General features: G+C 59.9%; 45 protein-coding genes and 1 riboswitch. Of the genes, 37 read left to right on the plus strand and 8 right to left on the minus strand.

Going from position 1 to position 50,599, the window contains the following annotated elements; genetic code table 11:
- Positions 1-145 precede the first annotated feature (145 nt).
- The 29 genes from argF to DXB98_RS07980 all read left to right on the plus strand — a co-directional run bounded on the left by argF (position 146) and on the right by DXB98_RS07980 (position 32,143).
- Positions 146-1,141 (plus strand): ornithine carbamoyltransferase, encoded by a 996-nt coding sequence (gene argF, locus DXB98_RS07840; protein WP_006234279.1) that lies wholly within the window; start codon positions 146-148, stop codon positions 1,139-1,141.
- Positions 1,142-1,279: 138 nt separating this feature from the next.
- Positions 1,280-2,767 (plus strand): YfcC family protein, encoded by a 1,488-nt coding sequence (locus DXB98_RS07845; protein ID WP_369831392.1) that lies wholly within the window; start codon positions 1,280-1,282, stop codon positions 2,765-2,767.
- 477 nt (positions 2,768-3,244) lie between these two features.
- Entirely contained in the window at positions 3,245-4,726 is a 1,482-nt protein-coding gene (locus tag DXB98_RS07850) for a DUF1846 domain-containing protein (RefSeq protein ID WP_117743749.1), read from the plus strand.
- Between the two features lie 212 nt (positions 4,727-4,938).
- Entirely contained in the window at positions 4,939-5,277 is a 339-nt protein-coding gene (locus tag DXB98_RS07855; protein ID WP_117743750.1) for a hypothetical protein, read from the plus strand.
- Between the two features lie 178 nt (positions 5,278-5,455).
- Positions 5,456-7,117 (plus strand): CTP synthase, encoded by a 1,662-nt coding sequence (locus DXB98_RS07860; protein ID WP_055286060.1) that lies wholly within the window; start codon positions 5,456-5,458, stop codon positions 7,115-7,117.
- Positions 7,118-7,119: 2 nt separating this feature from the next.
- Positions 7,120-8,061 (plus strand): site-specific tyrosine recombinase XerD, encoded by a 942-nt coding sequence (gene xerD, locus DXB98_RS07865; protein ID WP_199407159.1) that lies wholly within the window; start codon positions 7,120-7,122, stop codon positions 8,059-8,061.
- A 462-nt stretch (positions 8,062-8,523) separates the two neighbouring features.
- The gene (locus DXB98_RS07870) at positions 8,524-8,958 is read left to right on the plus strand and encodes a division/cell wall cluster transcriptional repressor MraZ (protein ID WP_006234269.1); all 435 of its coding nucleotides are present in this window, start codon (positions 8,524-8,526) and stop codon (positions 8,956-8,958) included.
- Between the two features lie 20 nt (positions 8,959-8,978).
- Positions 8,979-9,944: a 16S rRNA (cytosine(1402)-N(4))-methyltransferase RsmH gene (gene rsmH, locus DXB98_RS07875; protein WP_117734943.1), complete on the plus strand. Its 966-nt coding sequence runs from the start codon at positions 8,979-8,981 to the stop codon at positions 9,942-9,944.
- A gap of 90 nt (positions 9,945-10,034) precedes the next feature.
- On the plus strand, positions 10,035-10,505 hold the full coding sequence (locus tag DXB98_RS07880) for a hypothetical protein (protein ID WP_117743752.1): 471 nt from the start codon (positions 10,035-10,037) through the stop codon (positions 10,503-10,505).
- Positions 10,506-10,687: 182 nt separating this feature from the next.
- Entirely contained in the window at positions 10,688-12,388 is a 1,701-nt protein-coding gene (locus tag DXB98_RS07885; protein ID WP_369831393.1) for a peptidoglycan D,D-transpeptidase FtsI family protein, read from the plus strand.
- Between the two features lie 127 nt (positions 12,389-12,515).
- Positions 12,516-13,940 (plus strand): UDP-N-acetylmuramoyl-tripeptide--D-alanyl-D-alanine ligase, encoded by a 1,425-nt coding sequence (murF, locus tag DXB98_RS07890; protein WP_117743753.1) that lies wholly within the window; start codon positions 12,516-12,518, stop codon positions 13,938-13,940.
- A gap of 3 nt (positions 13,941-13,943) precedes the next feature.
- Positions 13,944-14,963, plus strand: coding sequence for a phospho-N-acetylmuramoyl-pentapeptide-transferase (mraY, locus tag DXB98_RS07895; RefSeq protein ID WP_117743754.1), 1,020 nt, complete (start codon positions 13,944-13,946; stop codon positions 14,961-14,963).
- Positions 14,964-14,972: 9 nt separating this feature from the next.
- Positions 14,973-16,379 carry a UDP-N-acetylmuramoyl-L-alanine--D-glutamate ligase gene (gene murD / locus DXB98_RS07900; RefSeq protein WP_117743755.1) on the plus strand — a complete coding sequence of 469 codons (1,407 nt, stop codon included), beginning with the start codon at positions 14,973-14,975 and terminating at the stop codon, positions 16,377-16,379.
- Between the two features lie 36 nt (positions 16,380-16,415).
- Complete coding sequence (ftsW, locus tag DXB98_RS07905; RefSeq protein WP_117743756.1) at positions 16,416-17,909, plus strand: putative lipid II flippase FtsW; 1,494 nt, start codon at positions 16,416-16,418, stop codon at positions 17,907-17,909.
- Complete coding sequence (gene murG / locus DXB98_RS07910) at positions 17,899-19,014, plus strand: undecaprenyldiphospho-muramoylpentapeptide beta-N-acetylglucosaminyltransferase (RefSeq protein WP_117743757.1); 1,116 nt, start codon at positions 17,899-17,901, stop codon at positions 19,012-19,014. The genes ftsW and murG overlap by 11 nt, the downstream gene beginning before the upstream one ends.
- 97 nt (positions 19,015-19,111) lie before the next feature.
- Complete coding sequence (murC, locus tag DXB98_RS07915; protein ID WP_117743758.1) at positions 19,112-20,530, plus strand: UDP-N-acetylmuramate--L-alanine ligase; 1,419 nt, start codon at positions 19,112-19,114, stop codon at positions 20,528-20,530.
- A gap of 5 nt (positions 20,531-20,535) precedes the next feature.
- The gene (gene murB / locus DXB98_RS07920; protein WP_006234257.1) at positions 20,536-21,447 is read left to right on the plus strand and encodes a UDP-N-acetylmuramate dehydrogenase; all 912 of its coding nucleotides are present in this window, start codon (positions 20,536-20,538) and stop codon (positions 21,445-21,447) included.
- Between the two features lie 43 nt (positions 21,448-21,490).
- Positions 21,491-22,660, plus strand: a complete 1,170-nt coding sequence (locus DXB98_RS07925; RefSeq protein ID WP_233505131.1) for a cell division protein FtsQ/DivIB — start codon at positions 21,491-21,493, stop codon at positions 22,658-22,660.
- A gap of 199 nt (positions 22,661-22,859) precedes the next feature.
- A complete protein-coding gene (gene ftsZ / locus DXB98_RS07930; protein WP_117734951.1) occupies positions 22,860-24,014 on the plus strand; it encodes a cell division protein FtsZ in 1,155 nt (384 codons plus the stop codon).
- Positions 24,015-24,223: 209 nt separating this feature from the next.
- A complete protein-coding gene (locus DXB98_RS07935) occupies positions 24,224-25,024 on the plus strand; it encodes a polyphenol oxidase family protein (RefSeq protein ID WP_117743760.1) in 801 nt (266 codons plus the stop codon).
- On the plus strand, positions 25,021-25,857 hold the full coding sequence (locus DXB98_RS07940; protein WP_117734953.1) for a phosphate ABC transporter substrate-binding protein: 837 nt from the start codon (positions 25,021-25,023) through the stop codon (positions 25,855-25,857). The genes DXB98_RS07935 and DXB98_RS07940 overlap by 4 nt, the downstream gene beginning before the upstream one ends.
- 1 nt (position 25,858) lies before the next feature.
- Positions 25,859-26,785, plus strand: a complete 927-nt coding sequence (gene pstC, locus DXB98_RS07945; protein WP_117743761.1) for a phosphate ABC transporter permease subunit PstC — start codon at positions 25,859-25,861, stop codon at positions 26,783-26,785.
- Between the two features lie 3 nt (positions 26,786-26,788).
- Complete coding sequence (gene pstA, locus DXB98_RS07950) at positions 26,789-27,694, plus strand: phosphate ABC transporter permease PstA (protein ID WP_117734955.1); 906 nt, start codon at positions 26,789-26,791, stop codon at positions 27,692-27,694.
- 12 nt (positions 27,695-27,706) lie between these two features.
- Positions 27,707-28,510, plus strand: coding sequence for a phosphate ABC transporter ATP-binding protein PstB (gene pstB / locus DXB98_RS07955; protein WP_117647229.1), 804 nt, complete (start codon positions 27,707-27,709; stop codon positions 28,508-28,510).
- A 92-nt stretch (positions 28,511-28,602) separates the two neighbouring features.
- Entirely contained in the window at positions 28,603-29,460 is an 858-nt protein-coding gene (locus DXB98_RS07960; RefSeq protein WP_117734956.1) for a PhoU domain-containing protein, read from the plus strand.
- A gap of 120 nt (positions 29,461-29,580) precedes the next feature.
- Positions 29,581-30,318 carry a YggS family pyridoxal phosphate-dependent enzyme gene (locus tag DXB98_RS07965; protein ID WP_117734957.1) on the plus strand — a complete coding sequence of 246 codons (738 nt, stop codon included), beginning with the start codon at positions 29,581-29,583 and terminating at the stop codon, positions 30,316-30,318.
- 60 nt (positions 30,319-30,378) lie between these two features.
- A complete protein-coding gene (locus DXB98_RS07970; protein ID WP_117734958.1) occupies positions 30,379-31,104 on the plus strand; it encodes a cell division protein SepF in 726 nt (241 codons plus the stop codon).
- Positions 31,105-31,161: 57 nt separating this feature from the next.
- On the plus strand, positions 31,162-31,407 hold the full coding sequence (locus tag DXB98_RS07975) for a YggT family protein (protein ID WP_199406628.1): 246 nt from the start codon (positions 31,162-31,164) through the stop codon (positions 31,405-31,407).
- Between the two features lie 61 nt (positions 31,408-31,468).
- A complete protein-coding gene (locus tag DXB98_RS07980) occupies positions 31,469-32,143 on the plus strand; it encodes a DivIVA domain-containing protein (protein ID WP_117734960.1) in 675 nt (224 codons plus the stop codon).
- A 176-nt stretch (positions 32,144-32,319) separates the two neighbouring features.
- On the opposite strand, the gene DXB98_RS07985 is transcribed toward DXB98_RS07980, so the two are convergent.
- The 3 genes from DXB98_RS07985 to DXB98_RS07995 form a co-directional block, all read right to left on the minus strand.
- Positions 32,320-32,850, minus strand: coding sequence for a nitroreductase family protein (locus DXB98_RS07985; protein WP_117743772.1), 531 nt, complete (start codon positions 32,848-32,850; stop codon positions 32,320-32,322).
- Between the two features lie 369 nt (positions 32,851-33,219).
- Positions 33,220-33,843 (minus strand): DUF47 domain-containing protein, encoded by a 624-nt coding sequence (locus DXB98_RS07990; RefSeq protein WP_117734961.1) that lies wholly within the window; start codon positions 33,841-33,843, stop codon positions 33,220-33,222.
- A 67-nt stretch (positions 33,844-33,910) separates the two neighbouring features.
- The gene (locus DXB98_RS07995) at positions 33,911-34,960 is read right to left on the minus strand and encodes an inorganic phosphate transporter (RefSeq protein ID WP_117734962.1); all 1,050 of its coding nucleotides are present in this window, start codon (positions 34,958-34,960) and stop codon (positions 33,911-33,913) included.
- 249 nt (positions 34,961-35,209) lie between these two features.
- Here DXB98_RS07995 and DXB98_RS08000 point away from each other — a divergent pair, with 249 nt between their 5' ends.
- The 5 genes from DXB98_RS08000 to DXB98_RS08020 all read left to right on the plus strand — a co-directional run bounded on the left by DXB98_RS08000 (position 35,210) and on the right by DXB98_RS08020 (position 39,019).
- The gene (locus tag DXB98_RS08000) at positions 35,210-35,548 is read left to right on the plus strand and encodes a hypothetical protein (protein WP_147330314.1); all 339 of its coding nucleotides are present in this window, start codon (positions 35,210-35,212) and stop codon (positions 35,546-35,548) included.
- A gap of 82 nt (positions 35,549-35,630) precedes the next feature.
- Positions 35,631-36,326, plus strand: coding sequence for a Bax inhibitor-1 family protein (locus DXB98_RS08005; RefSeq protein ID WP_117743763.1), 696 nt, complete (start codon positions 35,631-35,633; stop codon positions 36,324-36,326).
- A gap of 136 nt (positions 36,327-36,462) precedes the next feature.
- Positions 36,463-37,593 carry a TIGR02452 family protein gene (locus tag DXB98_RS08010; RefSeq protein WP_117743764.1) on the plus strand — a complete coding sequence of 377 codons (1,131 nt, stop codon included), beginning with the start codon at positions 36,463-36,465 and terminating at the stop codon, positions 37,591-37,593.
- Positions 37,594-37,668: 75 nt separating this feature from the next.
- Positions 37,669-38,328 (plus strand): SGNH/GDSL hydrolase family protein, encoded by a 660-nt coding sequence (locus DXB98_RS08015; RefSeq protein WP_158553181.1) that lies wholly within the window; start codon positions 37,669-37,671, stop codon positions 38,326-38,328.
- An 85-nt stretch (positions 38,329-38,413) separates the two neighbouring features.
- Positions 38,414-39,019 carry a pentapeptide repeat-containing protein gene (locus DXB98_RS08020; protein ID WP_233505133.1) on the plus strand — a complete coding sequence of 202 codons (606 nt, stop codon included), beginning with the start codon at positions 38,414-38,416 and terminating at the stop codon, positions 39,017-39,019.
- A 61-nt stretch (positions 39,020-39,080) separates the two neighbouring features.
- On the opposite strand, the gene thiD is transcribed toward DXB98_RS08020, so the two are convergent.
- Together thiD and thiC are read right to left on the minus strand one after the other, a co-directional pair.
- Positions 39,081-39,911, minus strand: coding sequence for a bifunctional hydroxymethylpyrimidine kinase/phosphomethylpyrimidine kinase (thiD, locus tag DXB98_RS08025; RefSeq protein WP_117734968.1), 831 nt, complete (start codon positions 39,909-39,911; stop codon positions 39,081-39,083).
- A gap of 182 nt (positions 39,912-40,093) precedes the next feature.
- Entirely contained in the window at positions 40,094-41,428 is a 1,335-nt protein-coding gene (thiC, locus tag DXB98_RS08030; RefSeq protein ID WP_117743767.1) for a phosphomethylpyrimidine synthase ThiC, read from the minus strand.
- Positions 41,420-41,536: riboswitch (TPP riboswitch) on the minus strand. Its footprint overlaps the gene before it by 9 nt.
- A 62-nt stretch (positions 41,537-41,598) precedes the next feature.
- Between thiC and DXB98_RS08035 the strand changes: the two genes are divergently transcribed.
- A complete protein-coding gene (locus DXB98_RS08035) occupies positions 41,599-42,120 on the plus strand; it encodes a hypothetical protein (protein WP_117743768.1) in 522 nt (173 codons plus the stop codon).
- Between the two features lie 39 nt (positions 42,121-42,159).
- Here DXB98_RS08035 and DXB98_RS08040 read toward each other — a convergent pair whose 3' ends face one another.
- Both DXB98_RS08040 and DXB98_RS08045 read right to left on the minus strand, forming a co-directional pair.
- Positions 42,160-42,969: a YaaA family protein gene (locus DXB98_RS08040; protein WP_117743769.1), complete on the minus strand. Its 810-nt coding sequence runs from the start codon at positions 42,967-42,969 to the stop codon at positions 42,160-42,162.
- 103 nt (positions 42,970-43,072) lie between these two features.
- Positions 43,073-44,470, minus strand: a complete 1,398-nt coding sequence (locus tag DXB98_RS08045) for an aminopeptidase (protein WP_117743770.1) — start codon at positions 44,468-44,470, stop codon at positions 43,073-43,075.
- Between the two features lie 166 nt (positions 44,471-44,636).
- Here DXB98_RS08045 and polA point away from each other — a divergent pair, with 166 nt between their 5' ends.
- The gene (polA, locus tag DXB98_RS08050) at positions 44,637-47,387 is read left to right on the plus strand and encodes a DNA polymerase I (RefSeq protein ID WP_117743771.1); all 2,751 of its coding nucleotides are present in this window, start codon (positions 44,637-44,639) and stop codon (positions 47,385-47,387) included.
- A 344-nt stretch (positions 47,388-47,731) separates the two neighbouring features.
- Here the strand turns inward: polA and DXB98_RS08055 are convergent, their stop codons facing one another.
- Complete coding sequence (locus tag DXB98_RS08055; protein ID WP_117734974.1) at positions 47,732-48,559, minus strand: Cof-type HAD-IIB family hydrolase; 828 nt, start codon at positions 48,557-48,559, stop codon at positions 47,732-47,734.
- Positions 48,560-49,111: 552 nt separating this feature from the next.
- On the opposite strand from DXB98_RS08055, the gene DXB98_RS08060 reads away from it, so the two are divergent.
- Entirely contained in the window at positions 49,112-50,338 is a 1,227-nt protein-coding gene (locus DXB98_RS08060) for an argininosuccinate synthase (RefSeq protein WP_117734975.1), read from the plus strand.
- Positions 50,339-50,599: the final 261 nt, after the last annotated feature.

The raw sequence follows: 50,599 nt of genomic DNA on the forward strand, positions 1-50,599 counted from the left end.
GCGCTGCATGAGCATGCCCTTCTGGCGCGAGGACCTCTAAGTCTTTTCGTTTCCGGTGCGGTCTCCCTACAACCGCACCGGTTTCGCCCGTCAAACGGGCAACACTAATACTTACGTAATTCATTTCTTCGAAAGGATTCGAACCATGGGCGTTAACCTCTCCGGCCGTAGCTTCCTCAAGCTCCTCGACCTCACCACCGAGGAGATCGAGTACCTGCTCAAGCTCTCCAAGAACTTCAAGGATATGAAGCGCGCTGGCGTTCCGCACCGCTATCTCGAGGGCAAGAACATCGTCCTGCTCTTCCAGAAGACCTCCACTCGTACCCGCTGCGCCTTCGAGGTCGGCGGCATGGATCTGGGCATGGGCGTCACCTACCTCGATCCCGGTTCGTCCCAGATGGGCAAGAAGGAGTCCATCGAGGACACCGCCCGCGTTCTCGGCCGCATGTATGACGGCATCGAGTTCCGTGGCTTTGCCCAGGACGACGTCGAGGAGCTCGCCGCTAAGTCCGGCGTGCCCGTGTGGAACGGCCTGACCACTGAGTGGCACCCCACTCAGATGCTCGCCGACATCCTGACCGTCCAGGAGAACTTCAACTACGACATCAAGGGCAAGACCCTCGTCTTCATGGGTGACTGCAAGAACAACGTCGCTCGCTCCCTCATGGTTGTCTGCTCCAAGCTCGGCATGAACTTCGTGGCCTGCGGCCCCGAGGAGTGCATGCCCGCTGACGACGTCATCGAGGCCTGCAAGCCCATCGCCGAGGCCAACGGCTGCACCATCAAGCTGACCACCGACGTCAAGGACGGCGTCACCGGTGCCGACGTCATCTACACCGACGTGTGGGTCTCCATGGGCGAGCCCGACGAGGTCTGGGCCGAGCGCATCGCTCAGCTCACCCCGTATCGTGTCACCTCCGAGGTCATGGCTATGGCCAACCCGGGTGCCATCTTCCTGCACTGCCTGCCCAGCTTCCACGACACCAACACTACGATTGGCGCCGAGAAGTGCGAGCAGTTCGGCATCACCGAGCAGGAGGTCACCGACGAGGTCTTCGAGAGCCCCGCTTCCAAGGTCTTCGACGAGGCCGAGAACCGCATGCACACCATCAAGGCTGTCATGTACGCTACGCTCAAGTAAGAGCATCTAGCATCTCGCTCGGGGTGCATTGCTGCGCACCCCGAGCGCTTTTGTCTGGTAAAAATCTCGCACCGAGCGACATGCACGGCACGGAAGAGCCGCTTTGGGCGAGATCAGTAAATGATTTATGAAGGGGGGATGAGAACTATGACTGAGACCGCTAAGAAAAAGCGCGGTATGCCTTCATCGTTCACCATTCTTCTTGCTCTGCTGGCAATTGTCGCGGTTGTTACCGTTATCGTCTCCGGTACGTCCGGCGGCGCGGTTACCGCTGCCCGTCTGAGCGATTTCTGCACCGCCCCGGTCAAGGGCTTCGCTGACGCTCTGCCCGTCTGCCTTTTCGTTATGATCCTCGGCGGCTTCCTCGGCATGATGACCGAGACCGGCGCCCTGGACAACGGCATTGCCGTTCTGGTGCAGAAGCTTAAGGGCAACGAGATCATGCTCATTCCCGTGCTGATGCTCATCTTCTCCCTCGGTGGTACCACCTATGGTATGTGCGAGGAGACCGTTCCCTTCTACGCCCTGCTCGCCGCCACCATGATGGCTGCTGGCTTCGACCCCATGGTCGGCGCCGCTACCGTCCTGCTCGGCGCTGGCTGCGGCTGCCTCGGCTCCACGGTTAACCCGTTCGCCGTCGGCGCTGCCGTCGATGCTCTGACCGGCGTTGGCATTGAGGTCAACCAGTCCATCATCATCGGCCTCGGTGCCGTCCTGTGGATCGTTACCACCGCCATGTCCATCGTCTTCGTTATGAGCTATGCCAAGAAGGTCAAGGCCGACAAGGGCTCCACCATCCTTTCGATGCAGGAGCTCAAGGACGCCGAAGAGGCTCACGGCAAGGCTGCTTCCGAGGTTAACAAGGAGGTCAAGCTCACCGGTCGTCAGAAGGGTGTTCTGATCGCCTTTGCCTTCACCTTCGTCGTCATGATCGTCGGCTTCATCCCGCTGGCCGACCTCAACGAGGGCGTCGCCAACTTCTTCGATGCTGGCGCTGTCTATGACGCCGACGGTAACGCCATCGTTCAGGGCTGGTCTGCCCTGATCACCGGCCTGCCCATTGGCCAGTGGTACTTCGACGAGGCTTCCACTTGGTTCTTCCTCATGGCTATCCTGATCGGTATCATCGGTGGCCTGTCCGAGAAGCAGATCGTCAACACCTTCATCACCGGCGCTGCCGACATGATGTCCGTTGTCCTCGTCATCGCTCTCGCCCGTGGTATCTCCGTCCTCATGGCTAGCACCGGCCTCGACGTCTACGTCCTCGACGCTGCCGCCAATGCTCTGGCTGGCCTGTCCGGCGTGATCTTCGCTCCCATGAGCTTCCTGGTCTACTTTGGCCTGTCCTTCCTGATCCCCTCGACCTCCGGTATGGCCACCGTTTCCATGCCCATCATGGGACCGCTGGCTGTTAAGCTCGGCTTCTCGCCCGAGGTCATGGTCATGATCTTCTCCGCCGCCATCGGCGTCGTGAACCTGTTCACCCCGACCTCCGGCGCCATCATGGGCGGTCTTGCCCTGGCCAAGATCGAGTGGACGACCTGGCTCAAGTTTGCTCTTAAGCTCATCGTCGCTCTCTCCGTCGTCTGCGCCGTCATCCTGACCATCGCTTGCGTGATGCTCTAAGTACCCCTTGGGTACCCCACGGAAACCATGACGATCCTGTAAAGGATCACCTGGTCATCGTCTGTCCGGTGGGGTAACCCCACCGGTAGACTCCTACCTTTAGCCTCCTCCCGTTCCGTGCGCGGGGGGAGGCGCACTTAGGTTGCGCGGTTCTATGAACCGCGCAACCAGTCGACGCTGCGCGCCGTCCAGAACGACAATTTGTCATTCAAAAGGCAAGGCATGACCAAAAGGTCTATGCCTTGCCTTTTTCATGCCAACTTGTTCGTTCTGGGCGGCGCTCGCTGACGTTGCATCTTTCTGCGACGTTTCTATTGTTGGTGCAAGGTGGTGCCGTCCCAAATAGACTACCCGGGTTCCTTGCGGTTGCGTGGTGGCGTGTTTGGTTGGTGCCCGTTGTTGGCCTGGCCTTTGGGAGGGGCAGGCTCCGCTATAATCGCGTAGGAACTTAATTGGGAAACGGGACGGGAGCCATACATGCGCCAGGGTTTCGACAATGCGAAGTATATCGCGCTGCAGGCTGCTCATATTAAGGAGCGCATCTCGCAGTTTGGCGGCAAGCTGTATTTGGAGTTTGGCGGCAAGCTGTTCGATGACTATCATGCCAGCCGCGTGCTGCCGGGCTTTGAGCCGGACAGCAAGTTTCGCATGCTCAAGAGCATCGCCGATGACGTCGAGGTCATCATTGCAATCAATGCGAACCATATCGAGAAGAACAAGGCCCGTGGCGACTTGGGTATTACCTATGATGAAGACGTCCTGCGCCTGGTCGATCTGTTCCGAGGGAATGGATTTGCCGTTGCCGCCGTGGTAATCACGCAGTATGCCGGCCAGCCCGCTGCCGATGTCTTCCGCAATCGTCTGAACGCGCTCGGTATTCCCGCCAAGCTGCATTATCCCATCGAGGGCTATCCGCACGATGTCGATCTGATTGTTTCTGACGAAGGCTACGGCAAGAACGAGTTTGTCGAGACCACGCGTCCGCTCGTTGTCGTGACGGCACCCGGCCCTGGCTCGGGCAAGCTTGCCACCTGCCTGTCGCAGCTGTATCACGAGCATAAGCACGGTACCGCCGCTGGCTATGCCAAGTTCGAGACCTTCCCGGTCTGGAATCTTCCTCTGACGCATCCGGTCAATATCGCCTACGAGGCCGCCACGGCAGACCTTGACGATGCCAACATCATCGATTCGTTCCATCTTGAGGCTTACAACAAGACCACGGTCAATTACAACCGTGATGTTGAGGCATTCCCGGTTGTTCGCGCCCTTATGGAAAAGATTCTGGGCGAGAGCCCCTATCAGAGCCCTACGGACATGGGCGTTAACATGGTTGGCTTTGCCATTACCGACGACGATGCCTGCCGTGATGCCTCCAAGATGGAGATCGTGCGCCGCTATTTTGCCGCAGTTGAAAGCGTGCGCCGTACCGGCGTGGGCGACGAACAGGTCGATCGTCTCAAACTCATCATGAAAAAGGCCGGCATCGATAAGAACTATTCGCCGGCGCGCTCGGCTGCCCTCACCAGAGAGCAACTGACGGGCGGTCCCGTGGGCGCCATGGTCATGCCGGACGGTTCTGTTGTGACCGGTAAGACCTCAACGCGCCTGGGTGCCGCGAGCTCGCTGATCATGAACGCCCTCAAGCATGTCTCGGGCGTGGACCTAGAGCTCGAAGTCATCAGCGACGAGGCGATCGAGCCCATCAGCAAGCTCAAGACGCATTTCCTGGGTAGCAAAAACCCTCGCCTCCATACCGACGAGACGCTTATGGCGCTGTCGATCACCTCGGCTACGAGCGAGACTGCCGCCCGTGTCCTTTCGGGCCTGGAGCAGCTCCGTGGCTGCGACGCCTTCTTTAGCGTTATCATCTCGCCGACTGATGAGACGGTGCTGCGCAAGCTGGGCATCAACGTGTGCTGCGAGCCTAAATTCGAGCGTCGTGGATTCTTTCACCGCTAAAACGAGACGATTGGTCTGATTGGGCCGCATGGGGTATATGCCCTATGCGGCTTAATTTATCAACATTGTCTTTGTTTGGGTTAAAAATAGCCCGTTTACCTGCCTAAAAGTGATTTGAGCGGTATACAATAACGCTGATGTAACATCCTTTGCGGGATACGCCGGTCGCGCACGGCGCGTTAAATGCTCGTGCTCGGTTTGAGGAGGCTGCTATGGCGGGCAAGGGTCGTGCGAGTGTCAACGATATGAAGCGTGTCGAGGTGCTGGTGTTGATGGAGATCGACCAGCAAACCGAAGACAATGGCGGGCCGTATGGTTTCTCGCGCAAAACGCTTGCCGAGTGCGTGGGGGTTTCGCCGTATCGTGCCCGCGCCGCAATCGATCGCTTGGATTCCGAAGGCATGATTGATATCGTCTCGCGTTATAGCGACGACGGCGGTCAGCTTGCAAATGGCATTTGCCTCACCGAACGTGGCGAGTGGTATCTTGAGGGCGTCCGTACCGGTATGCTCGTTCAAGAAATGCTTGAGGACGAGGTTGCTGATCGATAGCAGCGTGTAGCCCTTGCCATAGCGACGCTGCCTGGGACACCGGGCGGCGTTTTGTTTCAAGACTGAGAAATGCAATCGCACGCGAGAAAAATTGCGAACGGTCCGCGGCGCGAGTATTACAATGAAGACCCGTAAGATGTGGATAAACAACTTCTACGGGAAGCGCAGGTAACTCAATATGACCAAGCATGTGTTCGTAACCGGTGGCGTGGTTTCGTCCCTGGGCAAGGGTATTACCGCGGCCTCGCTGGGCCGTCTGCTCAAGTCGCGTGGCTACAAAGTAACGATGCAAAAGGCCGACCCGTATCTGAACGTCGACCCCGGTACCATGAGCCCCTTCCAGCATGGTGAGGTCTTCGTGACCGAGGACGGTTACGAGTCCGACCTGGACCTGGGTCATTACGAGCGCTTTATTGATGAGAACCTGACCCGCGATTCCAACTTTACGACCGGTGCCATCTACAAAAGCCTAATCGCCCGCGAGCGTCGCGGCGACTTTTTGGGCGGTACCGTGCAGGTGATTCCTCACGTCACCAATGCCATTAAGGACAAGTTTCGCCGCATCGAGGAGCAGACCGGCTCCGATGTAGTCATCACCGAGCTGGGCGGCACGATCGGCGACATCGAGTCCCAACCGTTTGTCGAGGCCATCCGTCAGTACCGCAAGGAGGCCGGCCCCGAGAACGTCTGCTACATCCACGTGTCGCTCGTTCCCTATATTGCCGCCGCCCACGAGGTCAAGACCAAGCCCACACAGCACTCCGTCAAAGAGCTCCGCAGCTTTGGTATCCAGCCCGACATCATCGTGCTACGCTCCGATCACCATATTGACGACGCCATCCGCGGCAAGATCGCGAGTTTCTGTGACGTCGACACCGACTGCGTCTTTACCAACGAGGACTGCGCGAGCATTTACGATGTTCCGCAGCTGCTCGCCGAGCAGGACTTTGACCTGCGCATTTGCGAGCGCCTGGGTCTGGATCCGCGTGAGCGCGACATGAGCGAGTGGAACGAGTTCCTGCGCAAACAGAATCACGCCAACCATCACGCCGACAAGGTGAAGATCGCCGTCGTGGGTAAGTACACGCAGCTGCCCGATGCGTACCTGTCGGTTATCGAGGCCCTGCACCATGCGGGCGTCTTCTACGATCGCCATGTGGACGTCCAGCTGGTCGACGGCGAGAGCCTCGACGAGCAGAATGTCTCCGAGGTTTTGGGCGACGCCTCGGGCATCCTGGTCCCCGGCGGCTTTGGCAAGCGCGCCCTGGAGGGCAAGATCCTCGCGGCCGAGTTTGCCCGTGAGCACAAGATTCCGTATCTGGGTATTTGCCTGGGTATGCAGGTGGCCGTGTGCGAGTTCGCCCGCAACGTCGTCGGCCTTGCCGGCGCCAGCTCCTCTGAGTTCGATCCGGACGGCCCGTTTAGCGTCATCGATCTGATGAGCTCGCAGGAGGACGTGACCGAGAAGGGCGGCACCATGCGCCTGGGCGCCTATCCGTGCAAGCTCGCCGCCGATACCCTTGCTCGCGAGGCATATGGCGAGGAACTCGTCTACGAGCGTCACCGTCACCGCTTTGAGTTCAACAACGCCTTCCGCGACCAGCTCGAGGACGCCGGCTTGGTTATCTCTGGCCTCTCGCCCGACGAGCGCCTGGTCGAGATGGTCGAGCTGCCGCGCGATGTGCATCCGTGGTATGTGGCAACCCAGGCTCATCCCGAGTTCAAGAGCCGCCCGACCAACCCGCAGCCGCTGTTCCGCGAGTTCGTGCGCGCTTCGATCGGCCAGCACGAGGGTGTCGACCGTCTGCAGGTGACACCCATGAACCTCGCTACGGACTAAGGGTGCCGGCGAATAAGGAACATACCGAAGCTACTCCCTCGTCGCTCGCCGTGGCGGTGGGGGAGTATCTCGATTACCTCGCGGTCGAGCGGGGCTTGGCGCGCAACACGATTGTGGCCTATCGTCGTGACCTGACGACGTACTGCGCCTATCTGGAGCGGGCGGGTATTGTGTCTTTTGAAGAGGTGACCCGTCAGGTCGTGGAGGGCTTTGTCGCCGATCGCCGCGACGGAGGCTATTCCGATGCCTCGGTGGAGCGTGCGCTTGCGGCAGTGAAGGGCCTGCATGCCTTTTTGGTGCGCGATGGGGCCGTGGCCCAAAACCCGACGGCGGCGTTGCGCCTGCCTAAAAAGGCTGAGCGTTTGCCGGAGTATCTATCGGTGGAGGATGTCTCGGCGCTGCTCGATCAAGACTTCCCCGAGGGCGAGATGGGCTTGCGCGACCATGCCATCTTGGAAGTGCTCTACGGATGCGGTTTGCGTGTGAGCGAGTTGGTGGGGCTCGATGTGGGCGATATCCATATCGACGATGGCTTTGTGCTCGTTCGCGGTAAGGGCTCAAAGGAACGCCTGTCCCCGCTGGTGGGAAGCGCGGCGCGAGCTCTGACGCTTTATGTAACTGAGGGGCGTTCTCGCTTGGCGGCCCATGCCCGCGGAACCGAGACCTCGGCGGTCTTTTTAAATAAGAACGGCCGCCGTCTGTCGCGCCAGGGCATCCATGCCATCTGTGAGCGCTATGGGCGCCAGGTGGGGCTGGTGGGGCTCCATCCCCATACGCTGCGTCACTCCTTTGCCACCCATATGCTTGCGGGCGGCGCAGACCTCCGTGTGCTACAGGAGATCTTGGGGCATGCCGATATATCGACCACGCAGGTCTACACGCATGTCGATCGTACGCAACTGACCGAGGTCTATCTGGCGGCGCACCCGCTGGCGCATCGTTAGCACATCGCTGACCTGCAAATTTATAGGTATTTGAGGACGGGCCCCAGATTGCCGCGGCGTGCTTTTGCGCGCGCATGGGCAATCTGGGGCCCGTTCTATTTTTCGCCACATGTCGTCGCGGTGGTGGGCCGCACGTGCCTTGGGTGGGGGAGTTTGGGGGCGATGTGAACGGCATGTAAAGGGACGCAAAAATCGCCTCAAGGTCAACTTGAAGGTTGAGGTTGAACGGCGGGGTGCCACAGGTGGCATCCCGCCGTTGCTGTAAACACAACATATTGTGTTTTCGAACATATGATTGGGGGTGTTTTGCAATATATGGTGGGTGGAGTGGTGGGGCGGAGTGGGGGAAGAGGTGGGGAAAGGTGTTGAAAAATGGGGTGGTTCCCCATATTATTAATGACGTCGACAGGCGGGGTGGTTCCCCGCGTACGTGCCATCTGAGCAACCGAGGGGAGGGCGCACATGGGAATGACTGGCGCATACGAGCGCAATCTCGATGCAAAAGGCCGTCTGTCCCTGCCTGCACCCCTTCGCGAGGAGCTTGGAGAGCACGTTCGCGTGTTCAAAGCCCTGGATGTCGATGCTCTGTACGTGTTCTCTGCCGAGGCCTTCGATAAGTGGGTCGAAGGACTCTTCGCGGGTCGTGAGGGCCACGAGGGTTTTAACCCGCGCGACATCAACGACCAGAAGCTCATGAGGGCGATCAACAAGCGCACCACGTCGATGGACGTGGACAGCGCCGGTCGTATCGGTCTTTCCGAGTCTCTCCGCAAGCAGGCGAACCTCGACCGCGAGGTCACGGTTGTGGGCAACTACGACCACCTTGAGGTTTGGGATCGCGCCGCGGCCGATGAGGACGATGACGACGAGGCCCTGCTGGACCTCTTCTTCTCGTAAGGGCAAGGCACGGGTAACGGATGGAGCGTGGGATCTTGACACAAGAATATCGGCATGAACCTGTCATGCTCGGCGAAGTGCTTGAGTCGCTGCGGCTAAAGAGCGGCTCCGTTGTCTGCGATTGCACCCTTGGCGGTGCCGGCCATTCGGTAAAGATGGCTGCGCAGGTGGGGGAGACGGGCCTTTTGCTCGGCGTCGATCAGGACGACATGGCCCTCGAGGCCGCTGGCGCCCGTCTGGACCGCGAGGTTCCCGGCGTTCCGCACCAGCTGCTGAAGGGCAACTTCGGTGACTTGGACGAGCTGCTTTGCTCGGCCGAGGTGCCCGGGGTCGATGGCTTCCTGTTCGATTTGGGCGTTTCGTCACCGCAACTCGATATCCCTGGCAGGGGCTTTTCGTATAACGAGGACGCCCCATTGGACATGCGGATGGATCCGGGTAATAACACCTTAAACGCAGCTGAGGTCATCAACACCTATAACGAACACGACCTCGCCCGGATTCTACGCGTCTACGGCGAAGAGAAGTTCGCCTCGCAGATCGCGCGCGAGATTGTGCGCCGCCGCGAGCAAGAACCGATCGAAACCACCGGCCAATTTGTCGAGATCATCAAGGCGGGTATCCCGGCTGCCGCTCGTCGGCATGGCGGACACCCGGCCAAGAAAAGTTTCCAGGCCATTCGCATCGAGGTCAATCACGAACTCGATGTGCTCGAACGAGGGCTTGATGCCGCCACCAGGTGGCTCAACCCGGGCGGACGTATCTGCGTCATCTCGTATCACTCGCTCGAGGACCGTATCGTAAAGAACCACTTTAAGGAGATGAGCCAGGGGTGCACGTGTCCGCCGGAGATTCCGGTGTGCGTGTGCGGCAACGTGCCGATACTCAAGGCCATCACCCGCAAACCCTTGGTTGCCCAGCCTGATGAGGTTGAGCGCAACCCTCGGGCGAGATCAGCCAAAATCCGCGTGGCGCAGCGTCTGTAGGCGTGACCGCGCGATATTGGACCTCCCGCTCGCACCATAAACGAAGCTTAAACACACTACCAACGTACTCGGGATGGGAGGCGGCATATCATGGGCTACAACACTTCAAGCGCAGCACTTGCCTATGATATGAACGCCATGCCCGCCTATCGTGAGACGCCGCAGGCCCCCGTTGCTCCCCGTGAGCAGCGCACGCCGCGCTTTGATGTCTACACGGGCGCGGGCCGTCAGGCAAACCAGGCGGTAAGCCCGGTTTTCATGAGCGTTCTTAAAACGTTTTGCATCATTGCGGCTATCTTCATGACGATCGGCGTCGCCCGCGTGGCGCTCGCCGGCGTTACGGCCCAGGTGCTCAACAGCAACGCCGAGCTAACCAACACGCTCGAAAAGGCGACCGATGAGAGTTCCGACCTGGAGGTCATGCATTCGGTCTATGGCGCCGACACGCGCATTCGCGACCTTGCGGGCGCTTATGGCATGGTGGAGCCCAGCGAGAGCGTTACACTTGACTTTTCGCAGGATGCAGCCGCGGGCGTCAACGCGACCGCGACCGCTCAATAGCAAGACGGTAGCTGAGTATGACAAATGACTATCGCCGCGGTTCCGATGGGGGCCGCGGTTCTGGACGTCCCTCGTCGCGGGGACGTTCTGGTTATCAAGGAACGGGTCGGCAATCTTACAACGCCGGGCGGTCCCGTGGCAACGACCCGGCGTCGCGACTTCGCGGTTCGGGCGGCCCTCAAGTGCATAACACCAGGTCGCGCAAGAGTTCGTCGACCGAATGGCTCACAGGCACGCCGCTGCCTCGCCGCAAAGCCGTCATGGGATTCATTGGGCTTGGCTTGGGCTTGGGCGTCTTTCGCCTTGCCGACTATCAAATTGTCGAAGCCGATAAACTGCGCGAGCGTGCCGATGCGCGGCGCCTGCTTGCGCAGACCCTCTATGCCAAACGTGGCACCATCTACGACCGCAATGGTAACGTGCTGGCGTCGTCGGTCGAATGTCGCAACATCGCCGTGAACCCGCAGCTTGTCGAGGATGTTGACAAGACGGTGTCGGCGCTGGTCAAGGCAACTGGAATCGATAAAAAGACCTGCCGTAAGCTCGTCGAGTCCGATGGAACCTGGGTGTATATCAAGCGCCAGGTGGACGAAGACGATGCTGCGGCGCTGGAGAAGAAGAACCTGCCCGGCGTGCTTTTTGAGCAGGCCATGAAGCGCGTATATCCATACGGCAATCTGGCATCGCAGGTGCTGGGTGTAGTGAATGTAGACAACGACGGCTTGACGGGTCTCGAAAAGCAATACAACAAGCTTCTGACCGGCACGAACGGTTCTCTCGTACGCGAGCGCGCGAGGGACGGCAGCTATATCGCGGGCGGTGCCTATAAAAAGGTGGCTGCGGTCGACGGCGTTGATATCGTGACGACGCTCGATGTCAATATCCAGCGTACGGCTGAGGACGCTCTGGCAGAGGCTGTCGAGAAGACAAAGGCCAAGAACGGCTCGGCTTTGGTCACCGACCCCACGACCGGCGAAATTCTCGCCGCCTGCTCGTATCCGACCTACGACCAGACCGATTTGGAAAACGCCAAGACCGAGGATATGAACCTGCGCCTGGTAACCGACGCCTACGAGCCCGGCTCGGTCTTTAAGACACTCGTGGCGGGCGCCGGCTTCGACTTGGGCGTAGTGCGATCGAGTACGTCGTTTGAGGTGCCGGCGAGTATCAAGGTGGGCGACGATACCGTCACCGATGCCGACAAGCGCGACTATGCCATGACCATGGATGTGCGCGAGATGATGCGCCGTTCGTCCAACGTGGGCTTTGTCCTGGTGGGGCGCAAAATCGGTGCCGACGACTTTGCCGCCTATGTGGACAAGTGGGGCATCGGTCACAGCTCGGGTGTCGATTTTCCGGGCGAGAGCCTGGGCATCGTCAAGGAGCGTGACCAGTATGACGGCGCCACGCTGGGCTCGATGAGCTTTGGGCAGGCGCTGTCTGTCTCGCCGATTGAGATCGCACGTGCCGTGGGCGGCATCGCCAACGGCGGCGTGATGATGACCCCGCACTTCTATAAGTCCAGCAAAGGCGACGAGAAGGACTGGGGCGAAGGCGAGCGCGCGATTTCGGAGGACGCCGCATCGCAGGTGACATCGTGCATGCAGACGGTCGTGTCCGAGGGAACGGGCGTTGGCGGTGCGGTTGACGGCTATGACGTGGCGGGTAAGACCGGTACGGCCGAACGTGCCGACGAGAACGGCGGCTACCTCAAGGAGAACTACATGTCGTCCTTTATGGGCTTTGCGCCGGCGCAATCGCCCAAGGTGCTGTGCTATATCACGCTCGACGGAACGCCGAGCGGCTCAGATGCCGCTGCGGTGCCGTTCCAGTCCATTATGGCCAACGCGCTCGACGTGCTGGGTATCCCGCGCACGAAGTAGGGGGTTACAATCTTTGGGGCGTGGTTTGTTGTCCCATATGAGGGGTGTTCACATGCCCTGCACCACGCATGCGCGGCGCTGGGATACAATACGCCAATAGCATTATTAGGTTTACAGGGGAGCTGCAATGATAGAGATCGCCGTCAACAACCTCGCGGCCGCAACAGGGGCCCGAACCGTGACGGGAGAAGTCGATCGGGTATGCCGCGGGTGCGTTATCGACTCGCGCCAGGTCGAGGAAGGGACGATTTTCGTCGCCTTTCCCGGTGAAAACGTCGACGGCAATGATTTTGCTTCCCGTGCCGTCCAGTCGGGTGCCGGCGCCGTCGTGATGACGCGTGAGCCCGAGGCCGAGCTGGTCTCGCTGGCGCAAGACAAGGGCTGTGCCATCCTGCTGACCGATGATCCCGAGGAGTTTCTGCTGCGTTTGGCGCACGCGTATCGCCTGGAGCTTGGCTGCCTGGTCGTTGGCATTACCGGTTCCATCGGCAAGACGACGACCAAGGACGTGCTCGCCGCTGTACTCGCCAAGCGCTATCGTGTCTGGGCCACCAAGGGCAATTTCAATAACCTGATCGGCATGCCGCTCACGGTGCTTTCCGCCCCGGCCGATACCGAGGTTCTGGTGCTCGAGATGGGCATGAACCATTTCCACGAGATCGAGCGCCTGTCCCAGTCCGCCAATCCCAACCTTGCCATCGTGAGCAAGATCGGTACCTCTCATATCGGTATTTTGGGCAGCCGCGAGAACATCGCCCGCGCTAAGGCCGAGATTGTCCAGGGCATGTGCGCCGCCGGCGACTATTTGCCGCTGCTGGTTTTGGGCGGCGAGGACGACTTTACGCCGTTCATTCGCGATACGTTCGCCCAGCCTGCTGGTATCGACGTGATGCTTGCCGGCGTCTCGGACGATGATGAGGTCCGCGCCCGCGACGTTCGTGTTGATGACGAGGGCCGTCCGGTCTTTACGCTCGATTTTGGCCAGGGCGAGACGATCGATACCATGCTTGCCATCCCCGGCGTGCAGTTCGTTCCTAATGCCGTTAAGGCCGCCGCGGTTGCCTATCGCCTGGGCGTGACGCCCGAGCAGATCGATGCTGCCTTTAGGGGCCTCACGATCACCGGGCACCGCCAGGAGATCAAGCGCGCCAAGAGCGGTGCACGCATCATCGATGACTCCTATAACGCTAGCGCCGAATCGATGGCTGCCGGTCTCGATCTACTGTGCTCGCTTTCGTGCACGGGGTCTCGCATGGCGATCCTGGGCGAGATGGGCGAGATGGGCGATGAGGCTCCTCGCATGCATGAGCTCGTGGGCGCCTATGCCGCCGCCAAAAAGCTCGACATGCTGGCGTGCGTGGGTGGTGAGCTGGCCCAGCTTATGGCCGAGGCCGCGCGCATGATGGGCATGGACGAGGACCGCATCCAGGTGTTCTCCGATTATCAGCAGGTGCTCGACCGCATGGGCGGCGCGCTTGAAAAACATGATGTTGTACTGGTCAAGGGTTCCCGCTTTGTTGAGCTCGACCGCTTTGTGGAAGGTGTGTGCTAGCCCATGTTCGGCAATCCCTCGTATCCAACGTATCAGGCTTTTTTGGGGCTTGGCATCGCCGCCGCCATTGCGCTGCTGCTCATGCCGTGGTGGATCAAGCTGCTCAAGGTTGAGGGTATCGGCCAGCAGGTTCGTGCCGACGGCCCCAAGCGTCATTTGGTTAAGCAGGGAACGCCCACCATGGGTGGTGTTGTCATCCTCGTCGCGATCTCGCTGACCTGCCTGCTGATGGGCAAGCTCACCACCGAGCTCGTGCTCGTGCTCCTCGCCACGCTGGCGACCGGCGTGCTGGGTCTGATCGACGACCTGACCTCCGTTACGCATGGGCGCTCGCTCGGTCTGACGCCCCATGCCAAGATGATCGGCCTAACCATTATCTGTGTCACCTTTACGGTACTTGCCGTCAACTGGTGCGGCGTCGCCCCCGAGATTCGTTTTCCCGGTGGGTTGACGATCGACCTTGGCGTGCTTTCGACTACCATCTGCGGCTATTCGTTCCCGTGGCTCTATATTGTCTTTTGCTGGCTGATGATTGCCGGTCTTTCTAATGCCGTGAACCTGACCGATGGCCTTGACGGTCTTGCTGGCGGCACCTCCATGATCGCCATGCTTGCCATGGCTGCCATGGCATTTTTGCACGGAGACGTGAACCTGTCCATCTTCTGCACCGCGTGTGCCGGTGCCTGCTTGGGCTTTCTGTGGTTCAACTGCTATCCGGCGAGCATCTTTATGGGCGATACCGGATCGCTTGCCCTGGGCGCCGCGTTTGCCTGCACGTCCATCATGACCAACACCGAGGTCGTCTCCCTCATCATCGGCGGCCTGTTTATCTTTGAGACCCTTTCGGTCATGATTCAGGTTGTCTACTTCCACTTTACGCACAAGCGCGTCTTCCTTATGGCGCCCATCCATCATCATTTCGAAAAGAAGGGCTGGGCCGAGACCAAGGTCGTCATCCGTTTTTGGATTATCGCTGCGGCCTTTGGTGCCGTTGGCCTTGCTCTGTTCTTCCAGTTGGGATAGTGGTCTTTCATGCCTCTTGCTGATGTCTTTAGCCTGCTCGTTTTGGGTCAGGGCAAATCCGGTCTCGATGTCGCCCGCTGGGCGCTGGCGCATCCCGAGCGCGTAAGCGCCGTTACCGTGTATGGCGGCGGCACGTCTGAGCCCAATGACGCCACGCGTGCGCTCGAGGCTGCTGGTGTGTCGTTTGTCTATGGGACCGAACAGGTCGAGGGCGCCTATGACGTATGCGTGACGTGCCCGGGCATCTCGGAGTTCTCGGGCTTCTTTAAGGCCGGGCACGAGCATGCCGCCCAGATTATGGGTGAGCCCGAGTTTGCCTATCGCCTGTCGCCCGATAACTGGATTGCCATTACGGGCACCAACGGCAAGACGACCACCACGTCGCTGACTGATTATCTGCTCAAGGCTGCCGGCGAGGCCAGCGTAGCTGTCGGCAACATCGGCGAGCCGCCGGTCAACGAGATTGACGGCCGAGCCCACAACGAGTGGTTTGTGGCTGAGCTCTCGAGCTATCAGATTGCTACGACTACCGAGCTCCACCCTCGCGTGGCGGTGCTGCTCAACATCACTCCAGACCACTTGGGCTGGCATAAGAGCCATAAGAACTACGCGCTTGCCAAGGTCAAACTGTTTGACAATATGGGCGATGACGATCTGGTGGTTGTCGACGTCGAAGACGCCGGCATTCACGAGTTCGATGAGTACATCTACACGCCGGGTCGTCGCATCTGCAAGGTTGCCTTTGACGAGCCTGAGGGCGAGGATGTCGCCTTTGTGCGCGATGGCAAGATGATCGTGCGCCTGAAGGGCGTCGAGACCCCGCTCATCGCTACATCCGAGCTCAAGATCTCGGGTCATCACAATGTTATCAATGCCCTGTGCGCTGCCACGGCTGCCCTGGCAGTCGGTGCCGATGTCGATGGTGTCTGCCGCGGCCTGGCCTCGTTCCAGCCGCTCGAGCACCGCGTGGAGCCGTGTGGCGAGATTGACGGCGTGCGCTACGTCAACGATTCCAAGGCGACCAACACCGATGCGGTCGAGAAGGCCCTGACGGCATTTCCCGGTGACGATGTGATCTTGCTGCTCGGCGGCCACGATAAGGGCACGCCGCTCACGGACTTCGCGCGCTTCGTTATGGATAACGTACGCTCGGTCGTCTGCTTTGGCGATGCACGCGAGCGCTTCACCGCCGCTATGGACGAGGCCGATGTCGATGGCGATGTGGATATCGCCCAGGCGGATGACCTACGCGACGCCGTGGACGTTGCCCGCTCGCTGTCGAGCCGTGGCGACGTGATCTTACTTTCTCCTGCCTGCTCTTCGTTCGATGAGTTCTCGGGCTATGAGGAGCGCGGCCGCGTGTTTAAGGACTATGTTGCCCAGCTTGCCGCTGCGGCGAAATCGCAAATGGAATAGGGGCTGCCGGTGAGAGAGGAGAGCCCCCGACAAGGTATGAGGAGGCCCGACTCGGACCGTGCTTCCTCGTGGCGCAGCAATCCGCGTTCCGGTCGCGGCGGGCAGACGTTTAGCGAACGCTATATTGCCGGCGTTCCCGCCCGTATCATGCGCCCCCGTTTGATATTCATGGCCTGCCTGTTTACCTTGGTGTGCTTTGGCCTGCTGATGGTGTACTCGGCATCTTCGGTCGAGGCGCTGCACGAGAATGGCTCGGCGACGTTTTTTTTGGGTCGACAGGCCGCGTTTACCGCGATCGGTGTTCTAGCGCTGATTGCCATCGTGCGCGTTTTGCCGGACAGCTGGTTTGGGGAGGATGTGCTCAGGATCTTCCTTATCGGCATGATGCTCTTGCTTCTGCTGGTTTTCTTGGTGGGCAGCGGCAGCCGTGGCGCCACGCGCTGGCTCAACATCGCCGGCATTCAGTTCCAGCCTTCCGAGTTTTTAAAGCCATTTGCCATCGCGTATTCGGCCATCATGCTCGACCGCTTCTTTTCGCCCGGTGGCAATATCAACGAATTCCTTCGCAAGATGGGCATCTACCTGGGCATTTCGCTCTTTCTGATCTTTATCCAGCCCGATTTCGGTACCGTCCTGATCATCCTGTTGACCCTCATGTGCATGGCGTTGTTCGCGGGTCTCGACCCCAAATACATCCTCGGCGTGATAATCTTCGGCATTCTCGTGATCGTGATTGCGCTTGTTGCAGAGCCGTACCGTATGGTGCGTATTCAGGTTGCCTTGAACCCTTGGGCCGACGAGTATGGTGACGGCTATCAGGCCACGCTTGCCATCATGGCCTTTGCCTCGGGCGGCCTGTTCGGCCGTGGCATCGGCAACTCAACCATGAAGTACTCGTATCTGCCCGAGGCGCACAACGACTACATCCTGGCCATCATTGGCGAGGAGGCCGGTTTTGTCGGAACCGTGCTGTTCTTCTTGGTGTTTGCGATGCTGATCTACTCGGCGTTTCGCATTGCCGAGCAGGCGACCGACCGTCGCGGAGCGCTTATGGCGTCTGGCTCCGCGGTCATCCTTGCGGTGCAGTTTTTGATCAACGCGCTGGGCATTCTCAATGTGTTTCCCATGACGGGCAAGCCGCTGCCGTTTATTAGCTACGGCGGCTCGTCGATTATTGTGTCGCTTATGCTCGTCGGGTTGATCCTGCGCGTTTCGTACGAGAGCGCCCGCCGCGATGAGCATGACCGCCGCCGTGAGAGCTTTGCCGTTATGGACGAGAGCACCGCCGGCGTTGCCCATGTGCGCGGTGAACGACCTTCGCGTAGCGGCTTTACCGTTCTGGATGGTTCTGCATCCGAGCCGGTAGCCCGTCCACGCCCGCGAACGGCTCCGCAAGGTCGTCCGCAGCGCCCCAGCCCTCGCAACGCGGTCGGCGGATATAATCGAATCGATTTGAACTCGGACCCGTCGGCGCGTCTGCGCACCGACGACCAGGGACCGCGTGTACGAAGGGACTACCATGACCGATAAGATGACCGTTGCTATTGCAGCCGGCGGCACGGCAGGACATATCAACCCTGCGCTCGCCTTGGCCGAAGAGCTGCGTGACCGTGGTCACTACGTTGTGTTCGTGGGCCAGTCGCGCAAGCTCGAGGGTCGTCTGGTCCCCGAGGCCGGGTTTGATTTTGTGCCCATTACGGTCACGGGCTTCGACCGCTCCCGTCCTTGGACGGCGCTGACCTCGCTGTGGCGTGTCAACAAGGCCAAGCGTGCGCTCGCCAGTTATTTCTCAAAGGTCGGCAAGCCCGATGCCGCCATCGGTTTTGGTGCCTATGTCGAGGTTCCGCTGCTGGGGTGGTGCAAGGGCGCGGGCGTTCCGTATCTGCTGCATGAGCAGAACTCTGTTCCGGGCCTGGCCAACAAGATGATGAACTCCCACGCCGCCCGCGTGTGCATCTCGGTGCCGGCAGCGCGCGCGGTCTTTGAGCGCGAAGGCGACCCTGACCATGTGCTCATGACCGGCAACCCCGTACGTCGCTCGGTGATCGAGGGCAATCGCGCTCGCGGCCGCAAGGCACTTGGCGTTCCCGAGGACGCTACGCTGCTGCTCGTCTTTGGCGGTTCACTTGGCGCCCAGCACCTCAACGAGCGCGTGGTTTCGCTCAAAAACGAGCTGCTTTCGCGCAAGAACCTCTATGTGTTGCATTCGACGGGTGCCGACGGCTTTGAGGAGACCGAGCGCGCTTTGGCGCTGACGCCCGAGGAAGCGAAGCGTTACCGCGTCCAGCCTTACATCGACAACATGGGCGATATGCTGGCTTCTGCCGATTTGGCGCTCTCGCGTTCGGGCGCATCGAGCGTGGCCGAGATCGCTGCGCTTGCCGTGCCCTCGGTGCTCGTGCCGTATCCGCATGCGACGGCCGACCACCAAACCACCAATGCCCGTTATCTGGTCGACGCCGGGGCCGGCGTACTCTGCGCCGATGCCGATATCGACGGTTCTGCCTTTGCCGATGAGCTGCTGCACCTGGTCGATGATGCGTCGGCGCGCGACGCCATGCGTCAGGCGGCGCGTGGTCTGGCTCAGGATAGGGCCGTCGCTCTTCTGGCGGATGCGGTAGAGGGTTTGCGTTAGTTAGACGGGATATCGTCGGTCGCCCTCGCGCTGATGCGGTAGGTGCGGTACAGTTAACGGGTTACAGGCAGTGTTTACGCAAGGAGTACACGAGCACATGGCTGATTCCCAGACTGCAACCTCCGCGCCCAAGTTTAAGAGCGCCCACTTTATCGGTATCGGCGGCGCCGGCATGAGCGGCATCGCCCTCGTTCTGCACGAGCGCGGTTATGCCGTTACCGGCTCTGACCTTAAGACGTCACGTTATATCCGCCAGCTTACCCGCGCTGGTGTGAAGGTGCATGTGGGCCATGAGGCCGCCACGATCGACGAGGTCAAGCCCGACGTGGTTGTTGTCTCCACCGCTATTCCGGAGTCCAACCCTGAACTTGTGCGCGCTCGCGAGCTTGGTATTCCCGTGTGGCCCCGTGCCAAGATGCTCTCTGCTTTGGGCCACGGCTACACCACCGTCGCTGTTGCCGGCACGCATGGCAAGACCACCACGTCTTCGATGTGCGCCACCATGCTCGACCGCATGGGCCTGGATCCGAGCTTCTTGATCGGCGGCATCGTCGAGGGCTATGACACGAACGGCAAGAACGGCTCGGGCGACTACTTTGTCGCCGAGGCCGACGAGTCCGACAGCTCCTTCCTGTTCCTGAACCCCAACGTGGTCATTGTGACCAACGTCGAGGCCGACCACCTCGATCACTACTCGGGTATCGAGGAGATCGAGGCAACTTTCGCCAAATTCATGAGCCTGGTGGGCGAGGACGGCACCGTCATCGTCTGCGGTGAGGATCCGCATCTGGTCGAGCTCGCCAGGTCGACGGGCCGTCACGTGCTTTCCTACGGCTTTGCCGAGAGCAACGATGTCGTCTGCGTGCATCCGGATGTCAAGGGCATCCAGAGTGACTTTATCGTTCGCTTTGAGGACGGCACTGAGCACGCTGTGGAGATCAAGAGCAATCCCGGTCGCCACAACATGCTCAACGCCACGGCGGTGCTCACCGTCGCCCATGTCCTGGGCCTTGACATCGACGCCGCCGCCAAGGCGCTCTCGAGCTTTGAGGGCGTCCGCCGTCGCTTTACCCACGTGGGCGATATCGATGGCATCACCGTGGTCGATGATTACGGCCATCACCCCACTGAGATCAAGGCGACGCTTGCTGCCGCTTCGTCGCTGGGCTACAAGCACGTCGACGTCGTATTCCAGCCGCACCGCTATTCGCGCCTGCAGGCCCTGTGCGACGACTTTGCCGATGCATTTGCCAATGCCGATAAACTGCTGCTGATCGATGTGTTCTCGGCTGGCGAGATGCCCATTCCGGGTGTCACCTCTAAGATGCTCGCCGATACCGTGCGCGCCAAGCATCCTGGCAAGGAGGTCGTGTACTGCTCCAGCCGTCTTGAGCTCAATCAGGAGCTCGAGCAGATGGTGGGCGAGGGCGACCTGCTGCTCACCATGGGTGCCGGTGACGTTACGACCGTCGGTCCCGAGTTCATCGAGTATCTGACTGCCAAGAAAGACGCTTAAGTCAAATGGGTCTGTTTAACGCCGTCATGGCGCTCTCGGGCATGATCGACACGGATGTGATCGAGGACGAGCGCCTTGCGCGTCATACGAGCTATCGTATCGGCGGCAAGGCCGACCTCTTCGTGACGTGCCATAGCTATCATGCCCTCCGCCGCGCCGTGGCGGTGCTCGATCGCGAGCAGGTGCCGTGGGTCATCATCGGCAAGGGCTCCAATCTGCTAGTTGCCGATGGCGGTTATCGCGGTGCCGTCATTTCGCTCGGACGTGAGTTTCAGCGCACGGTTGTTGCCGATGACGGCTGTACGCTGACGGTCGGTGCGGGCGTGATGTTTGCGCGCCTGGTCAACGATGCCCTGTCGCGTAGCCTCTCGGGCCTTGAGTTTGCCGTTGGCATCCCTGGTTCGGTCGGCGGTGCGATATCTATGAATGCCGGCACACGGACCGAGTGGATTGGCTCGCTGGTCGAGGATGTCGTAACGTTTGACCCGGCATCCGGTATCAAGCATTATGCGGGGTCCGAGATCACTTGGGGCTACCGCGAATGTAGCCTTCCCCGCAATGAGATTATCCTCGAGTGCGTGCTCAAGCTTAAACCGGCGCCCAAGGCCGACATTCGCGAGCGCATGGAGCGGTACCTGACGAGGCGCAAGCGTACACAGCCCATGGGTCGCGCATCCTGCGGGTCGGTCTTTCGCAACCCGCCCGATGCGAGTGTGGGCAAGCTTATCGAGGATTGTGGATTAAAGGGTTTTTCGATTGGCGGCGCGGAAGTTTCGCCCGTTCACGCTAATTTTATCGTTAATAACGGAACTGCCTCGGCCGATGACGTTGCCGCGGTTATCAGACATGTGCACGGAAAGGTGAGGGAGGCGTATGGCATCGAGCTCAGACCGGAAGTTAAATTCCTCGGCTTCTAGAGCATCGAAACCCACCTTCCGCCGCGCCGGAGGGCGTTCCGGCGTGCCTGCCAAACCTCAACGCAATACCGTCGCGCACTCTAAGTCTGTCGGGCATGCTCGACAGACCAGTCGTCCGGTCGTCGGCTCGCAGCTCGGTAATCGTCCGGCCGCAAAAAAGTCCTCGCGTCCCTCGGTGACGTCAAAGCCTGTTATGGGCGCCAAGCCTGCCCGTCTCCTGGCAGCTCCTAAGCCCTCGACGGGAACTAAAGCGGCGCGTCCGGGTCGCATGCTAGGCGCATCGAAACCGCGCTCGCTGACATCGGTGTCGGCTACCGCCGAGAAGCCTTCGGGTAAAAAAGGCGTCAACCCGTTGTCTTCACTTGGGGCGATGGCAAATAAAACATCAGACGCCGCTTCTGTCGTTGCAGGCAATGGCAAAATCCTGGGCGGCGTTCTGGCCGTCTTGGCCGTGCTCGTCGTCGTTGCCATCGTGGTGATCAACTCTGGATTGTTTACCGCCACTGATATTCAGATTCAAGGCAGCGAGCATGTGACGAAGCACGATGCTGTCCAGCTGATCGATTTGCCCGAGGGAACGTCGCTTTTTAACGTCGATCCCGACCAGATTACCGAGGACCTCAAGCAGAACCCGTGGGTCTCGGGCGTGGATGTCCAGCGTCAGTTCCCGCATACGCTCATCATTACGCCGATGGAGCGCAAGGTCATCGCAATTGCCTATATCAGCTCCGATGACCTTGCCTGGGCCATCGGGGATGATGACACCTGGATCGCCCCGCTGTCGACGTCGGTCGAAGTGGACGACCAGGGCAACGTCATCACGACAGGGCAGGGCTCAAATACCCTGACCGGCATTGATGCCGCACTGGCGCTCGCTAAGCACTATGGCGCGGTGTTGCTGACTGATGTCTCGGCGGATGTCGCTCCAGTTTCCGGCCAGGCGGTGAGCTCCAAGGCCGTTAAGGCTGGCTTGGATTATGTGCGTGGTTTTTCGAGCGAGTTCTTGGGACAAGTCAAGGATATTTCCACGCCTTCGGTCGAAGCCATCTCGGCAAACCTCAATAACGGCATTGAGGTGTCGCTGGGCGATTCGGACGATATCGCCAAGAAAGAACGCGTAGTCACTAAGTTGCTTTCGCAGGTAGAGGGCGTAACGTATATCAATGTGCGCTCTCCGGGCAACTACACATTCAGGAACGCTCCGACCTCGTAGCGCTGGTTGATGCTTTGTTGAGGGGCCATACCACGCCGTTTATCTGGTTTGTTTGGTTTTCACGGTCAATTATTTGACTGATACGTTCATAATGTGCAAACATAATACGGTTTACCTTTGCATTTACTTTCAACCTGAAGGTTAATGTGCGCAGGGGTCGACCCATGCTATGGCTATAACCTTTGTTCGGAGGACCGACATGCACGAGACAGAGATCAACAACTACCTTGCCGTCATTAAGGTGGTCGGCGTCGGCGGCGGCGGTACCAACGCGGTCAATCGAATGATCGAAGAGGGCATCCGCGGCGTCGAGTTTGTTGCCATCAACACCGATGCTCAGGCACTCGCGATCTCTGATGCCGATATCAAGGTGCACATCGGCACCGACCTTACCCGCGGCCTGGGCGCCGGCGCCAACCCCGAGGTTGGCCGCAAGGCTGCCGATGAGTCCCGCGACGACATTGCCGAGGCGCTCGCTGGCGCCGACATGGTGTTCATCACCTGCGGCGAGGGCGGTGGCACCGGTACCGGTGCTGCTCCCATCGTTGCCGATATCGCGATGAACGAGGTCGGCGCACTGACCGTCGCCGTCGTGACCAAGCCCTTCACCTTCGAGGGCCGCAAGCGCAAGAAGAGCGCCGAGGAGGGCATCAAGACCCTCTCCGATTGCGTCGACACCATGATCGTCATTCCTAACGATAAGCTGCTCGACATCGCCGAGAAGAAGACCACCATGCTCGAGGCCTTCGCGATTGCCGATGGCGTCCTTTCCCAGGGCACCCAGGGCATCACCGACCTCATCACCGTCCCCGGTATCATCAACCTGGACTTCGCCGATGTTAAGACCATCATGAAGCAGGCCGGTACCGCCATGATGGGTATTGGTACCTCTTCTGGGGATACCCGTGCCGTCGACGCTGCCCAGCAGGCCATCTCCAGCCCGCTGCTCGAGAGCTCCATCGATGGCGCCACGCGCGTGCTGCTCTCCATCGCCGGTTCCAAGGACCTGGGCATCCAGGAGATCAGCGACGCCGCCGACGTTGTCGCCAACGCCGTCGACCCCGAGGCCAACATCATCTTCGGTACCGTTGTCGACGAGTCCCTGGGCGATCAGGTGCGTATCACCGTCATCGCTACGGGCTTCTCCGACTCCAACGTCAACCGTCAGGACGAGCTCTTTGCTGCTCAGCAGTCTCAGAGCAAGGTCGCTGCCTCCGCTGAGCCGCAGCGCACCGCTCCTGCCGCCAGCCCGGCTCAGGCCGCTCCGACCCGCAACGTCGGTGGCACCGAGCTTCCTAACTTCGGCAACGATCAGTTCGAGCTTCCCGACTTCCTGAAGCGCGGTAGCTTCTAAGTCGTTCTTTGCATTGTTGTGCACAGGGGCGTGTCCGTATGGATGCGCCCTTTATATTTCGACTTTGTAAACTAGAACCTCCAATCTCTTTACGTTCCCTTTACGATTGCCTCCAGTGCAGCAGGTATCCTTTTAAGGAAGTATGACAGCCGTATAAACGCGGGCTGTAGCGGCGATGCCGCGTACTTGTGTTATTAGGAGGCTTTGGTATGGCAGCACGTGCGGACAAAGTTTCGCGTGTCGACCATGATGGAGTTACATTGGTGGAGGGCGCGACATCCTATGTTCGCTTTGCCTTCACCGAGCGCGTCGGTGGTGTTTCCGAAGATGCGTACTCCTCACTCAACTTGGGCTCGCATGTTGGCGATGATCCCTTTGCTGTTCAAGAAAATCGTCGTCGCGCGCTCGAGGCTATGGGTGCCGCCGAGTGCGAGCACAACCTGCTCGTTCCCAATCAGATCCATGGTGACCATATCGTTGCGGTGACCTCGAACGGCGCCGATGACCTTGAGGACGTTCGCGAGCAGATTGCCGAGGGCTGCGATGCCATCGTCTGTACGGCGCATAACGTGCCCGTGCTGCTCTGCTTTGCCGACTGCGTTCCCGTGGTGCTGGTGGCTCCCGGCGGATTTGCCGTGGTGCACTCCGGTTGGAAGGGCACGATTGCACGTATTTCCGCCAAGGCGTGCCAGGCGCTTTGCGATGCTGCCGGCTGCGATGCGAGCGACGTTTCCGCCTATATCGGTCCCCATATCTTGGGTGACGAATATGAGGTGTCCCAGGAACTCATGGATCGCTTTGCCGCCGAGTTCTCGTGCATCGATGCGAGCATCTCTCGCATGCTCGATCTTTCCGCTGCCATTTGCGAGGCGCTGGTAGATGTCGGTGTCGACGCGGATAATATCGTGGATACCAAGCTTTCGACTGTGCGTCAGAACGACCGCTTTTTTTCCTACCGTAACGAGAACGGCACCTGTGGGCGCCATGCTGCGATCGGCGTGATGCTATGAGAAAGATCGTATCGGTCCTGAGCGCCGCTGTGCTTACGCTTACGCTGTGCGCCTGTTCTTCGGGATCTTCTACTTCTTCCATTACCGTCGCCGGCTCGACCACCTGCCTACCCATTGCCGAGATTGCGGCCGAGGGCTTTAAGGAAGAGACCGGCATCGACGTACTTGTCTCCGGTCTGGGCTCCTCTGCGGGCATCGAGGCCGTCAGCAACGGCACGGCCGATATCGCCAGCTCATCTCGCGGCCTCAATGCCGACGAGCAGGATCTGGGCCTGACCCCGATTGTGATCGCGCACGACGGCATCGCGGTCATCGTGAATGACGATAACCCGGTCGATAACCTCTCGACCGGGCAGCTCCGCGATATTTACGCCGGCAAGATCACCAACTGGAAGGAAGTCGGCGGAGAGGACCTGAAGATTCAGGTCATCAACCGAGATGAGGCGTCTGGCACGCGTGAGGCCTTTCGCACCATCGTGATGGACGGCACCCCGTTCGATCGTCGCTCGGCCGTTCTTTCGGGCACGGGTCAGGTGCGCGACGTTGTATCTCGTTCGCGCGGTGCCATTGGCTACATTTCGCTGGGCTTCGTCGATAGCCTCAACGCCAAGACCTCGGTCAAGGCCGCCTCGGTCAATCATGTTGAGGCGTCCGAGAAGACGGTCGCGAGCGGCGGCTATCCCATCTCGCGTGACCTGTACTTCTTTGTGAAGGGTGCGCCTTCGCAGCAGGCGCAGGATTACATCGACTACGTGACGTCCGAAAAGATGGACAAGCAGATTCGCGAGGCGGGCTTTATCCCCGTCACCAACGACGAGAAGGGGAGTGAGTAGCATGGAAGCACAGGAAAACTCCCAGACTGAGCAGAATGTTCAGGCGCCCAAGAAGCGCGAGCTGGCGCTCGTATCGCGCAGTACCTATATCAAGGAGAAGGCGCTGCAGTGGATCTTCTTTGCCTGCGCGTTCTTGGCGGTCGTTACCGTCATCCTGATTTTTGTCTTTACCACGTACTCGGCGCTGCCCGTCTTTACCGACATCGGTCTGGCGGACTTCTTCAGCTTTACGTGGGCGCCCTCCGAGGGCCACTACGGCATTATGTCGCTGCTGGCCGGCTCGGGTCTGGTGACTGTCGGTGCGCTCGCCATGGGTGTGCCGCTAGGTGTGGGTACGGCCGTGTATCTGGTCGAGATCGCCAGCAAGCGCGTGCGCAAACTCATCAGCCCCGCCGTCGACCTGCTGGCGGGCATTCCCTCCATCATCTACGGTTTCTTTGGCATGATTATCATCCGTCCGTTTATCGCGCAACTGACCGGCGGTCTTGGTTTTGGTGCGCTGACGGCGTGGTTCGTGCTTGCTATCATGATCGTCCCTACCATCACCACGCTCACCATCGATGCTCTCAATTCCATTCCCATGGGCATTCGCGAGGCATCGTATGCCATGGGCGCCACCAAGTGGCAGACCATCTATAAGGTCGTGCTACCTGCCGCCAAGCTGGGTATCGTGGATGCCATCGTGCTGGGTATGGGCCGTGCCATCGGTGAGACCATGGCCGTGCTCATGGTCGTGGGTAACGCTCCGGTTATTCCCGACAGCATTGCGAGCCCCATCTCGACGCTCACGAGCCAGATCGCGCTCGACATGAGCTATTCCTCGGGTCTGCACCGCTCGGCGCTGTTCGGCATGGGTGTGGTCCTGTTTATCATCTCCGCCGCGCTGGTGGGCATCGTCCGTCTGATTTCCAAGAAGAAGAGGGGGTAGGCTATGTCCGATTCCGTTGACACGACGGTCGATGCGACCTCGTCGCGCGAGCGCATCAAGCGTGCCCTTTCCCACGGCAAGAAGGGCCGCATCAACAAAGACCTGTCCAATAAGATCATGCTTGGCGTGTTCCGTGCCGCAGCATACATCACCACGCTGGTGCTGGTCGCTATCATCGCCTACGTGGTCATTAACGGTCTGCCGCATATCTCGTTCGACTTTATCTTCGGTTGGCCCCAGGGCGTCAACGCCGAGGGCGGCATTTGGCCCACGATCGTCTCGACCGTCTACGTGACGGCGCTCGCCATGCTTATCTGCACGCCGATCGCTGTGCTGGCAGCCGTCTATCTGGCCGAGTACGCCAAGCAGGGCAAGGTCGTCGAGCTCATACGCTACGCTGCTGACGCTTTGGCGTCGGTGCCCTCCATCGTTATGGGCCTGTTTGGCTACGCCTTGTTTGTCGAGGCCATGGGCCTGGGCCTTTCGATGGTCTCTGCCGCTCTGGCGCTGGCGCTTCTGATGCTGCCTATCGTCATGCGCACCACCGAAGAGGCCATTCGCGCCGTTCCGCGCTATATCCGTTGGGGCGCGTACGGCTTGGGCGCCACCAAGTGGCAGGTCGTCTCCAAGATCGTACTTCCTTCGGCCTTTGGTCGCATTGCCACCGGCATCGTCCTTGCCATCGGCCGCGCCATCGGCGAGACCGCCGTGGTGCTCTACACCATGGGCCAGGCCATCAATCTACCTATTTCGCCGCTCGATTCCGGCCGCCCCATGACGGTTCACCTGTACCTGCTTGCCAACGACGGCATCAACATGAACGCGGCCTACGGCACCGCGCTTTTGCTGATGGCGATTATTCTGGCCTTCAACCTGTTTGCGCGCTACCTGTCGCGCAAACGCCGCTAATTAAGGAGTCCCATGTCCGTCTATCAGTCCGCTCCCACGCCGGAGCAAGCAGCCATCACGGCCAAGGATTTCAACTTTTGGTACGGTGACTTTCATGCGCTGACGGGGCTCGACCTCAACATCGCAAAAAACGCCATCACCGCCTTCATTGGCCCTTCAGGCTGCGGCAAGTCAACGTTTTTGCGTTGCATCAACCGTATGAATGACCTTATCGAGGGTACCCGCGTCGAGGGTACCATGACGCTCGACGGCAATGATATCTATGCCGAGGGTGTCGACCCGGTCGACCTCCGTCGTCGCGTGGGCATGATCTTTCAGCAGCCCAACCCGTTTCCCAAATCCATCTACGAGAATGTCGCCTTTGGCCCTCGTCTGCAGGGCGTGACTAGCAAAAGCGACCTCGATGACATCGTGGAAGAATCGCTCAAGCGCGCCAACCTCTGGAAAGAGGTATCCAATCAGCTCAACAAGGATGGTTTGGCGCTCTCGGGCGGTCAGCAGCAGCGTCTGTGCATCGCCCGCGTGCTTGCGGTGCAACCCGATGTCCTTCTGATGGACGAGCCCTGCTCCGCCATCGACCCCACGTCCGTCTCTAAGGTCGAGGATCTGATGGCCGAGCTGGCGCCCGAGATGACGATTATCATCGTCACGCATTCTATGCAGCAGGCAGCTCGTATCAGCGACTACACCGCATTCTTCTTGCAGGAAGTTGCCGGCGAGCCCGCCACGCTCATCGAGTATGGTCAAACCGACGCGATCTTCACCAGCCCGGTGGACTCGCGTACGGAAGACTATATCACCGGCCGCTTTGGCTGATCGGTGCGACTAGTCCCAAGCCGATCGGACCTGGTCCGGTGCGTATTCACTGTGCGGGCGGCATGACCGCACCCAACTGATTGGAGTGAACCATGCGCAAACTGTTTTCCCGTCAGCTCATCGAGGCCCGTCACGAGATGCTGAGCATCTATGAGGCCGTCGATCTGGCCCTCCACGATGCCGTAAAGGCCTATGTGACCGACGACCGCAAGCTCGCCACCAAGACCAAGAAGCGCACGCTTTCGATTGACGCACGCTGCGCCAACCTGGAGGCCGTCTGCTACAACCTGATTGCCACGCAGTCACCGGTCGCCTCCGACTTCCGCCTGCTTCAGACGATTATCTATGTTGACTTTAACCTGCAGCGCATGACCGATAAGGTCCGTCAGATTTGCCGCGCCACGCGTCATATGATCAAGGCCGACATCTCGCTGCCCAAGGAGCTTGTCGGCACGGTCGAGGCCGAGGCTGAGGCCGTCTACCAGGTGCTGGGCTCTTCGCTTTCTGCGCTCGTCACCAATGACATGTCCATCATCTGCAACCTGGCCGTCGAGGACGAGCCAGTGCACGCTGCCTACGAGAAGTTCTTCCGCACCTTTAACCGTATGGATACGGGCGACTTTATGGACGACGACAGCAACTATGACGACCTGCGTCGCGCCATCATGGTTTCACGCTACCTCGATCGCATCGCTTCGATTTCCATCGATGCCGCTTGCCGTCTGACCTTCCTGTTGACTGGTCAGCGTATGAACGCCGGCGATATCGCCCGCACTGATGAGGATGAGCTCGAGAGCATGCGCGTGCCTTCGGGCGAGGGTGTTATCATGAGGCCCGCCGTCGATGCTCGCTATGTTGCCAAGGTGCCTGCTAACGAGGTTAGCGAGGGCCTGCGCTACCTGCTGGATCATCTTGAGGATGAAGACGATGGCGAGGACGACGAGGAGTAGGGTAGCTCCGCTCGTTGAGAGATTGTAAATACCTGAGGGAGCGCGGCCTTGCGGATGCGGGGCCGCGCTCTTGCGTTAGCATGGGACTACTTGTTGTGCTGTCTGCGGAGGCGATTTGCCATGGATAACTATTTAGACTTGATGCGCGCTCGCCGCGAGCAGATACTCGAGCGCTTTTATGCCGCGCTCGATCGCGCTGGGAGGCCCCACGATGCCGCGCGTTTGATTGCCGTGTCCAAGACCGTCGGCGTTGACGAGACCATCGCTGCCATTCGGGCGGGGTATCGCCACTTTGCCGAGAACCGCCCGCAAGAGCTCGTCCGCAAGCTTACGGGTCTGGCGGAGCATCCGGAGCTGCCCGAGGTGCGTTTCGATATGATCGGCAACCTTCAGACTAACAAGATCAATGCGGTGCTGGGCTCAGCCGAGCTAATCCATTCGGTGGGGTCGCTTCATCTGGCGCAGGCTATCTCGAGCCGTGCGACTCGTAAGATCGAAGCGGGCGAGCTGGTTGCTCCCCAGCAGGTGCTGATTGAGGTCAACGTGAGCGGCGAGGAGTCCAAGGGCGGTTTTTCGCCCGATGAGATTCGCGCCGCCGCGGGTGAGCTTGCAGAGCTTGAGGGAATTTGCGTGCAGGGGCTTATGACTATGGCGCCCCGGGGGAATAAGGATGTGGCACGCCGCACCTTTGCGGGGCTTCGTGAGCTGAGGGATGAGCTGGAGGCAGCGCATCCCGATTTGAACCTGCCTGAGCTTTCCTGCGGCATGAGCGAGGACTTTGAGCCTGCCCTTGAGGAGGGCTCTACGCTCGTTCGCCTGGGCAGGGTAGTATTTAGCCCGGAGTTTGCAGTAAAATAGGGCTCTGAGGTGCGCACTGGTTTACAGAGCGCCTGCACTAAACCGTGAGAGGACACAACCATGGGCTTCCTTGACGAGATTAAAAATAAGATGCACCTGGGCGGCCAGCAGGGTTACGACCAGGGCTATAGCCAGGATGACGACTACGGCTACGATGACGGCTACGACGACGGCTATCAGGGCGGCGGCTACAGTGGTGCTTCGGGCGAGGGCTTCTATACCCAGGACGAGCCGAGCAACGGCCTGTTGGGCCAGACGCGCCGCGGTGAAGCTGAGTCGGTTGCCGTGTATACGCGCTCCGGTCAGCTGGTCGGCGATGACTCGCGTCATGCAACGACGTACAATCCGCCGTCGCGTTCTCAGGATACGGTCACCGGTGGCTATCGTCCCGGCGCCTACGACACGCCGTCGAGCTATGCCGAGAGCGCCCGTGCTCGCGCCGCGGCGCCTGCGCCCGCCCCTGCGCCGAGCGACGCCTCGGCCTATGCGAGCAACATCATCAACGCCACGCCGCAGCTGCCTGCCTATGTCCTGCGTCCCGAGAGCTATGATGACGTTGAGACCGTTGTCCGTCGTGTGCGTACCAAACAGCCCGTCGCGCTGATTTTTGTCGGCGTTCGCACCGAGGTCGCCAAGCGTGTCCTGGACTTTAGCTATGGCTTTGCCTGTGGCCTGGGCGCTACGGTCAAAGAAGTGGGCGATCGCGTGTTCATGGTGCTGCCCGCCGGCTGCGAGGTCAAGGATTCGGACCTCAAGAAGCTTCGTGCCGACGGCTACCTTAAGTAAACCCAAGACGAGGAGATTCTCATCAACATCTACACCATTGTCCAGCTGGTCAACACGCTGTTCAACTTCTACTCCACGCTCATCGTGGTCTATTGCTTTATGACGTGGATTCCCATGAAGCAGGGCGGCCTGCTGCAGGATATCGCTGCAGTGCTCGATAGCGTCTGCGGCCCGTGGCTCAACCTCTTTCGTCGGTTTATCCCGCCGATGGGCGGCGTTGATTTTTCGCCGGTCGTTGCGATTATTGCGTTGCAGTTGGTGCAGAGACTGGTTCTGCAGCTTCTTATAGGTATACTCGTATAGAACTGACTTAGTAACTTACGTCGGGCGTGTAGCGCCGAGGCGATGAAAAAGGAGACTTGTTATGGCTATTACCCCTGCAGACATCCAGGCTCAGACTTTCTCTGAGGCCAAGCGTGGCTACGATCCTGCCGAGGTCGACGTCTTCTTGGAGACGCTGTCTTCCGAGGTTGACGCTATGCTCGCTAAGATCGTCGACCTTAAGGGCCGTCTGACTGCTACTGAGCAGCAGCTTGCCGATGCACAGGCTCAGCTTGCCCAGGCTCAGGATACCGCCGCCCAGGCCGCCCCTGCCGCCCCCGTGGCCGCTCCCGCCCCTGACTTCTCCGCTCAGGAGCGCCAGATTTCCGCTGCCCTGATCGCTGCCCAGCAGACCGCTGAGACCATCGTCAACGATGCCAATGAGAACGCTGAGCGTATCCGCAACGAGGCTGACGCCAAGGCCCGCGAGGTTATCCGCCAGGCTCTGACCGAGAAGCAGGCCGAGCTCGAGGAAATCGACCGTCTGAAGGCTTCCCGCGAGGAGTTCAAGGCCGAGTACCTCAAGCTCATCCAGCACTTTATGGACGACGCCCAGAACTCCTTCCCGGCCGACCTCATGGCCTCCACGCCGGTTGGTTCTGCCGCTTCTCCTGCGGTGACTGTTCCCGCCGAGCCGCTGCCCGTCGCCGATCCGGTTGTCCCCGTGGCCGATCCCTTCGCCCCGATCGACAACTTCGCTGCCGACGACCTGGACTAACATTCGGCCTACAATTTAGTGCCTAGAAAGGACCCGCAGCTTGCGGGTCCTTTTTTATGACTGTGCAGGGTGTGCAGGGGTGCGCAACATAAAAAACCGAGCCCTGCACATAGTGGCGCAGAACTCGGTGAACGGGTGAGCGGTCAAGGGTAGGTTTTGCGGCATGTCCCAAAAATCTACTTGAGGAGGAAGTCGGAGAGGGGAATGGTGCGGGCCTCTCGATGCTCGGGGTCGGCGATATGGTCGGCAGGATAGCCACAGACGAGCATGTGATAGGGATAGACACCCTCGGGCAGGTCGAACTGCTCACGGGCCACCTCAGGCTTAAAATGGCACACCCAGCACGTTCCCAGGCCCTGCTCGGTGGCCTCCATCATCATCTGATCACACACGATGGACGTATCGATTTCACTGGAATTCATCTGATCATACGGGCGCACCCAAGCATCATCGGTAACGCTGCAAATGAGGAAGACAAGCGGAGCCCCAAAGATAGACCCATCTCGAGCAAACCGAGGCTGACAAGCAGCAGCCTTCTCCAACAGCTCGGGCGTATCCAGCACCATCACACGAGAAGGATGATTATTACAAGCAGAAGGAGCAATCCGTCCAGCTTCAACAACAACATCCACCACCGACTGCTCCACAGCCCGAGTCTCAAACTCACGACAAGAATAACGACCCCGAGCCAGATCCAAATACCCCATAACCAAACCCTCCAAAGTCAGCGAATCAATCCAAAGTAAACCAAAGGGTACCCAAAGCACCATCCAGCCAAACGCCCAACACAGCCCCAAAGTACCCATTCGGGCATAAAAGGCCGCATCAGCCAAAGCCCCATCGCATCCAAACTATCAGCCGAGGTTCCCAATGGTGGTACGCAAGGCGAAGGCCCGACACCTATTTACTTTCGAACGACTCTGCTACGCAGCCGGAGTGAGAAAGCAAATAGGTGCCGGGCCTTCGCCGGTGGGGCGGGTACCACTAATTAACCGCTTTCGAACGACTCTGCAAAGCAGCCGGAGTGAGAAAGCAAACCGTGGCCGGCCCTTCGCCGCCGGGACACGTACCCCCAATTAACTGTTCTTCATGACAATCGAATCCACGACATCGGCCACATTCTCACAGCAGTCGGCGCAGTACTCCAGGAAGGCATATACGTCACGCCAGGCGATGACCTCGAGCGGGTCCTTGCCGTTGACGTGCAGGTTGCGCATGGCGTTGATGTAGAGCTCGTCGGCCTCGGACTCGATGGTGTTGATCTGGATGACCAGTTCGCGCAGCGTTTTGGACTTGCGGTAGTTGGGCAGCTCGACCATCAGGTCCTTCATGGCGCGGCAAGCGTCGGTCACCTTGTGGGCGATGACGATGGCGTCGGGATGGATGCTCTGAATGTTGGTGAAGTAGACGCGCTGCACGACGCCCTCGATGCGGTCGAGCACGGTGTCGAGTGAGCAGCTCATCAGGTTCAGATCCTCGCGCTCGAGCGGGGTGATAAAGGCGGTGAGCAGGGCGTCTTCAAGCTCGTGGTGCTTCTTGTCTGCCGCATGCTCAATGGCATGCATCTCCTCGAGCATATCGTGAATCTTCGCGGGATCGAAGTTCTCAAAAATCTGGGTAAGCAGCTCGGCGGCCTGGACGGCGAGGTCGGCGCAGGCGACGTAGTTGTCAAAGTAGAACGAATTGGGTTTCTTTGCCATGGGTGGGTCCTTTCGAGGCGAAGACGGGTAGGCGAAGTGTTGCGGTCCGGATGGACACTCGGTTTGACTAGAGGAACATCATGAACAGCTTGGCCATGAAAAAGCTGATGAGTCCGCAAGCGGGGAAGGTGAAGAACCAGGTGAACATCATGTCCTTGACGACGCCGAAGTTGATGGCTGAGAGGCGCTTGACGGCGCCGACGCCCATGATGGCGCAGGTTTTGATGTGCGTGGATGACACGGGGATGCCGGTAAGGGTGGCAAGTAGCAGGTTCGCGGCGCCCGCGAGGTCGGCAGAGAAACCCTGATACTTCTCGAGCTTAACCATGCTCTGGCCGACGGACTTGATGATGCGCTCGCCGCCCACGCTGGTGCCGATACCCATAGTGGCCGAGCACAGCAGCATAATCCAGATGGGGATGCCGGCATCGCCGACGCTCGTCTGGCCGTTGGCGAAGGCCACGCCTAAAAAGAGCACGCCGATGAACTTCTGTCCATCCTGCGCGCCGTGCATGAAGCTCATGGCCGCGGCACTCGCGATCTGAGCGTATTTAAAGAAGACGTTGGCACGTCGCCTGTTGGCGGCGGCAAAAAGAATCGAGACGAGCTTGCACAGGACCCAGCCCATGACAAAGCCCAGGCCGATGGAGAGCGCCAAGCCGTAGATGACCTTCATCCACTCGTGGACGTTAACGCTGCTCGCGCCGCCGAGGGCGATAGCGGCACCGGTCAGGCCGGCGATAAGGCTGTGGCTTTGCGAGGTGGGGATGCCAAAACGCGACGCTGTGGCGCCGTAGACGACGATGGAGAACAGCGCCGCGCACAGGCACGCGAGCGCCATGGTGCTATTTCCGCCAAAGTCGACGATATGTGAGATGGTGTTGGCGACGCTCGCGTTAAAGTGCGTCATGATGAGCACGCCGAGGAAGTTGAATGCGGCGCTCATGAGAATGGCAGCGCGGGCGGGCATGCAACGCGTAGTGACGCAGGTCGCGATGGCGTTGGGCGCGTCGGTCCATCCGTTGACGAAGATGGCGCCGAGCGCGAGAATCACGGTGACGGCAAGGACTGGGTTCGACACAAGTTGGCCGAGGAAGGTTGAGAACGTTACGTCCATATATGGGCTTTCTCGAAGTTTGCAGAAACGTTACAAAAACATGATAAATCGTATCACCTCCTGCGGGTTTCTTTACCGAGTTCTGATGGGAGAAGTGAATTATTGGGTACTAAAATTGAATATTAGCCCTGTTGACCTTCGGTGTTCTTTTTGCTAACACGTCGTGCGGACGTGCGCATGCGGTCCGACACGCCAAAACCACAGCCTGTTCGCTTTACAATATGCAAACATGCGTTCGATAATAGGGGCATGGAATATCGACAGACAGATGGCAAAACTCGGCGCGTGCACAAGCAGTATGTGGACGTCGTGGCTCGCATCCTCGCGGGCGGACAAGTCGTGCCGGTCACCGTCTGCTGGGTTGACGGTCGCTGCTTTACGATTGACGAGATTGTCTCGACCACTGGGTTTGGCCTGACGGTTCACGGCATTCGTACGGCAACCTATAAGGTCCGTTTTGGCGGTCATGCGACCGAGTTGTATCTGGAGGACCAGGCGCGCGAACGGCCGGACGGCTCGCAGACCCACGTGATGCGTTGGTGGGTCTGGGCGTTTGACCACACGCTCGAGGGTGAGCGCCGCAGGTAAAACGTGTGGCATTTGGGTACAATGGCAGAAATCTTGTCGCTTAAGGCGCTGCTGTCGCGGCGCTATCTGAAAGGACGAAAGTATGAATGATATCCAGGGCTATCAGAACGGCCCCATCGAGACCGGTGCAAGCCGTGCCAAGGAGATGTCGCCGCGTGCGTACAACCTTGTCATGTCCGCCCTGATCTTTTTGGGCTTTTGCGCCATGGGTGCCGGCGCCTACTTTACGAGCACCATGGCGTTTGCCCGCATGATGATGAGCGGCGCCGCTTTGCCGCTGGTTTTTGGCTCGTTTATTTTGACCATCGCCGGCATTGTCATGATGTCGGCTGCCGCGGGCAAGCAGTCTGTGGGCCTGTCGCTCACGGGTTACGTGATCTTTGCGAGCACCTTTGGCCTGACCGCGTCGTTTGGCCTTGCCAACTACGACCTGCCCACCATCAACACCGCCTTTATCGCCACTGCCGCCATCACCTTTGTCTTTGGCGCGCTGGGCGTGACCTTCCCCAAGTTCTTCCAGCGCGTGTACGGCATCGGTTTTGGCGTTCTGCTTGCCACGATCCTGGTCGAGATCGTGCTGATGTTTATGGGTGTTTCGCAGTCTATTACCGACCTGATCGTAATCGTGGTGTTCGCCGGTTTTATTGGCTATGACACCTATGTGGCCACGACGGTGCCGCCCACGCTGCCCAACGCCGTGCTCATGGCGTCCAACCTGTTCGTGGATATCATCAACGTGTTCCTGCGCATCCTGAATATCCTTGGTCGTCGCGACTAGCGGCGAGTTGCAGCGGTGCTTGCCGCGCGCGTAAATCAATGCGAAAGGCGGTCCTTCGGGCCGTCTTTTTTGTACGCGGCGGGGTATCATGGATGGGAAAAGCCGATAACGGCAGCGACAGGAAAGGTGACCACTTATGGCAGACGTCGACAACAGGAACCGTAACTGCAGGACCGGCCGCACAGGGCAGCCCAACCCCAAGCGCGAGGCCCGTGCCAAGGCCGCCGAGCGTCACGTGGCAACTGTGTCCGAGGCGTGTGCCAAGGATATCGAGCGCTCGCTTGCCGGCGTGCGCGAATTCGACGGTATGCCTGCCGGTTTTGTCGCGGCGATGAAGGCCAAGGCCCAGGCGGCTGCGGCTGCCGAGGAGCAGGTTGCCGAGGAGTCTGAGTCCGCCGAGGTCGAGGCCGCTGAGGTTGCGTCCGTCGAGACCGAGGTCACGGACGAGTCTGCGCCTGCCGAGGAACCCGCAGAGACCGAGTCCGCGCCTGCCGAGGAGCCCGCTCCGACTCTGCCCGAGGTCACCGTGCTTGATGCCTCCGCCACGCAGGCCATTCTGGACAACGGCCGCGGCTATGCGCAGTTCTGCGACATGGCAGTGCTCGCCTTTGCCTCGTTCACCAACCCGGGTGGCGGCTACATCCAGGGCTATCTGGGCCAGGAGGCTACGCTCTGCGCCGATTCGTATCTGTACAACGTGCTCGACAAGCAGCGCAAGTGGTATGGCGAGAACCGTCGCCGCAATATCAACTGCGAGCTCTACCGCAACCGTGCGCTGGTAGTGCCTGCGGTGCGTTTTGACCGCAACCATGTGCATGCGTATGCCGACGTGATCGTTGCCGCCGCGCCCAACGTTAAGCGCGCCCGCCAGGAGTATCGCGTGAGCGACGATGCTCTGCTGGATGCCCTGCGCGACCGTATCCGCTTTGTACTCGCCATCTGCGACGAGTTGGGTCGCGAGAAGCTCGTGCTGGGCGCATGGGGCTGCGACAACAACGGCTTTGACGCCGAGGCCGTGGCTGAGCTCTTCCGCAAGGAGCTCGCATCGGGCGACTTCAAGGTCAAGCAGGTCTTCTTTGCTGTGCCCTCTACGCGCTGGGACGAGGACTTCGCCAAGTTCGAGCACGTGTTGGCAAACTTCCCCGAGCGCAACGAGGAGTCCTATGCCCAGGTTGCCGCCCGCGCTGCGGCCGCCCGTGCCGCCGAGCAGGCTCGGGCCGCTGCCGAGGACGATGAGGATGACGACGACTGGCGCAAATACTTGTAAACTGTGCGCGTGATGCGACATGCCGAGCCGACGGGGGCTGCTCCCGTCGGCTTTTTATTGAGTGGGGAGCTTACGATGAAAAACGTTCTATGCTTTGGCGACAGCAACACCTATGGTTACGATCCGGCTGGTATGCGCGACGGCACCGCGGTGCGCTATGCGCAGGATGTGCGCTGGTGCGGCGTGGCACAGCGTGACCTGGGCGAGGGCTGGCATGTGATTGAGGAGGGGCTCAACGGCCGCACGACGGTGCGCGACGATATGTGCCACCTGGACACTAACCTCAACGGCATTCGCGCGCTTCCGATGCTGCTCGAGGCCCATAAGCCGCTGGACGCCATTGTGATCATGCTGGGCACCAACGACTGTAAGACGGTCTTTAACGTGACGGCTTCCGATATCGCCCGTGGCGCCATGGCGCTGATCCGCGCCGTCCGCGCGTTTTCGTGGACCGACGCTGCGCCTTGTCCGCGCATTCTGCTGATGGCTCCCATCAAGATCAAGCCGCAAATCGCCGATGTGTATATGACCGATTTTGACGAGCATTCCGTCGAGGCCTCGGAGCATTTTGCCGAGTACTACGCGCACGTAGCCGAGCAGTTTGGCTGCGACTTTTTGAACGCCGCCGACTTTGCCGAGCCGGGCGATATCGACTATCTGCATATGATGCCCGAAAGCCACGAGAGCTTGGGACATGCCGTGGCAGCCAAGCTCCAAGAGATGCTCGGTGAGTAGCGCAGCCCCAAACCACCACAAAGGGGACAGGCACTTTTGTGGTGGTTTTGCCCGGGTAAACGAGCGGCTTGGCTGCCACATGGGCATGGATGAGCTCATTGACCTGTTTGCCGAGGGGGATGAGCTTGTCTCAAATACCGCTTTTGAGGAGCTGGAGCTCGCCTATGACGTGGCGAACGGTGCGACCTTTGACGGCATCGTGTTCCGCTCCTGCGTATTCGATGGCGTCGACTGGAGTGGTTCGACGTTTCGTGACGTCGTATTTCGCGGTTGTCGCTTTATCCGCTGCAATATGGAAGGCTGCTGGCTCAACCGATGCGACTTTGTTGATTGCTCGGCGCCGGGGCTCAACTTGGTCAAGGCGCGCCTGTCGAACGTTTCGTTTGCATCATGCGACCTGAGCTACGCGAACCTTTCGGAGGGACGCATTGGCCCCATCACGGCGTGCGATGTGCGCCTGACCGAGGCGGCGCTCCAGGGGGCCAAGTTGGGGCAGCTGCGCCTGGATAGCTGCGACCTGACGCGAGTTGATGTGTTCAAGACACCGCTATGTGGTGTTGATGTATCGCGCTGCACGTTTGAGGCTCCCGTTGTTTCGGGTGACTACCGTGAGTTGCGAGGCCTGACAGTCAATGCCGAACAGGCGCTCGCGCTTTCGGGCTTGCTCGGCATCCAACTCGCAGACGATTAAGTGGTAAAAGAAAAACCACCACAAAGGTGCCTGTCCCCTTTGTGGTGGTTTTGCTGCAGGGCTAGTAATTCCACATGTGGTTGACGGGGCCGGAACCTTTGCCCATGTCAAAGCCGGCGGCGAGGGCGCCCGTTAGGTAGGCCTTGCCGGCGTTGACGGCGTCGGCAAGATCCATGCCCTGGGCCAGCGCGCAGGCGATAGCGGACGAGAGCGTGCAGCCGGTGCCATGCGTGTTGCCGGTCTCGATGCGCTTGTGACGGAACCACGTGGTGAGCGGATCGCCCAGGTGGTTGCCCTCGTCATCGAGCGGCGCGGGCTCCGCCAGCACGTCGTTGGCCTCGTTGACAAGATGTCCGCCTTTAACCAAAGACGCGCATCCAAAGCGGCGGGTGAGGAGCATGGCGGCATTTTGCTGCGTGCGCTCGGAATCGACCTCGTAGTCGAGCAGTGCCATGGCCTCGGGGATATTGGGCGTGATGACGGTCGCCAACGGGAACAGGCGACGCGTGAGCGCCTCGGCCGCATCCTCGGCAATGAGTCGAGCGCCCGAGGTGGCTACCATGACGGGGTCCACGACCACGTTCGTTGCGTTCCAGGCGCTCAAGCGGTCGGCGATGACTTCGATAATCTCGACAGAAGAAACCATGCCGATCTTGACGGCGCTCGGGCGGATGTCGTCAAAGACGGCGTCGATCTGCGCGGCGACGATATCTGGCGAGATATTCTGCACGGCGGTGATGCCCAGGGTGTTTTGCGCCGTGATGGCGGTTATGGCCGTCTCGGCATACAGACGGTGCGCCGTAATGGTCTTGATGTCGGCTTGAATGCCGGCGCCACCGCTGGAATCGGATCCTGCGATGGACAGGACGGCAGGTACCTTGCTGCGATCCATGTTCGCTCCCTTGTTCGGTCGGAATCAAATGGGTCTTTAAGCCAGCATTATAAAGATGCCCGGGCCGACTCTATGTCGAACCCGGGCGGGCGATGCAATCTTTACGCAAATGTAAGCAAATGTTCACACGTCAACAATTGACAGGTACCAGCTCGCCGCCAGAAGCGGCCGCGGCGACAGGGTTAGTCCTCCATGCCGAGGTCGATCGTCGTGCCTTCGAACACCTTGTTGACAGTGCGAACGGCGCACATCTTGCCGCACATGGTGCAGGTGCCCTCGGTGGCGGCGGGGGATTCCTCGTAGCGCTTCTTGCCGGTGACCGGGTCGAGGGCGCACTTCCACATGGCATCCCAGTCGAGCTTGCGGCGTGCCTGACCCATCTTGTCGTCCATGTCACGGGCGTGCGGTACCTTCTTGGCGATGTCGGCGGCGTGTGCGGCAATCTTGGTGGCCATGAGGCCATCGAGCACATCCTGAGCGTTGGGCAGGCACAGGTGCTCGGCCGGCGTCACGTAGCACAAAAAGTCGGCACCCGAGCTCGCGGAGATGGCGCCACCAATGGCGGCGGTGATGTGGTCGTAGCCCACGCCGATATCGGTCACCAGCGGCCCCAGCACATAGAACGGGGCGTTGTGGCACAGGCGCTTCTGCAGCTTCATGTTGGCGGCGATCTCGTCGAGCGCCATGTGACCCGGACCCTCGACCATGACCTGGACGCCGGCGGCCCAGGCGCGCTTGCACAGCTTGCCCAGCTCGATCATCTCGGCGGTCTCGGTTGCGTCGTTGGAGTCGTAGAGACAGCCCGGGCGGCAGGAGTCGCCGAGCGAGATCGTCACGTCGTATTCGTGGCAGATCTCGAGCACCTCGTCGTAGAACTCGTAGAAGGGGTTCTCGTTACCGGTGACCTCCATCCAACCAAACAGCAGCGAGCCGCCGCGGCTGACGATGTTCATGAGGCGGCCAGTCTCCTTAAAGGTCTTGATGACCGACTTGTTGATGCCGCAGTGGATGGTCATAAAGTCCACGCCGTCCTCGGCATGCGCGCGCACGACCTTGAGCAGATCGTCCTTGGTCAGCTTGACCAGCGGCTTTTCCATGTAGCCGATGGCATCGTACATGGGGACGGTGCCCACCATGAGCGGTGTCTCGTCGATGAGCTGCTGGCGGAACTGGCGCGTCTTGCCCGAGTTGGAGAGGTCCATGATGGCGTCGGCGCCAAAGTCCTCGGCGATCTTGACCTTCTTCCACTCCTCGGCGGCATCGGCCTTATCGCCCGAGATGCCCAGGTTGACGTTGACCTTGGTGGACAGGCCCTCACCAACGCCAAAGGCACGCATGCCTTTTTTGATATGCACGATGTTGGCGGGGATGGCGATGCGGCCGTCGGCCACGCGCTCGCGGATGTACTCGGGGTCGCGATGCTCGCGCTCGGCGACTTCTTTCATCTGCGGCGTGATTTGCCCGGCGCGGGCGAAGTCGATTTGCGTGACGAGCTTGGGCTCGGTCTGTGTGCTCATTGGCACGGCTCCCTTCGTTGGCATTACCCATATCAGGTTTGCGGGTCAGGGCGGGCGCGCCCAATCTCAGCCTGCCGTCTTGTCCTGCAAACTCCCCGTTATGTCATGGGCTCAAGTATAGCCTGAATGGGTACGATTGGGCCAACGAGCGTGCTTGCGGGGAGGCGAACATGGAAGACAAGCATCTATATCGAGAGACGCAATGGGATGTATCGGCCGAGGAAAGCCGTGCGCACCATGGCCTTGTCGCGATTGGTTTTGCGGTGCTTGCCGTGCTGGTGATTGCCTTTTGTATCTGGACGTTTGGTGGTCGCGGCGGCGCTGCATGGGAGTTCGAGGCTGATGATAGCCTACCGATTATGACGGTGAGGAGTACTGGCGGTAATGCCAATACGCTCGCCGTTCCGGGCGACTATTGGTATCCGTACGATGGATTTGTCCAGCTGCAGCTGAGCGGTGGTTCCATTCCTGGTGAAGAGATCGAGCGCGTGACCTTCGATGCGGCGCTTAAGACGCTGTTGGTCGAGCTCAAAGATCAAGGGGATGTGCCCACGACGATGGATATCGCGCTGACGGAATGGCGCCTGGAGCCCCCGTCGGGCGTCAAAGTGTCCGAGGTGGAGCACGTCAAGATTACCTATCAGGACGGCTCGACAAATGAAATTGCCAAAGCCGACGGCTTGGCGGAATAGACGCCGTGCCTAGGTAGCACATTCAAAGTAGCGGTGGTCCTACAAGGCCTGTTCGTTCAGGAAGACCAAAGTGTTTTTATTTGAAAGTTCGGGAAAGTGACGATAACCAACGTCGAACGCGGTGAGCCCGCTTACATCCTCGAGCTTGTTTTCTGCCATCCACCGCACCATGGAGCCGCGCGCCTTTTTGCTGGCGGTCGACCGTTGGATGGGCTTCCCGTTGCGGATACCCTCGCCAAAGAGGCATGTGACGGCCGTGGCGTCGCCCGCGAGGTGGGGCAGAACGGCTTTGGCATACTCTACGCTGGCGAGGTTGACGATCGTGGTGTTTGAGTCCGCCGGGGCGATAGCCCGCGCGAGCTTGTCGCTCCAAAACGCGTAGAGGTCTCGGGCATCGTCAACGGCGAGCTTCGCGCCCATCTCCAGCCGATACGGTTCGACGGCATGAAAGGGACGAACGCACCCGTAGAGGCCGGAGAGGATCCATAGATGGTCTTGTAGCCATGCGAGCTGCGCGGAATCCATCACCTCGGGCGCCATACTCTGGTATTGAATGCCGTGATAGGACATGACGGCAGGGGAGAGGTGACGGGCGAGTTCGGGATTGTCGAGATCGCCGTTTTTCAGGATGGGCCCGAACTCATGCAGGGTGTTGAGGCAAGGCCCCAGCAGTTTGTCACTCACGTTCCATAGCGCTTGCAGGCCGCCGCTGCCTTCATTTCGTTCGATATCTAGCAGTGCGCAGTGGAGGCGAGCCGTCTCGTGCGCAAAAGGTGGAATGCCCAGGACTTCAAAAGCATCTTGGGCCGCGCGCATCTGCTTGGCGGGCGAAATGATGATCTGCAGCATGGACTCTCCTCTGCCAAAAAGGAAGTTGCGGTGGAATACAGTCTGCTTGGGCTGTTTATGGGCCAGTTTAGTCCGTATTTCACCGCAACTGATGAAGGGCTGGTTAGGCGCGCTCGATGAAGGCCTTGTAGCCGCGATAGGCCTCGTAGATATCGGCCTTGTTGGCGACCTCCCACAGGGCGTGCATGGACAGGACGGCAACGCCGGAGTCGATGACGTTCATGCCATACTCGGCCATGATGTAGGCGATGGTGCCGCCGCCGCCCGCGTTGACGCGGCCGAGCTCGCAGGTCTGGAAGTCCACGCCGGCCTCGTCCATGATGTCGCGGACGAGGGCCACATACTCGGCGTCGGCATCGTTGGAGCCGCCCTTGCCGCGGCTGCCCGTGTACTTGTTAAAGCACAGGCCGCGACCCATAAAAGCTGCATTCTTAGTCTCGAACTTACCGGCATAGCCCGGGTCAAAGCCGGCGGACACGTCAGAGGAGAGCATGCGGCTGCGGGCGAGTGCGCGGCGCAGGGCCAGCGGGCTGCTCTCGCCGGCGAGCGTCATGATCTCGGCGACGGTGTTCTCGAAGAAGCGGCTCGTCATGCCGGTGGCGCCCACGGAGCCGATCTCCTCCTTGTCGACGATGAGCGTGATGCTCGTGCGCTCGACGTCTGCCACGTTGATCTGGGCGAGCATGGAGGGGTAGGCGCAGACGCGGTCGTCGTGGCCATAGCCCAAAATCATGGAGCGGTCGAGGCCCATGTCGCGGGCGGGGCCGGCGGGCACGACCTCGATCTCGGCGGAGAGGAAGTCCTCCTCCTCGACGTCGTACTGTTCCTTGAGGATATCCAGGAACATCTGCTTGACGGGCTCCTTGGGGGCGTCCTTGTCGTCCTCGTCAAACTTGACGGGGCGGCCGCCCACGATCACGTCGAGGATCTCGGCGTCGACGGCGTCCTTGGCCGGCTTGGACATCTGCTCGCTCGAGAGGTGGATCAGCAGGTCGGAGATGGTAAAGACCGGGTCGTCTGCCTTGTCGCCGATGTTGATGTCGACGGTGGTGCCGTCCTTTTTGCAGATGACGCCCACAAGCGCGAGCGGGGAGGCCACCCAGTGGTAGCTCTTGACGCCGCCGTAGTAGTGCGTGTCGAGGTAGGCCATGTCGCCGGCCTCGAAGGCGGGATTCTGCTTGAGGTCCAGGCGCGGCGAGTCCACGTGGGCGCCCAGGATGTTGAAGCCCTGCTCGAGCGGGGCGGTGCCAAGGTTGACGAGCATAAGGTCCTTGCCGTGGTTGGCGGCGTACACCTTGTCGCCTGCCTTGAGCTCGCGGCCCTCGGTGATCGCGGTCTCCAGGTCGACGTAGCCCGCCTCCTCGGCCATCTTGATGCCGGCCTTGACACACAGGCGCTCGGTCTTGTTCTCACTCAAAAACTTCTTATAGCCGCGGCAAAGCTCCTCGAGCTCCTCGATTTGCTGTGGCGTGTACTTTTTCCATGCGCAGGGACGCTCCATGACGCAGGCTCCTTTCGGATCGATCGTGCTGGTTAATGTACCGCGAGCCATCGTATCACGCGCGGGCGCGCGGTGGCGGGGGAGCTTGATGTGCGGTGGCCGCGAGGCGGGGAGCGTGTAAACTGGTGGGAGCAAATCGTGCCCAGCCCAAAGCGAGGTATTCAATATGTCTGACAAGCACCGCACCTTTGCCGTTATCGACGGTAACTCGCTCATGCACCGCGCCTTCCACGCCGTGCCGCCCACCATGAACGCGCCGGACGGTCGCCCCACCAACGCGATCTTTGGCTTTTTAAACATGTTTCTCAAGATGATCGACGCCTTTAACCCCGACGGTGTGGTCGTGGCGTTTGATAAGGGCAAGCCGCGCGTGCGCATGGAGATGCTGCCGCAGTATAAGGCGCAGCGCCCGCCCATGGACCCCGACCTGCACGCGCAGTTCCCCATGATTAAGGAGCTGCTCGCTGCGCTCAACGTGCCGATTTTGCAGTCCGAGGGCTGGGAAGGCGACGATATCCTGGGCACCATGGCGCGCCTGGGCGAGGAAGCCGGCTGCGACATGCTGCTGGTGACCGGCGACCGCGACATGTATCAGCTCGTGACCGAGCACGTCAACGTGGTCTCGACCCGCAAAGGCCTGTCCGACGTGGCGATTATGACGCCCGAGAGCGTGGACGACCTGTATCACGGCATTACACCGGCGCTCGTGCCCGATTTTTACGGCCTGAAGGGCGATACGTCCGACAACATTCCCGGCGTGCCGGGCATCGGCCCCAAAAAGGCGAGCGCGCTCATCGCGCAGTACGGCAGCTTGGACGAGGTCATCGCACATGCCGACGAGGTCAAGGGCAAGATGGGCGAGAACCTGCGCGCGCATATCGACGACGCGCTGCTGAGCCGCAAGGTCGCAACCATTCGTACCGATGCGCCTGTCGAGCTCGACTTTGATGCGACGTCCTTCCCGGCGTTTTCTGCCGACGAGGTGTCCGCTGCGCTGGGCACGCTCGGCATTACGGCCATGCAGAACCGTTTTTTGGCGCTGATTGGCGGCGAGGGCGGGGCTGCGGCCGCTGCCAGCACGTTCGAGATGCCTGCTGTTTTGCGTGCCGCCGCCGGCGATGCCGAGGCGCTTGCTGCTGCCGCCGCCGAGGTCGCTCGCGCGATTGATGCGGGCGAGTGGATTGCCGCTGTGGTGGACGATGACAAGGAGGAGGGCGCGCTTTTTGGCCTAACGCGTACACTGTGGCTGGCGACGTCCAAGGGGCTGTTTGCGCTCGAGGAGGGCGACGGCGCTACGCCTGCCGAGGTCGATGGCTTCAACGTTGCCCATGGCGTGATCGCCGGTGTGCTCGCGCGCCTGTTTATGGAAGGCCGTGTGGCGAGCCCGGATATGAAGGCGCTGCTGCATGAGCTTTCGCCCATCGATTCTTCTGAGTCCGAGCTCATGGATCCGCTGGCCGTTGACTCCACGCGCATCTTCGATACCGTGGTCGCCGCCTACCTGCTGGATTCCGACCGCTCCGAGTTTGATGAGGCGTATCTGGCCGATACCTATCTGCAGATGGCGCTGCCTGCGGCGCGCGGTGCGGAGGGTGCTGGCGAGGACGCTCCTGCGCCTGCCGCCCGCACTGCGGCCCTGACGCTGGCGCTCGTGGCGCCGCTGCGCGACCGCATGGCCCGCGAGAACGCCGCCAACGTGTTCGATGGCATCGAGATGCCGCTCGTGCCGGTGCTTGCCAAGATGGAGCGCGCGGGCATGCTCGTGGACCCCGATCGCCTGCATAGTCTGTCCGAGGGCTTGGAGACCCAGATTGCCGAGGTCGAGCGGAGCATTCGCGACCTGGCCGGTGACGAGACCTTTAACATCGGCAGTCCCATGCAGCTCTCGCACGTGCTGTTTGACGTGATGGGCCTTCCGACCAAGGGCCTCAAAAAGACCAAGCGCGGCTATTATTCGACCAACGCCAAGGTACTGAGCGACCTTGCCCGTGACCACGAAATCGTGCGTCTGATCTTGGACTGGCGTGAGAAGTCCAAGATCAAGTCCACCTATCTGGACACACTGGGCCCGCTGCGTCGCGGTGACGGTCGCGTGCACACTACGTACAACCAAACCATCACGGCGACGGGTCGTCTTTCCTCGAGTGACCCGAACTTGCAGAACATCCCGACGCGCTCGGAGCTGGGCCGTACCGTCAAGACGGCGTTTTCGGCAGGCGAGGGAAGCGTCTTTTTGGCGGTGGACTACTCGCAGATCGAGCTGCGTCTGTTGGCGCATCTCTCGGGTGACGAGCACCTGGTGCGTGCCTTTAACGAGGGCGAGGACTTCCATGCCGAGACAGCCGCGCGCGTGTTTGGCGTACCGGTGTCCGAGGTAACGCCCGATTTGCGCAGCCGCGCCAAGGCCGTGAACTTTGGCATCGTGTACGGTCAGCAGGCCTACGGCCTGTCGCAGTCGCTGCATATCTCGATGGCCGAGGCACGCGACATGATCGACCGCTACTACGAGGCATACCCGGGCGTGCGCACGTTCCTCGACAACGTGGTGGCACGTGCCAAGCAGACGGGCTACGCCGAGACCATGTACGGCCGCCGTCGCCATATTCCGGAGCTCAAGGCCAAAAATCCGCAGCTCCGCGGTTTTGGCGAGCGCACGGCCATGAACCACCCCATGCAGGGAACCGCGGCCGACATCATCAAGATCGCGATGGCCCGCGTAAGCCGCCGCCTGGAAGAAGAGGGCTTTGCTGCCCACATGATTCTGCAGGTACACGACGAACTGGACTTTGAGTGCCCCGTCGACGAAGTCGAGCGCCTCACCGCCATGGTCCGCGACGTCATGGAGCATGTGGTGGAGCTCCGCGTACCGTTAATCGCCGAAGCCAGCACCGGCATAACCTGGGCCGACGCCAAATAGGAAAGCGCTCCGTAAGGCAAGCTCGCCCAAGACGCAAGCCCCCACATACTTAAGATTTGGGACAAACACTACTGATTAATTTGTCCCACAGTAACCAAAACAGAGGGGAGCCCCCTCCCAACAAGGAGCTCCCCTCTGCTCAAATCATTTCAGCTAAGTATCTAGACACTCAAGACGCCATCTTGGCGGCAGGAAAGTAAACCTAGGGCCTGGCCGGGCGGCACGGGATAACTTTTCGTAGATTCCGCACGCAAAGAAAGCCACTTAATGTGGCTTTCGTCTTGCGCAGGACCTGACCGAGCGAAAAGTTATCCCGTGCCGCCCGGTCAGGCCCGATGGGACGGCTACCGAGCCGCCAGGATGGCGTCGATGAGCGTCAGTACGCCCCCGTCGTTGTTGCTCGGAATGCGCCACTTAGCATGCGCGTTCATATGCTCCTCGGCGTTGTCCACGATAAAGCTGTGACCGACGCGCTCAAGCATGGGGATGTCGTTGTACGTATCGCCCACGGCGGCGGCATCGGCGATATCGATGCCGAGTTGCTCGCACAGGTGCGCGACGCCCGAACCCTTGTCGACGCCCAGGTTCATAAAGTCGATCCACTCGCGGCCGGCATTGGTGACATAGAGCTGATCCGAGAACGCGGGGTTGTAGTCCTCGCGAAATGCGGGCTCGGCATCGTAGGCGGGGAAGAAGATCGAGATCTTGTTGGAGTCGACGTCGAGGCCCTCAAAGGTATCGACGTAGTTGATCGTGTTGTAGTAAACGCTGAGCTCGTCGTGGTATTGATGGTCGCGAGCAAGCACGTAAAACTCGTCGAAGCAGCACAGGACGGGGACAGCGTGCGGATCCTCCGAGGCGCGGCTCAAGACCTGCTGATACAGCGCCACATCGATAGTGCTCTTATAGATATAGTTGCCGCGGTAGATCACGCAGGCTCCGTTATCGGGGCAGAAAGCAAGGCGGTTTTTGATGCCCTCGAACATCTCCTCGAGCTTGGGGGCGGGACGTCCGCTGGCGGGGCAGAACACGATGCCAGCCTCGGCGAGCTTTTCCAGGCGCTCATCGAGGCCCTGGGGCAGTACGCGCTCGTCGGTCAGCAATGTCTTGTCCATATCGACGGCAAGGATCTTGATGTTGCCGATAGCGGCGTCCGATTCGTAAGTTTGCATAAAAGCGCCTTTCCGTTTCTAAATTGTTTCGGGCGGAATAACCCTCCGGTTGGTAATCGAGCGTATTTTCGCAGGAACGAAGCCTGTTTGCATCACGATTCACAAAGTAATGAAAAAACTTTTCAGAAATTTGAATTTGTCGCTTGTACTGCGGGCACTTTAGCGTAATATAGCGACCATCGAAAACGGAGACGGAAAAACAACCGCTTACCGAGGAAAAGGTACCGTTTGCGATATTTGAATTGCGCCCGGCGATATGTGAAAGGAGAGGCAGATGCAGTTCGTAAAGATTATCACCACTGCAGACAATGCCATCCGACGCCAGCGCGCAATTTCCCGACGACGATAACAATCGTCTCTGTCCGCATGGGGCGAATTGCCTCAACAGAGTCATTTTGAGGTCGTTGGGTTTTAGCACGACATTGTTGCATGTTTCTAGGGCATGTATGTGCTGATTTTGCTTTTTACCTGATATTGCACGGTATTTGACCTTGAAATGACTTGCAACTGACCGATGTTCTAACTAGCTACCAAGGGCGAAAGGAAACAGCCATGAGCAAGGAAAAAGTCGTTCTCGCATATTCCGGTGGCCTTGATACATCCGTATGTGTCAAGTGGCTCCAAGACGAGAAGAATCTCGATGTCGTTTGCGTCTGCGGCAACGTGGGCCAGGAGGAGACCGGCCTGGACGCCAAGAAGCAGAAGGCACTCGACCTGGGCGTTCTCGATTGCCAGGTGCTCGACCTGCGCGACGAATTCTCCGATGAGTTCCTGACTAAGGCCATCGCCGCCAACTCCATGTATGAGAACAAGTACCCGCTGCTCTCCGCCCTGTCTCGTCCGCTGCTCGCCAAGAAGCTCGTCGAGGTCGCTCACGAGTTTGGTGCGACCTACGTTGCCCATGGCTGCACCGGCAAGGGTAACGACCAGGTTCGTTTTGAGGCTGCCGTCAAGGCCCTCGATCCCGTGCTTAAGGTTATCGCTCCGGTTCGTGAGTGGGATCTGAAGTGCCGCCCCGACGAGGTCGCCTATGCCCACGCCCACAACGTGCCGGTTCCCGAGGGTGCCAACGACAACCCCTATTCCATCGACGACAACCTGTGGGGTCGCGCCATTGAGTGCGGCCATCTGGAGGATCCCTGGAACGAGCCGCTCGACGACGCTTGGGTTATGACCAAGAATCCCGAGGACACGCCCGACATCCCGACCTACACCGAGATTGAGTTTGAGGCCGGCAAGCCCGTCGCCGTCGACGGCAAGAAGATGAAGCTCTCCGAGATCGTCATCGCCCTCAACAAGATTTCGGGCGACAACGGCTTTGGCCGTCTCGACCTGGTCGAGGACCGTCTGGTGGGCCTCAAGAGCCGCGAGTGCTACGAGGTTCCCGGCGCCCTGACGCTTATCACCGCCCATAAGGCGCTCGAGGACATTTGCGTTGAGGGCGATCTGCTCAAGACCAAGATCAAGCTCGAGCAGGATTGGGCTACCGCCGTGTACAACGGCCAGTGGTATAGCCCGCTCAAAAACGCGCTCGACGCCTTTATGGCTGACACCCAGAAGTTCGTGACCGGCACCGTCCGTCTGAAGTTCTTTAAGGGCAACTGCCACGTTGTCGGCCGCAAGAGCCCCTTCAGCCTCTACGACTACGGTCTGGCTACCTACGACCGCGACACCACGTTTGACGAGAAGGCCAGCGCCGGCTTTATCGAGATCGATACGCTGTCGCTCAAGACGTGGGCAAAGGTCCAGGGTCCCAGCTCCGCTGCCGCCCAGGCCTAAGGCTTTTCCTTCCCTTGGTATCCGCGCGGCCCATCCGCGTGATACAAAACGGGCGCACGGGGTCCCTACCTTTCGTTATGCTTGCTGACACTTCTTAACATCGGTGGCCCCTACGTTCCGCCCGCATATATGATGCCGCATCTGCGGCTGAGTCCGAGCCCCGCCGGGGTTGTCCGGCGGGGCTCTTTCTATCAATTTGAGGGCTTTACACCTTTATTTATGGCTCTGTTAGACCAGGATTGACATACATGTGTCCCCACG

The organism is Collinsella sp. OM07-12 (assembly GCF_003438275.1).
In the GTDB taxonomy this organism is placed as follows: Bacteria; Actinomycetota; Coriobacteriia; order Coriobacteriales; family Coriobacteriaceae; genus Collinsella.

Excerpts from the sequence above, each read along its gene's own strand:
- DXB98_RS08055 (WP_117734974.1), bottom strand. The coding sequence starts at position 48,559 with ATGCAAACTTACGAATCGGACGCCGCTATCGGCAACATCAAGATCCTT.
- murD (WP_117743755.1), top strand. The coding sequence starts at position 14,973 with ATGCCTCTTGCTGATGTCTTTAGCCTGCTCGTTTTGGGTCAGGGCAAA.
- DXB98_RS07870 (WP_006234269.1), top strand. The coding sequence starts at position 8,524 with ATGGGAATGACTGGCGCATACGAGCGCAATCTCGATGCAAAAGGCCGT.
- DXB98_RS07970 (WP_117734958.1), top strand. The coding sequence starts at position 30,379 with ATGGGCTTCCTTGACGAGATTAAAAATAAGATGCACCTGGGCGGCCAG.
- DXB98_RS08040 (WP_117743769.1), bottom strand. The coding sequence starts at position 42,969 with ATGCTGCAGATCATCATTTCGCCCGCCAAGCAGATGCGCGCGGCCCAA.
- DXB98_RS08005 (WP_117743763.1), top strand. The coding sequence starts at position 35,631 with ATGAATGATATCCAGGGCTATCAGAACGGCCCCATCGAGACCGGTGCA.
- DXB98_RS08000 (WP_147330314.1), top strand. The coding sequence starts at position 35,210 with ATGGAATATCGACAGACAGATGGCAAAACTCGGCGCGTGCACAAGCAG.
- pstA (WP_117734955.1), top strand. The coding sequence starts at position 26,789 with ATGTCCGATTCCGTTGACACGACGGTCGATGCGACCTCGTCGCGCGAG.
- DXB98_RS07880 (WP_117743752.1), top strand. The coding sequence starts at position 10,035 with ATGGGCTACAACACTTCAAGCGCAGCACTTGCCTATGATATGAACGCC.
- DXB98_RS07995 (WP_117734962.1), bottom strand. The coding sequence starts at position 34,960 with ATGGACGTAACGTTCTCAACCTTCCTCGGCCAACTTGTGTCGAACCCA.
- DXB98_RS07860 (WP_055286060.1), top strand. The coding sequence starts at position 5,456 with ATGACCAAGCATGTGTTCGTAACCGGTGGCGTGGTTTCGTCCCTGGGC.
- DXB98_RS08045 (WP_117743770.1), bottom strand. The coding sequence starts at position 44,470 with ATGGAGCGTCCCTGCGCATGGAAAAAGTACACGCCACAGCAAATCGAG.
- mraY (WP_117743754.1), top strand. The coding sequence starts at position 13,944 with ATGTTCGGCAATCCCTCGTATCCAACGTATCAGGCTTTTTTGGGGCTT.
- DXB98_RS07935 (WP_117743760.1), top strand. The coding sequence starts at position 24,224 with ATGGCAGCACGTGCGGACAAAGTTTCGCGTGTCGACCATGATGGAGTT.
- DXB98_RS07940 (WP_117734953.1), top strand. The coding sequence starts at position 25,021 with ATGAGAAAGATCGTATCGGTCCTGAGCGCCGCTGTGCTTACGCTTACG.
- ftsZ (WP_117734951.1), top strand. The coding sequence starts at position 22,860 with ATGCACGAGACAGAGATCAACAACTACCTTGCCGTCATTAAGGTGGTC.
- DXB98_RS08060 (WP_117734975.1), top strand. The coding sequence starts at position 49,112 with ATGAGCAAGGAAAAAGTCGTTCTCGCATATTCCGGTGGCCTTGATACA.
- DXB98_RS07985 (WP_117743772.1), bottom strand. The coding sequence starts at position 32,850 with ATGGGGTATTTGGATCTGGCTCGGGGTCGTTATTCTTGTCGTGAGTTT.
- DXB98_RS07990 (WP_117734961.1), bottom strand. The coding sequence starts at position 33,843 with ATGGCAAAGAAACCCAATTCGTTCTACTTTGACAACTACGTCGCCTGC.
- thiC (WP_117743767.1), bottom strand. The coding sequence starts at position 41,428 with ATGAGCACACAGACCGAGCCCAAGCTCGTCACGCAAATCGACTTCGCC.
- DXB98_RS07845 (WP_369831392.1), top strand. The coding sequence starts at position 1,280 with ATGAGAACTATGACTGAGACCGCTAAGAAAAAGCGCGGTATGCCTTCA.
- argF (WP_006234279.1), top strand. The coding sequence starts at position 146 with ATGGGCGTTAACCTCTCCGGCCGTAGCTTCCTCAAGCTCCTCGACCTC.
- DXB98_RS07850 (WP_117743749.1), top strand. The coding sequence starts at position 3,245 with ATGCGCCAGGGTTTCGACAATGCGAAGTATATCGCGCTGCAGGCTGCT.
- murC (WP_117743758.1), top strand. The coding sequence starts at position 19,112 with ATGGCTGATTCCCAGACTGCAACCTCCGCGCCCAAGTTTAAGAGCGCC.
- DXB98_RS07960 (WP_117734956.1), top strand. The coding sequence starts at position 28,603 with ATGCGCAAACTGTTTTCCCGTCAGCTCATCGAGGCCCGTCACGAGATG.
- ftsW (WP_117743756.1), top strand. The coding sequence starts at position 16,416 with ATGAGGAGGCCCGACTCGGACCGTGCTTCCTCGTGGCGCAGCAATCCG.
- DXB98_RS08010 (WP_117743764.1), top strand. The coding sequence starts at position 36,463 with ATGGCAGACGTCGACAACAGGAACCGTAACTGCAGGACCGGCCGCACA.
- DXB98_RS07980 (WP_117734960.1), top strand. The coding sequence starts at position 31,469 with ATGGCTATTACCCCTGCAGACATCCAGGCTCAGACTTTCTCTGAGGCC.
- DXB98_RS07855 (WP_117743750.1), top strand. The coding sequence starts at position 4,939 with ATGGCGGGCAAGGGTCGTGCGAGTGTCAACGATATGAAGCGTGTCGAG.
- DXB98_RS07965 (WP_117734957.1), top strand. The coding sequence starts at position 29,581 with ATGGATAACTATTTAGACTTGATGCGCGCTCGCCGCGAGCAGATACTC.
- DXB98_RS08035 (WP_117743768.1), top strand. The coding sequence starts at position 41,599 with ATGGAAGACAAGCATCTATATCGAGAGACGCAATGGGATGTATCGGCC.
- murG (WP_117743757.1), top strand. The coding sequence starts at position 17,899 with ATGACCGATAAGATGACCGTTGCTATTGCAGCCGGCGGCACGGCAGGA.
- DXB98_RS08015 (WP_158553181.1), top strand. The coding sequence starts at position 37,669 with ATGAAAAACGTTCTATGCTTTGGCGACAGCAACACCTATGGTTACGAT.
- thiD (WP_117734968.1), bottom strand. The coding sequence starts at position 39,911 with ATGGATCGCAGCAAGGTACCTGCCGTCCTGTCCATCGCAGGATCCGAT.
- pstB (WP_117647229.1), top strand. The coding sequence starts at position 27,707 with ATGTCCGTCTATCAGTCCGCTCCCACGCCGGAGCAAGCAGCCATCACG.
- DXB98_RS08020 (WP_233505133.1), top strand. The coding sequence starts at position 38,414 with ATGGATGAGCTCATTGACCTGTTTGCCGAGGGGGATGAGCTTGTCTCA.
- murF (WP_117743753.1), top strand. The coding sequence starts at position 12,516 with ATGATAGAGATCGCCGTCAACAACCTCGCGGCCGCAACAGGGGCCCGA.
- polA (WP_117743771.1), top strand. The coding sequence starts at position 44,637 with ATGTCTGACAAGCACCGCACCTTTGCCGTTATCGACGGTAACTCGCTC.
- pstC (WP_117743761.1), top strand. The coding sequence starts at position 25,859 with ATGGAAGCACAGGAAAACTCCCAGACTGAGCAGAATGTTCAGGCGCCC.
- murB (WP_006234257.1), top strand. The coding sequence starts at position 20,536 with ATGGGTCTGTTTAACGCCGTCATGGCGCTCTCGGGCATGATCGACACG.
- rsmH (WP_117734943.1), top strand. The coding sequence starts at position 8,979 with ATGGAGCGTGGGATCTTGACACAAGAATATCGGCATGAACCTGTCATG.